Below are 57,671 nucleotides of genomic sequence, written 5' to 3'. Positions count from 1 at the left end.
GGTTTAATTGATAGGTTCAAATTTCATAAGATGGACATGGCTTTTAATGATGAAGCATTTGATCTTTTTAATGAAGTATGCAGTCAGGCGGAAGAGCAACCGGAAGATGTTCAGCCTTATCTTCAGGCTTTTTCGGAAGAGCTACCCCTTTCCTTGTCTGACATTTATCTTGAAAGCGACACGGAAAGAAGTGAGATAGAAGCCCCCAAAACTATCACTGAAGGAAGCTTGAATGATAAATTGAGACATACAGAACAATTAACCTTGGCTGAAAGGCTTTCCAAAGGAAGTGGCAAAAATATAAAGCAGCAACTGACTCTCAATCAACGTTTCATGTTTGTGAATGAATTGTTTGAAGGCAATCAAAAGCAGTTTTTAAATGCTATTGAACAAATTGATTCAATGGATAATTATAAAGAAGCTTACGTATATATTAAAAAGGAGTATGCAGAGAAATATGATTGGAACCTGGAGGCAGAGGAAGTGCAGGAGTTTTTCGATTTGGTAGGGAAAAGGTTTGCTTAAAAGGCTACTATTTCATTCAACTTTAGTAGTGGTACGTGACTCTCGTACCACTACTTTGCAGGTTATTAATCTTATTTTATCTCGTAAGTACCTGCATTCTGTGTGCATCTAGTTTAATCAATACAAAAAGAAGTATTGTAAAAGACCACAAAGACGAGCCACCATAACTAAAGAAGGGCAGGGGTATTCCTGCTACGGGAAATAGTCCTATTGTCATTCCGATATTAATCCCAAAATGCACGAAAAAGATGCAGGCTACAGCATATCCATAAATCCTGGCAAAGTTACCTTTTTGACGCTCAGCAATGAAAAGTATTCTAAGTAATAAGCCCAGAAAGAGAATTATCAGAATGAAACTGCCCATCCATCCATGCTCTTCACCAATAGTGCAAAAGATAAAGTCTGTACTTTGCTCTGGAACGAAATCAAATTTTGTTTGTGTCCCTTCAAGAAACCCTTTGCCAAAACTTCCACCTGAACCTATGGCAATTTTAGATTGAGTAACATTCCAGCCAAATCCCAGAGGGTCTGCATCAGGATTAATTAACGCCTTAATTCTATTTTGTTGGTGAGGTTTAAGTACATCAGAAATCAGATAATCCACGCTTCCAATTACTCCAATTACCCCCACCACACCGGCAATTACCATTACAATATATTTTTTACGCTTGTTAAAGAAAGCAATGAGTAAAACCCCAAGAACAACTACTGCAATTGTTAAATAAAGTGGCTCGATCAATAAAGTAAGAATAAATATAGCGATGGCGGAAGTTCCTATTATCAGGTAGTAAGTAGGTAAACCTTCGCGATAGTAAACAAAGATAAAACTTAAAAAGACCATAGCAGTACCTACATCTCCTTGCATTACAATTAGCACAATTGGCAAAAGTACTATCCAGGCTGACTGAATTTGTCCGCTAAATTGATCTAATCGTACATTTCTGGTGCTGAAAAATTTAGCAACAGCTAATGCAGTGGCAAATTTTGTAAACTCCGAGGGCTGCAATCTCATGGGACCAAGGACAAACCAAGACTTATTTCCGGCTATTTCGGTTCCAAAGAGGAGTACAAGAATTAGCATAAAAATAAAACCTGCATATATATAATACGCAAATGAGTCAAAGAATCTGAAGTCAATAATCATTATTACAATGATTAGAACTACAGAGCCGGCAATCCAGATTAGCTGCTTTCCTGAATTCAGATCAAAACTAAAGATGCTTTGTACCTGCTCAGCATCATAACCTACAGCATAAATATTTAGCCAACCGAAAATTACTAAAACAAAAAATAATGTGATCAGTAGCCAGTCTACCCTATTCCAAATGCTATCCTGTCTACTCATAAGTTTTTCAAGTAAGCTTTAGTCATTACATAATTTTCCACCCAGGCTCTATTTTCGGAAACCTCTCCTTTAATATACTTTTCAATTAAGAGACCAGATATGGCAGCAGCTACTCCACCACCCCATCCTGCATTTTCAACGTATACAGATAAAGCGATTTTAGGATTTTCTTTTGGTGCAAAGGACATAAAAGCTGAGTGGTCATAACTATTTTTGTTCTGAACAGTTCCGGTTTTTCCACAAATAGTAATATCGTCCACTTTAGCAACTCTCGCAGTTCCGTTTACTATTTCAGCCATTGCATTTACTACTGTATTAAAATGCTCAGGGTTGATTCCTGTATCTTCCCTGTTATAATCTAACTTGAGGTAGGAGTCAGGAGTATCTATACCCTTTACCAGGTGAGGTCTGATAAAATACCCTCTGTTGGCCAGGATTGCGGCAAGGTTTGCTACCTGCAATGGAGTAGTAAGTAACTCTCCTTCACCTATACTTAATGAATAGATAGTGTAAAAATTCCAGCCTCCTTCTCCATAATATCTATTGTAATAAGATGGTTCAGGCACCAATCCTTTTTGCTCATTCGGAATATCAACACCCAGCTTTCTGCCGAAACCTAATTTGTACAGGTATTCATCCCAGGTTTTTAAACCTATTCTTGAATCAACATTCATCTTCGGATCTTTTCCCTGGTTAATAATTCTTCTGAAAGTAGAATAAAAGTAGGGGTTGCACGAAAATTTAATAGCATCATGCAAATCAGCATTGGTATGTGCACCATGACAGTTTATAATGCCTCGGTTACATACAACCCGGGTGGCAGGAGTAATTACACCTTCCTGTAATGCAATCAATGACTGAACTAACTTGAAAACCGAACCTGGTCTGTAGGTAGCCATTATCGGCCTGTTAAACAGGGGCTTTAAACTGTCTTGATTTAATTGGGTGAAATTACTGCTGTATTTTCTTCCAGATAGTTGGTTAGGATCATAGGATGGGCTACTTACCAGAGCTAAAACTTCTCCTGTGGAAGGCTCTATCGCTACTATACTACCTACTTTATCTTTCATCAGGTACTCTGCATATTTTTGCAAATCAAGGTCAATGGAGCTTATCAAATTATTTCCCGGCACGGAGGCGGTATCAAATCTGCCATCATTAAAAGAGCCTTTTTCTATACCTCTTACATTTACAAGCTTGTATTTCACTCCGCGCTTGCCTCGAAGTTCTTTCTCATAGGCTGCTTCCATTCCTGAAATGCCTATGTAATCACCTGATTTATAATAATTGGAGGTGTCTCTCTCCAGCTGCCTTTTACTTACTTCCCCAATGTATCCTAGTCCGTTGGCCAGTACTGAATCAGGATAATTTCTTACTGTTCTTGCCACAGGATAAAAGCCTTTATACTCAATCAATTTATCTTGTATGCTGGCAAACTCTCGGTTACTCAGCTGAGGAAAAAACAGGGATTGCTTGATGTAGGAATATTTTTTAGCTGCTGCTACTTTATTTTCAAATTCTTCTCTGGTGATGTCGAAAAGGCTGCAGAATTTGGCAGTATCTCCCACCTGCACCTCTTTAGGTACCACCATGATATCATAAGTAGGAGTGTTATGAACAATTATTTTATTGTTCCTGTCATAAATTAAGCCCCTGTAAGGGTACTCAATTACTTTATTAATTACGTTATTTTCCGCTGCTAACTTGTAGCGGCTATCCATTACCTGGATTGAGAAAAGCTTTATCAAAAATATAATTCCTACAACAATAAAAATTGCGGGTATATAATACTTTCTGTTTTTAATCATGAAAACCTGCCTTTGGAATAAAAAAGATACTGAATGATTATCAACACAAAAACTGTTAAGAAAGTGCTTGTAATTGCTTTAAAAATTACAAAAAAGAACATATGAAAACCTCCTGCTTCAATAAAAAATACCAGACACAAATGAATAAAGACCAAAGGCAGTGAATAAGCCAGAAACCAGGCTAACCCAAGGTCTTTTGCAGTGGGGCTTTCAATGTTTTCATAACCACCCCTAGGTGTAATAGCATTAATCCACAATGGACGTATGAAAGCCATTAAGATGGTGGCGGCCATGTGTGTACCCAGGCTGTTGTAAAATATATCAATTACAAATCCTGTAAATGCAGCAATCAAAAGCACGTAATTCCGGCTCACGCTAATTGGAAGTAAAAGGATAAACCCCACGTACATAAAGCAAAATGCTTTATTGTAAAGAATTATATTTTGAGCAAAAAGTATTTGTGAGGCTATAAATATAACCCAGATAAATACTTGTTTTATATTGAGTGAATTAATCATTTAATACTTCTATGGATTGTTCCAACGAATCTTTTTCCTGCTTCAGTTTATTACCGATAACGTATACATAATCCAGGCTTTGAAAATCAACTGCTACTTTTAGGGTGATGTCATAAAAGGTGGCATTCTTCTGGATAAAAACAGTATCAACCTCTCCTATTTTAACGCCTTCTGGAAATATGGAGTTAAAGCCAGAGGTAACCACATCCATTTCTTTCTTCACCTGAACGTGTCGTGGCACATACTTTAGTTTCATTTTTGTTGGATCAGTACCGTCCCAGGTTGCAGTGCATAGTGTTTGTGTTTCATCAATTAAAGCTGACACCAAAAGATTAACATGTAGGGCTGAGTAGCCCGTAGAAAAGTTATTAGAGACACTTTTAATTTTTCCTACTAACCCCAGTGAATTTACAACACCCATTCCTTCTTCAATGCCGTCATTTCTTCCTTTGTTCAGTGTAAAGTAGTTTCTGAACCTACTTACAGAATTATTAACCACTTTTGCCATGGTGTAATCATATTGGCCTGAGAGGTAGACAGGAGTTTTAAATTGCGAGGTATCAAGCATTGGCTGCTTAAGTGCTAATTGATTTCGAAGCTGTTCATTTTCGTCTGCCAGGTTTTGATTTACTTGTTTAAGCTGAAAGTAATCCTGAATATTTTGTCGGGAGTCATACACATTCCCGGCTATAGCACTGGAAGAATTAAAATAAGATGCGCTTATGTAGTTGTTGTGGTTAACTACAAGCCAACCGCTTACCAATTCGAGCACCAAAAAGAGGAAAAATGCCCTGTATTGATATATAAACTGAAATAATCTGCGCATTAATTATAAAAATTGGGTATTAAATTGAAATGAGTAAAAATGGAAAAAGGAATACCTTTTGGTGGTATTCCCTTTTCATATATTATATATCAGTTTTAAAATACATTTAGCTCATTAAAACTGCTTTGTAATGATTTATATTTTTTAATGCGATGCCTGTACCTCTTACCACAGCTCTCAACGGATCGTCAGCTATGTGAATCGGCAACTTGGTTTTCAAGGCAAGTCTTTTGTCCAAACCTCTAAGCAAAGCACCTCCACCTGTTAAGTGAATTCCATTATCGTAAATATCAGCAGATAATTCGGGCGGAGAAATCTCCAAAGCTTTTAACACGGCTTCTTCAATTTTCGAAACAGATTTATCTATAGCAAAGGCAATTTCAGAATAAGACACCTTTATTACCTTTGGAATTCCTGTCATCAAATCCCTACCTCTGATTTCATAATCTTCAGGACCATCATCTAACTCCGTTAGCGCAGCACCCACCTCAATTTTAATTTTTTCGGCAGATCTTTCACCTATCAATAAGTTGTGCTGCCTTCTCATGTAGTCAAGAATATCTTTAGTAAAAGTATCTCCTGCTACACGGATTGACTGGTCGCATACTATGCCTGAAAGAGCAATAACAGCAATTTCAGTTGTACCACCCCCAATATCCACTACCATTGAGCCAATAGGTTGTTCAATATCAACACCTATACCAATTGCTGCTGCAATGGGCTCATGAATCATGTATACTTCCTTGGCTCCGGCATGTTCTGCTGAATCTCTAACGGCCCTTTTTTCTACTTCTGTTATACCTGATGGAATGCAAATAACCATTCTGTGAGAAGAAGGGAAAAAGCTTTTTTTGCCACCATCAATCATTTTGATCATGCCACGAATCATATGCTCTGCTGCATGGAAATCTGCAATTACCCCATCCTTTAAAGGACGAATGGTTTTGATATTTTCATGCGTTTTCTCATGCATCTGCATCGCTTGCCTCCCGATTGCTAAAACCTTATTTGTGGCTTTATCAATAGCTATAATGGAAGGCTCGTCCACCACAATTTTGTCCTTGTGTATGATGAGAGTATTGGCAGTGCCTAAGTCTATGGCTATGTCACTTGATAAGAAATCGAATATCCCCATGGATAATGTTTATATATATTTATTAAAAAAAATCGCTCTCGAAATTTACAAATTTGTTTGGTAAAACATTCCATTCAAAGAATTATTTTCCCTATTTATATAAAGCTTTTACATTAATGCTTAAAATGTCTGAATCCGGTAGTCACCATTTTCATTCCATTTTCATCGCAGTAGTCGATGCTGTCCTGATCTTTAATAGAGCCTCCTGGCTGTATAACTGAACTAATTCCGGCTTTTCCTGCAATTTCAACACAATCAGGGAAAGGGAAAAATGCATCTGAAGCCATTACAGCTCCTTTCAGTTCAAAGCCAAAATGTTTTGCTTTTTCAATAGCTTGTTTTAAAGCATCAACCCTGGAGGTTTGCCCCACACCGCTTGAAAGCATCTGTCCTTGATTGGCTAAAATGATAGTGTTTGATTTAGTGTGCTTACATATTTTAGAAGCAAACAACAGAGCTTTTACTTCATCAGCAGTTGGTGCTATTTTGGTTACCACTTTAAGGTCCTCTTTAGCATCTGTCTTTAAATCTCTATCTTGCTCAATTACACCATTCAGTAGGCTTTTAAATTGTTTTTTAGTTTGCAGGTTGGCTTTTTTCTTTAGCAATATCCTGTTTTTCTTACCACTAAGTATTTCTAAAGCTTCAGCTGTAAAATCAGGTGCTATTAAAATTTCAAAGAACAAACTATTCATCTCTTCTGCTGCCTCGGCATCTACGGTTTTATTGGTAATAAGTACCCCGCCAAATGCAGAAAGCGTGTCTGCCTGAAAAGCTTTTTGGTAAGCCTCTTTTACGGAATTCCCTAATGCCATTCCGCAAGCGTTTGTATGTTTTAAGATGGCAAAAGCGGTCTCTCCTTCAAATTCTTCAATTAATGATACTGCAGCGTCAACATCTACCAGATTGTTGTATGAAAGTTCTTTCCCGTTCAGTTGATCGAAGATAGCATCTAAATTTCCATAGAATTTCCCGTTTTGATGTGGGTTTTCACCGTATCTAAGCGGCTTGTTTTTAAGAATGCTATGTTTGAAACCACTTAAAGTCTGGTCTTTATTGAAATAATTAAATATGGCAGTGTCATAATGTGAAGAAACATTAAAAGCCTGAGCAGCAAATGCTTTTCTTTCATCCTGGCTGGTAGCTCCTTTTTTCGTTCTTAATAATTCTTCCAGTGCAGGATACTGTCCTTTGGATGAAACAATTAAGACATCCTTATAATTTTTAGCTGCTGCCCGAATAAGAGAGATTCCTCCTATATCAATTTTTTCTATTATGTCATCCTGATTGGCTCCTGAAGCAACTGTTTCTTCAAATGGATAAAGATCTACAATTACAAGGTCAATTTCAGGAATTTCAAACTCCTGTAACTGGTTTTTATGTTCAATAGAATCTCTTCTGCCTAATATCCCACCAAAAATTTTAGGGTGAAGTGTTTTTACTCTGCCTCCTAAAATTGAAGGGTAACCTGTTAGGTTTTCTACAGCTACCACTTTAGCCCCTTGCTCTTCAATAAATTTTTGTGTGCCCCCGGTGCTGTATATTTTTACACCTTGCTCTTTAAGCAGTTTAATAATAGGTTCAAGCCTATCCTTATAATAGACAGAAATAAGTGCAGTAGTAATTTTTTTTAGGGACATCGATTCGCGATTTTTGTTTTGAAATGCAAAACTAATTGAATTATATTTTTTTCATTCTATATAGCCCTTTTTTTCAGCCACTTTCAAAGTTTTTTCATAATAAACCAATGTTTTTCAATCAATCTGATTACATAGTAGTTAAAGGAGTAGCTTTATAAGCTACTTGGTAAAGGTAAAATTAAGCAGTATGACTTTTTTTGATAAAATGTATAGAAAGCTTTTTCCTCCTTCAGGTAATCAGGTACTTAACCACCAAACCCTGGTTCGCTCAAAAAAGGAGGTAAAGAGATTTGAGCAGTGGATAACGGCTCAAAAGCATCATGAAATACTTGATAAAATTCATCATGCCTACCACTTAAAACTTACTGACATAAAAGATGGTATTCCAATTGTTCTTTTTAACAGCCCATATGCCAATGGATTTGCTATTAGGAATAATGAGGAAATTCTAGATAGTGGCTTCCCCTTCTTACTTGAATATTTCAAGTTGAAAATATTGGACATGGGATACAGACAAGCCGGATCAGATAAAAAATTAAGTGCGGTAGATTCAGCAGTACTAACAGTGGAAAAATACTATTTAAAACCACCTATGCAAATAGACCCACCAATTGATCAGCTTTACGGAAACATCGCACTTGAACTTCATTATTTTAATGATATACCTAATTACCTGAAGCTTACCGCCAGTATTTATTCTGACAGAATGTATCAGCCGCATCTCGATTTTTCAGAGATGATTGAGAAGTTGTTCAAGTATTAGAATATTTGTAAAAACTGGTATAGCGGGTTTGGCAAATATTTACCAATTAATTTAGGTTTAGTTAGGAGGAGGTACATAATCTAATGGAAGTAAATCACCAATCTTTTCCCACGCCAAATATCCTTCCAGAAAGACATTTGAAGGATTTGTGATGTCTCCAGCCAGATTTAATTCTTCCTCACCACTAACTATATTTAGTATGGATGTTTGTAAACCAGGTTTTTTAGTTCTTGAGTGGGTAAGATAATTAAGCTCTTCCTTTTCATTCTGATAAACAATTTGGAGTAGATTACTTGCCCGCATATAGATTTTATCTTCCTTTCTTACAATGAGCTCATTTGCACTTAAAGCAGTGGTGTCCAGCATGTTCAAATTTTTTGGCAAACCTCTCTTTTCCAACACATTAGTTCTTAAAGAATCTTTTTTTCTTTTGTTCAGGTTTCCAAATAACACTTCTTTACGAATAGCACTAATTATAGAGTCTGAGGGTCGCTCTGGGTTAGGAACTCTGTATAAGTTCATTACCCGAAAGCCTTCTTTCTGCAAACTATTATTCAATAGACTTTTAATGAAATGGACTAGAGAACCGTGATAGGCTCTTCTTCTATTCTTCTCAACTTTTTTTAGCTTTCGACCCGATAATTTATTTTCCTTAAAGTACGGGTAACCAGCAAAGAACAGTTTGCCCTGCCTCAGCTCATAGTTAAATTCAACCAAGCTGTAATGCAAGATGTACCCTAAATTGGAATTTAAAATTTGTAGTGGTTCCTTTGCAATAACTTTCAAGGCTGCTTTCTGAGGATCGTAATCAATAACTAATGATTTTTCATTCAGTATTTTGCAGGCTAAAGCATTTTCAGATGTACCGATAAAGTTGCTCTTAAAAATTTTCAGATTTTCATACCATTCTTTATCTCGTTCCCCGTTAATTTTGACAGATGCCAGTTCCTGCGTTTCTTTCTGTAGTTTTATTTTATACTGAGGTGCAATCTCTTTGCTATTAACTGTAAAACTCAGCGTTTTATAACCTACAAATTGAACAATTACCTCATGCTCTCCTTCAGGAACTTGAAAATTAAAGCTACCCTCATTATCCGAGGTGGTGCCAATGCTAGTAGTATTTAAATATATAGTAGCAAAGGCCAAAGGTTCTAGAGTAGCTTCATCTATAATGGTTCCTCTCAATTGTTGCTGAGCTTCAGCGAAAGTAGCCTGAAAGCAAAAAAATATACTATACAGAATAATATGCTTGTTCAATAGCAATTTCTTTTTCTGAAAATAGTAAGAATTGGCAGTAAGATGAAATAATTAGCTGATTTTCTCACTAATGTAGCTTTCTATCACTTTAGGGAAATGCTGATGTTCCAAAACTTGCACTTTAGCAGCAATTTCTTCGGCAGACATTTCAGGATTTATTTCACAGGAAGCCTGAAATAAGACGTTACCTTCATCATAATTTTCATTTACCAAATGAATAGTAATACCGGTTTCTTTATCCTTATTCTTTAGTACTGCATCATGCACAAAATGCCCGTACATTCCTTTTCCGCCATATTTGGGAAGTAAAGCAGGATGTATGTTAAGAATTTTATCAGGAAATTCTGAAATGATTTCTGCGGGTACTTTCAATAGAAAACCGGCTAAAATAACCAAATCAATGGCTTGTTCTTTTAAGTAATCCAAGATAGGCTCTGCAGTTTCAAATGCTTCCTTCGGAAAAACACGCGATTCAATCCCCGCTCTTTCTGCACGTTCTAAAACGCCCGCTTTTTTCCTGTTACTAATTACGCACGCTACCTCAGCCAGCTGGGAATTCCTAAAGTATTGCATAATTTTTTCTGCGTTGCTTCCTGATCCTGAAGCAAGGATGGCTATTTTGGTTTTCTTTTGAGAAGTCATTCTAAACTTGTTTGCTCAAAAATGCTTAGGATAATAAATTAATCAAAAGAATACCATACTTAAAATTCCGCTAAGCATAATTATTTTGCAAAAGTTGCTTAAAAAGTGGTATTCTCTCATTGTGTCGGCTATTCTTAGCCGATGTACAAAATAAATGATAAAAAAGGTGAGGCCGGAAAAATAGTAATATAAAATATCATTTTGTAAAAATTGTGTCATGTAAAATATCAGGATATAGAATAACACAATCAGAAAATAAAGGAAAAGCTTAGTTTTTCTAATGCCCCATAAGATAGGAAGGGTTTTGCAGCCAAAATCAGCATCTCCCTTCCAATCTTCCATGTCCTTTACAATTTCCCTGATTAGGCTGATAGCAATAGCAAAGAGTGCATATATATGTAAAATAAGCTGCTTTTCATGAAAATAAAAGGCCAGGATGGATATGGATAAACCAGTTAATAGTGCTACAATTAAGTTTCCGATGAAGGGAAGCCTTTTAAGCTGGTTGGAATAGAGCCAAAGCATAAAGGCTGCTGTAAAGTCAATAAGGCCTATTTTCCAATGGAGGATAAAGCCTATTGTAATAGCGACAAAATTCAGTGCTGAATGCCAGAAAAGTACAACCCTTCGCTTCAGTACTTTGCCAACAATTACTCTATCGGGCTTATTGATGTAATCAATTTTTACATCATAGTAATCGTTAATAATATAGCCTGCAGCGGCTAAAATAATTGTACTCAAAGAAATGAGGAATAGAGGGATACTGGTGATGCTAACAGAATCAATAATAAAAACAGCCGCCAGATACTGAGTCAAAACAATAATAAGCAAGTTTTGTATGCGGATTAAGCGGATAAAGCCCTGGAAGGAAAAATTCTTAGGTAGGGATCGTGCAGCTGTCATCTCTTTGTTTCTAAACTCCTTAAGTAGCAAATTTCACTATAAGCAATGGCATGTCCTAATGGATTACGGAATTATTTACCAGAACATTAATTGCTTAGCGAACTATCTCCATCTATGAAATTAACTATTGATAAGTATCCAAAATATGTTGACTTATAACCCTGTATATTTCCTGCAAACTTTCATTATTACTCAGCATCTCCATATGCTTGTCAAGTGTTTCTATATCTCCCCTTTTTGCTGGGCCGGTTTGGGCATCTTTTGGTGATAAGTTGATACTTTTTTCTATTGTCTCTGCTATCAAAGGTCGTAGCAAGTCAAAGTCTAACTTAGAGGAAGCTAATAAATCCTGAGATATACGAAGAAGATGATTAGTGAAATTACTGGCAAACACCGCAGCTAAATGCATGTTAGCCCTCTGTTCACTACTGGCAAAATTCACAAACTTACTGATGCTTTTTGCCATTTTTGTGAGTATCTCAGTAGCTTGTTTATTATTACTTTCAATAAAAAACGGAACTTTATCAAAAGAAACAGGCCTGGCTTTAGAAAAAGTCTGAAGCGGATAAAAAACGCCATTGGCTGAGGCTGCTGCATAGTCTAACTCTACAAGCCCTTTGGTGCCGGATGTATGCACCAATATACTTTGCTCCGGAAGCACAATTTCTTGTGCTACTGATTTAATAGCGTCATCAGGAATAGTCAGAATAAATATTTGCGCAGGACTATCTGAAAAATCCAGGTTTTCTTTTAACTGCGCATCGTACAAATTGCCTATCAGTTTAGTGGCGGATTTGCCTGATTTGCTGAAAACCTCTTTTACATAATGCCCGGCATTTTCTAAAGCGGGTGCTAAATGCCAGGCAACGTTTCCGGCTCCAATAAAACTAATATTAAAAGCGACAGATTTCATTCCATGCCTTTTTTACGCATTTTATAAAACTCAGAGTATCGTCTAATAATTGCCATGCTAAAACCCAGCATCAGCACAAGAGTACCAATCCATAACACATTAATTAATGGCTTACTAAGGGCTTTCATTATTATGTAATCTTTTTGCGTAGTGCTTACAGATAATGTAAAGGTATTGTTCTCCGGCTGAATGTTTTCAATATTTAGCTTCACCCCTATCTCTCTATTTTCATCAGGGATTCTGCCTGCCATATTGTTTCTGATGAGATAATAGGGGTTTAGAATATAGTCTTCGCCATCTCCGTAGATTTTTATTTGTGCTCTGACAGCTAAATCTTCACCTTTAAGAGGGGTGCCATTTATTTCATTCACTCTATCCACTTTCTCAAGAACAGTAACGTAATCATTCAAAAAGAATTTTTCACCAAAAGTTACTTCCATTTGTTTTGGCTCTGACCATTCAATTTCCTGAGTAGGATCCGGCACGGATGATACGTGTACATACAGATCCTCATTCCACTTCCTTTTAATATCAGGAGAAGCTATTAAACCTCCCATTCCCGGATTAATTTGTGCGCGAGGGAAAAGAGAAAATTTATTGCCATTGGCGCTCAGATAATCTACTTTGTAATAGTGATTTTCGCCATACACATTAACTGTATCCCCTTTTTGCAGCGTATCATCTGCTTTTTGGATGTCGCGTTTGATGATTTTAACATTAGTTTCATCAGTGTCTTCTAAATAGCTTGCTTTTATATATCCCCCTTCATAGGATTCATAGAATCTTCCTTTGTACGTTAAGGTATATTCTCCCATGTTTTGAGGATCATTAATATATAAAGGTAAATTGGTTTGGTTAAAATCTTCTTCCACTTCTTCAGAATTAGTTAGAAGTAAACCTGTATTGTTGAGCGAAACAGTGGAAGAATAGCCGGAAGAAAATAACATCCCGATCAGCATCATGCCTAAGCCAATATGCGCAATAGCTCCTCCTGAGAGTTTATAGTTGCTTCTAACCACGTTGAGAAGAATTTTTCCATTAGCTACAATAGTGTATATTCCGCTGATTACTACAAGAATATAAACAATATTAGTCATTCCCACACTTGTTATTACTAAAGCAGAAAGCAAGAGTGTGATAAGGATAGGATAAAGTAGAGATTCTTTCACCTTAGTACGTTCCATTTTCTGCCACCAGAAAAACTGACCCGTGCCTGAAAGTATAGCTAAACCAATAGCAAACCAGATTTGCCATTTGGTATAGAATTCAACCTGATCCACCGGTGGCGCTAAGTTGGAGAGGCCACCAAAGGCTTCAATAATAGTATTATAAACAGGGATTGAAGTTGGGATAATAATTTGGAATGCCATAAGGCACAATAAAGTAGCCCCCATAAAAATCCAGAATTCACGTGAATATGTTTCCACCTCTTTCTGGGTAGATGGAATGAGTTTCCACCTGGTAATGCATAAAAATAAAGCGATTACCAGGAAGCTCAACATCCAAAGAACTAACTGACCAGAAAGACCCAAATCAGTAAAAGAGTGAACTGAGGATTCTCCGAGTACCCCGCTTTTCACTAAGAATGATGCATATAAAACCATCAGAAAAACTGATATTACCAGAATAATTGAAGCTTTTAAGGCGGTTTCACTTTTTTTGTAAGTAATCATTGTATGAATACTTGCAACCAACACCAACCAAGGGACTAAAGAGGCATTCTCTACAGGGTCCCAATTCCAATATCCACCAAAATTAAGAGTTTCATATGCCCAATAGCCTCCCATTAGTATACCTAAACCTAAAACTGCTGCTGAAAACAAAGCCCATGGAAGTGCTGGTCTTACCCAGGCTTTTACATCTTTTTTCCATAAACCAGAAATGACATAGGCAAATGGAATTAACGTGGTAGCATAACCCAGGAACAATACAGGAGGATGAATTACCATCCAGTAATTTTGCAATAGAGGATTTAATCCTGTTCCATCTTCAGGTACATAATTGGGATTAAGATTGAAAACCGGAGCATCCATAGCATCTCTTAGCAGAATGAAAGGAGAGCTTCCTATCTTAAAATCATCAATAACAACACCCAAAATCATGGAGGCTAAAAATGCCTGAACAATGGAAAATACCACCATTATAGATGGAGCCCATTTTTTATTAGTAGCTAATAAGATAAATCCAAGAACTACATTCCAAAATGACCAGAGTAAAAAACTGCCCTCCTGTCCTTCCCAAAATGAAGAAATAATGTATTCAGTGGGTAAAGCTTTTGAGGAATGGCTCCAGGCGTAAAAGTATTCAAAATAATGGTTGTAAATGATCGTGAAGAGGCAGATTACTATACCAAAAACTGAAATACCATGAACGAGAAAAGAAAACTGGCCATTGTGTAACCACTGTTTTTTCTTATCGAGCGCGGAGGTAGTTTCTGCTTTGTAAAAATTAAATATGGAAACTAAAGCCCCCACAAAGCTTATAATGACAAAAAGGTGACCTAAGTCACCTATTGTGGAATGTATCATATATTATATTATCAAATTAAATAACTGTTTCTTCCTGATATTTAGAAGGGCATTTCATCAGGATTTTGTCTGCAACAAAAGTTTCATTCTGAAAAGAGCCGATTACCACCACTTGTTCTGAGCGGATAAAATCTGCAGGCATGGGCTCATTATAAAATACTTGTTGCTCCATTCCATTCTCATCTACCATTACAAACTGAAAAGACAATTTATCGGAGGAAGCTTCTAAACCAAGAATATTACCTTCCTGGTCTTTTTTGAGCTCTCCTACTACATGTATTTTAGTATTATTTCCATTTAGCGCCATATCATGAGCATCTTGAAAACTCACATAAGAACTGGCATCTCCAGCGGTAGAAACGATCATCATAATTGCAGCTGCAATTATGATGATACCGAAAATATAGGATTTTTTCATAATGTAATTAATTCTGAGAAGTCAACAAAAGTACTATCTAAATAATTCTTTAGAGCTTATTTTTTAATGATTTTTCTATTTTTTTAATCTTCTGTTCAGTTCTAATAGTATAGATGACAAATCCTGCAAATAAAGTAACAATTATGGCCACTAGGACATAAATTTTTCCTTCGGAGCGCATTACATCAGCCATCTCAATTTTATTGTTGGAATAATCTTCCTCTAAAATTTGCTCTTTTTGTGCAGTAGCATAAAAGCTTATTGTAATAAATAAGAGGGTTAGGATATATTTAATCTTGCTCATCAATTTGTGATTTTATAAAATTTAATCTAATGCGTAGTTCAGTTAACCATACACCTAATAGTGTCCAGCCTATTACTGCGGGATAGAATATCATTCTTAACCTGCCATCCAATTCATAGGCATTAAATCCGGGGTTGCCACCATTGCCGGGATGTAATGAATCAGTAAGGCGGGGTAAAATGAAAAGAAGAGGAATTAATGTTGCGTAGGCAAATATGTTATAAACACTACTGATTTTAGCTTTTTGCTGTGTATCAGCTATTGAATTTCTCAGTAATATATAAGCAAAGTAAATTAAAAGGCCAATCGCAGAGCCATTCTGCTTAGGGTCTCCACTCCATGCGGCACCCCATGTGAATTGTGCCCAGATCATGCCAGTTGCTAAACCCAGAAGTCCAAAAAGTATAGAGGTATTTACCAATTCGATTGCGTAGGTATCATATTTTAAGTTACCTGTTCTTAAATAACGAATAGAAAAATAGACCGAAGCCGTTAACATAATAATCATCCCAAACCACATAGGTACATGAAAATGCATTGCCCTGATAGTCTCATTTAAAATGGCCAGCCTGGGAGCTTCCATCAGAAGTCCACCTATTATGGTATAAAACACTAAAGAAACACCTAAGATTTTCCACCAACTTTTTCTCATAATTAACTTCTCCAGATAAAAGGGAACAACAAATAGGCCGTAGCTATAACTATGGCATCTACGGATATAAGGGTAAACAGTTTTTCGTTCATTAATGTGGCATCAATTCCATCAATAGCATTCTTAGAAAGCCTTATTGCTACCAACAATATTGGTAATAATATTGGAAAGCTTAAAATGGCAAGTAGTGCTGTACTATTATTCGCTTTGGAAACTATTCCGGAAACTAAAGTGAGAATGCCAGCAAAACCTATTGATACTAGTAATATGGTAAGCAGAAAATAGGAATGATTTGAAACAGGGTTGCCAAGGATAAAAGCGTATACCATGAAGCCAACACTAGCTATTAAAGTTGAAAGAACAACATTAAATAGTAGTTTACCACTTAAAATTACTTGCGGCTTGCAAATAGTGTAGTAATATAACATTCTACCTTCTCCTTCTTGTAAAAAGCTTTTGGCTACTCCATTTATATTAGCAAAAACAATAATTATCCAAAAAAGTGCATTCCAGGTAATGGTTTGCATTTGGCCGGTTTTTACATTGAAACTTAAGTAACAGATAAATATAGTGCTTACCAAATACAGGATAATGCTGTTAAAGGCTGTTTTATTTCGCCATTCCAGCTTTACCTCTTTATTAAATATGGAAAGTACCTGACTGAACACGGCCGCAAATTTAACACAATCAATTTAATAAGGCATGGCATTATTGATCTTATCTGCTTACTTTGCACAAAAAAAGCAAAATGAATATAGAAGCTACCGGTTTTGATGATTTATACCTTATTACTCCTAAAGTATTTGAAGACCAAAGAGGATATTTTTTTGAATCTTTTCATCATCAGAAATTTAGAGAAGCCACGGGGGTTGATTGTGAATTTGTGCAGGATAATCAATCACGCTCAGCAAGAGGTGTTATAAGAGGCCTGCATTTTCAGGTGCCACCAATGGCACAGGCAAAATTTGTAAGGGTATTGCAAGGAGAAGTCTTAGATGTGGTGGTTGATTTAAGAAAAGATAAATCTACATTCGGTAAAAGCTATAGTGTGCTACTTTCTGCTGAAAATAAAAAACAGTTATTCATTCCAAGAGGTTTTGCTCATGGTTTAGCGGTTTTAAGTGATCACGCTGAGTTCTTCTATAAATGTGATAATTATTACAGCCCGGAAAATGAAAGAGGTATCATTTTCAATGATACCTCTTTAAATATTGACTGGAAAATTGCTGCCTCAGAAAGCATAATATCTGAAAAAGACACCAAACATCCAGCGTTTAAGGATTTTGATTCTCCTTTTTAATCATTAGCTAACTTCATTTTTTCTAGATTCCTCAAGTCGGGTAAGGTATTTATTGAACGCTATCAATATAATTAAAATATAAGCAGCCAGTAAGCCATATAGACAGGAATAGAAACCAAGTTTTATCAAGCTTGGGCTGGCCGGTCTTGAAAAAACGGTGAACCCATCAATTAGCTCAAAACTGGGGGTAAGATATAATTGTTCTTGTAACTCCAGTTTTTCTTCATGTAATTGCTGACTTTTATTAAAAACTGAAATAGGATCTACTATCTTTTCATCACTCATTATTATATTGTTGGAGCCTGACCTTGATCGTTCAGCAAAAAGATCGTAGTTCTTTATAATTAGCTTTTTTAAACTATCAATCTTTTCAATTTCTTGTTCAATATTTGCAATATTTGATTTGAGATTGGTTAATTCAATTTCAATTCTTTTCGAAACATATGAGCCGTTTTTAAAATAATTTAAAAGTGGTTCCTCTAATGATCTTAAATCAGAATTATCATAAACCTCAACAAAAATTTTGTAAGTAGATTTGTTGTCATCCTCTAGTTTTTCCATCAAACCTTCCAGTACAACTTCATCGGTAATCTTGGACTTTAACTGTTCTTTTAATACCTCAAGCTCTACAATTTGTTCTTCCGATACAAATGATTCGTAATAGAAACCTCTAAGATTTTTCGCGGTAGCAGTATCTATTCCAAGAATTGAAGCCAGTTGATTATAATTCCTCTCTCCACATAGCTGATCTAATTTGTCAACAGAGCTTTCCGTTAGCTTTCCGGTAGAGAATTTCGAATTCAAAAGCAGAGAACTAGTATAATAATCGGGTAAATAGTAATTCAAACTAATACCAATTATTCCACCAATTACTACAAAAAGGAAAATGATTTTTATATTTTTAACGGTAGCATTTCGAAATGCCACTAATACCATCATAAACCCTATGAAAATATTCTTGAAAAAATCACCGATTGCAGAAAATAACTGCCTTAAATCAATTTCATCAGAGTTATTTGTTTGGTTCTGGTTTTTTGTATCTTCGGACATAATGCTTAAAAATTTTCACAAATAAACAGAACTTTCCTTAAGTAATGAAATATTTGTTTTATGATATCCTTTATTCCTTGAATTCTATCGTTAAATTTGACATGTAAAAATTCGACTAATTTGAAAACTCTATTAATAACAGGCGGAGCAGGATTTATAGGATCTCATGTAGTGAGATTGTTTGTAAACAAATATCCTGACTATAAAATTGTTAATCTCGATAAGCTGACCTACGCAGGTAACCTGGAAAACCTTGCAGATATTGAAGGCGCAAAAAACTATATATTCGAAAAGGGAGATATCACTGATGAAGCTTATATTTTTGATTTATTTAAGAAATACGCTTTTGATGGAGTAATACATTTAGCAGCAGAATCCCACGTTGATAGGTCTATCAGCAACCCAATGGAGTTTGTAAAAACCAATATTTTTGGCACTGTCACCTTGCTTAATGCAGCTAAGGAAAACTGGAAAGATAATTTTGAAGATAAACTATTTTATCATATCTCTACAGATGAAGTTTTTGGTTCATTGGATGATGGAGGCTTTTTTACCGAAACAACTTCTTATGACCCGCAATCACCTTATTCAGCCTCAAAAGCTGGTTCTGATCATTTTGTGAGAGCTTATGCCAATACTTATGGATTGCCTGTTATTGTTAGCAACTGCTCTAACAATTATGGACCTAACCAATTTCCTGAGAAACTGATACCACTCTTCATTAATAATATCAGGAATAATAAGTCACTTCCGGTATATGGTAAAGGAGAAAATGTAAGAGATTGGCTTTATGTGGAGGACCATGCGAAAGCCATTGATGTGCTTTATCACAAAGGTAAAAAAGGAGAAACCTATAATATTGGAGGTTTTAATGAGTGGAAAAACCTGGATTTGATTAAAGTAGTATGCAAAGTGATGGATAAGAAGCTTGGCAGAGAAGAAGGAACTTCAGAAAAACTCATCACCTATGTTACTGATAGAGCAGGGCATGATTTACGCTATGCCATTGATGCCAACAAAATAATGAAAGAGTTGGGATGGAAACCAAGCCTCCAGTTTGAAGAAGGGATAGCCAAAACTATCGACTGGTATATGGAAAATGAAGAATGGATGAAAAATGTCACTTCAGGAGCATACCAGCAATATTACGATGAAATGTATGATAAGAGAGACTAGAGGTTAGAGTCAAGAACCTAGACCATAAAACTGGATCAAAAATTGTCTTTCAAATTTTGAAATATTAAGAGAATAAAGCCAAGACATAACGAAGAATCCCCGGAACAAGACGGTAGGGGAATTAAAATTTAAATATAGAGAAGAGCAGTCTAGGCTCTAGATTCTAAAAATCTAAACATATCTAACCAATGAAAGGAATAATCTTAGCAGGCGGATCAGGAACACGTTTACACCCATTAACAATAGCAGTAAGTAAGCAGCTCATGCCGGTTTATGATAAGCCAATGATTTATTACCCGCTGTCCACATTAATGCTTGCAGGAATAAAAGAAATCCTGATTATTTCTACCCCTGAACATACCCACATGTTTGAGCAGCTATTAGGAGATGGCTCTCAAATTGGTTGTAAAATTGAGTATGCTGTACAGAAAAAACCTGAAGGCTTAGCCCAGGCATTTATTATCGGAGCCGACTTTGTTGGAGGAGATGATGTGGCACTGATTCTTGGAGATAATATTTTCTATGGTTCGGGGATGAGTAAGCTTTTGCAGAGCAATACCAAGCCAAAAGGAGGTATTGTATATGCTTATCATGTGCACGATCCTGAGCGTTACGGAGTAGTGGAATTCGATGACAACGGAAAAGCGATCTCTATCGAAGAGAAGCCAAAAGAGCCTAAATCATCCTTTGCAGTTCCAGGCATATATTTTTATAATAATTCAGTGGTAGAGATAGCCAGAAATATAAAGCCAAGTCCGCGAGGAGAGCTTGAGATAACAGATATTAATAAAAAGTACCTTGAACAGGGAACCCTTGAAGTCAGTGTGCTGAACAGAGGAACGGCCTGGTTGGATACCGGAACATTTGCTTCATTGATGCAAGCCTCAGAATTTGTGAGGGTGATAGAAGAAAGGCAAGGACTAAAGATTGGCTGTATTGAAGAAGTGGCATACAGGATGGGTTTTATTGATAAAACACAGTTGCAGGAGCTTGCCAAGCCATTAGTGAAAAGTGGATACGGTGAGTATTTGTTAAGGCTTGTGAAATAAAGTAAAAATTTATCAGGTAGCTTTTAGTGGTTTAAAACTATTGAAGCACACTTCACGTACTACGTTGATCGACTTATCTGGATAGCATATTCTTTAAATGTGTCATCAGAAAAAAATCCTTCAGACGTAACTAATTTCATGGAAAAAGCAGAAGTAAGCTCAAAAACTACCTTGGCAAAGGTTTTTAAAACAATCATTTGGCCAAGAAGAAAGTATGTTTTTATAGGTTTAGTCCTTATTATAATTAGTAGAATTGCCTCTCTGGTGCTACCGGGATCCAGCAAAATCTTAATTGATGAAGTAGTACCAAATGGCGATCTTCAGAAGTTAAAATATTTAATCTTTGCTGTAGTTGGGGCTATAATCGTTCAATCAGTCACTTCTTTTGCCTTAACTCAAATACTCAGCGTGGAGGCACAAAACCTAATTGCCCAATTGCGATCAAAAGTACAAGCCCATATTCTAAAGCTGCCTATTCGATATTTTGATAATACCAAAACAGGTGAATTGGTTTCAAGAATAATGACGGATGTAGAAGGTGTAAGAAATTTGGTAGGGACTGGATTGGCCCAAATGGTAGGCGGTATTTTAACTTCAATTGTGTGCCTTTTCCTGTTAATTAGGATTAGTCCAATGATGACCCTGTACGTATTGGTTCCGGTAGCAATTTTTGGTGTTATTTCATTAAAAGCATTTGGAAAAATTCGCCCAATCTTCCGTGAAAGAGGTAAAATAAATGCAGAAGTTACTGGAAGGCTTACGGAGACCTTAGGTGGGATTAGGGTTATTAAAGGTTTTAATGCAGAGCTACAGGAGATAAGGATTTTTGCTGAAGGAGTCGATAGGTTGTTTAGAAACATCAAATCCAGCTTAATTTCTACAAGTTTAATCACTAGCTCAGCCACATTATTATTAGGGTTGGCTTCAGCCGGTATAATGGGAATAGGTGGGTATATGATTATGAATGAGCAGTTAACCTTTGGTGATTTTCTTGCTTTTACTCTATATCTTGGCTTTATGATAGCACCTATTGTGCAAATGAGCAATATAGGGAGCCAGTTGACGGAAGCATTTGCTGGTTTAGATCGTACCGAGGAAATTATGAATACCCCTCTGGAGTCTGATGATAAGGAACGAACTATTAATCTTCCGGCTATAGAAGGGCATATTATTTTTAATAAAGTATCATTTGCCTATGAAAGCAATAAGGAAGTAGTAAAAAGCATCAGCTTTGAAGCAAAACCAGGATCAGTTACTGCTTTGGTGGGTACTTCAGGCTCTGGCAAGACTACAATAGCTGGAATGGCGGCATCATTTCTTACACCGGATGAAGGGATAATCTCTGTTGATGGACAGGATTTAAAAAAGGTCACTCTTGAAAGTTATAGAAGCAGGTTAGGGGTGGTACTTCAGGATGATTTCCTTTTTGAAGGCACAATAAGAGAAAATATTTTATTTCCAAGACCCAATGCTTCTGAGGAAGAACTACAACACGCTGTTTCTGCTGCTTATGTAAATCAGTTTACTGATAAATTTGAAAAGGGTTTGGATACTCAAATAGGAGAACGAGGTGTAAAGCTTTCAGGAGGTCAGCAACAACGTATAGCCATTGCAAGGGCTGTGCTGGCAGATCCTAAAATATTAATACTTGACGAAGCTACGTCAAATTTAGACACCGAGAGCGAAAGGTATATTCAATCAAGTCTAAAAGAATTAATGAAAGGAAAAACCACATTCGTTATAGCGCATAGACTAAGTACTATCCGTCAGGCAGATCAGATTTTAGTTATTGAGTCTGGTGAAATAGTGGAGCGTGGTAAGCATGATGAGTTAATCGAATTAAAAGGGCGTTACCATCAGCTATTTACTTATCAGGCCCGGATTTAGGAATTCATATTTATTAGATTGCTAAAACCTATTAGTATGTAGGTTTTCGTGTAGATTTATCAGTGTTTTTTTAAGGTGTATCCTTCTAAAATAGAACAGAATAGCCTTAATTAATGTATACTAGAATCGTTTGAAGCCGACTTTACTTGTATGATTTATCTTATCATTTAATTAAATGTGTGGTTAAGTGATTTAGATTCTCCAAACATTACGTTTTAGGAATTTTAGTCATTTTTAGTACAAGGCCTTATGTGTTAATTTAGTTCTTGCTATGCGAGGACTACACAAAATATTGCATCAATCAAGAATTGAAGACAACTTAATGAAGGGTGTTATATTCTTGTTGCTTTTTGCAGGGATGTTTATTTTCTCTTTATTGCAATAGTCTATCTTAATCTTACTATTCTTTTGCTCACACAATTACCAAAATTAATCCTGGGTCATTTGTATTGCATAATTCTGATTTGGCATGCTATTTGGTTACCTTTCATTACATCAAATTGAAGAAGCTATGAAAAATTTATTCCACAACTTTCAAATATTATTGCTTGCCACCTTTCTTATTACTTCCTGCACATTTAATGGCAATGACGGAGCACCGGGCCCTCGCGGCCCACAAGGCCCTCCAGGACAGGATGGTGAAGAGTTTGTAGCTATTGCCTACGAATTCCCTCCAGTTTCTTTTAATGAAAATAATGATTACGGAGTTACGCTATTGTATGATGAGGTAGATTTACCTTTTATTTTTGAATCAGATAAGGCTCTTGCTTTTCTTTTAAGTGGCGTGGATGATAGAGGTTATGACATCTGGAGCCCTTTACCTCAGACCAGATTCAATGAAGTAGGCACTTATGTATACAATTATGATTTTACTTTGGTAGATGTATTTGTCTACTTAGATGCTGATTTTAGGAAGGGTTTATTCATTCCTGAAGAGACCGATGATAAAATTTTCCGTGTTATAATAATTCCTGCTCGAGCAACACAAAGATCTGCAGAACCAGTTGATTATGATAACTATTATGCAGTAATGGAGCATTATGGCCTCAAAGAAAGTAATGTGAAAAAACTTCAAAATAAGCCTCAATAATTTTTTTGATAAATAGTAGAACTTGTTTACATGAAGGAAGCTTAATTTAGCTTCCTTTTTTTGTACATAGTTAAAATTTCGTTTAACTTTCAGCAATTTTGTTATTAAAGGGAAGGTCTAAGTCATTCGAGATAAATTTCTTGTTGAGGTTTTTATAAGCTGTCTGAATCCATTTTTCAGTTTTAGTCCGTTCATTCACCGTTAATAATTATAATTTATCTATATAAATTTTAATATTAAGCACGAGAAAAGTTATCTTGCGTATTAAATAGGTGCCATTATATGATATTCGCTTTGAATTTACAAAACAATCCTGAAAGTGCTTTATATATACTTTTTGGTGCTGTCATAATCATATTTCTGATTTTTGATCTCGGCTTTTTCAATAAAAATGCCCACAAAGTATCTTTAAAATCTGCTACCTACCAGTCAATATTTTGGGTAGTGATATCAGTTGCTTTTGGTTTCTTAATCTATAAATACGATGGTGGGGCTGAAGTTTCATTGGAATTCTTTTCTGCTTACCTCACAGAATATGCTTTATCAGTAGACAATATCTTTGTCATTCTTTTAATTCTGCGTTATTTCAAAATTAAGGAAGAGTATTATCACAATATTTTGTTTTGGGGAGTTTTAGGGGCGATCGTTTTTAGAGCAGTTTTCATATTCCTTGGCGCCTATCTTGTGGCTCAATTCCACTGGATATTGTATATTTTTGGAGCTTTTCTTGTCTACAGTGGGGTTAAAATATTTTTTCAGAAAGCAGATGATGATCTTGACCCTGAGAAAAATGTTATAATTAAATTTGCCCGGAAATACCTTAAAATTACAAAGGGAGATTTTAATGGTAAATTTTTTGTAAAAAGAGGACAGAAGTTTCTTTTCACACCATTGTTTTTAGTCATTCTCTTAATTGAATCGACAGATTTGATTTTTGCCGTGGATTCCATTCCGGCAGTATTTGCAATTACCCAAAGTGAATTTATTCTGTATACTTCCAATATTTTTGCCATCTTAGGTTTGAGGGCTAAATTTTTCTTACTGGCAGGTATTATTGATAGGTTCTACTTACTTCAGAAAGGATTATCTTTCATTCTCATATTCATAGGTGCCAAAATGCTATTAGAGTTTCTTGACATCCATATCTCAATTATAGTTTCTTTTAGCATTATAGTTTCTACCTTACTACTGTCTATTCTTATTTCGATACTGGTTCCACAGAAGAAAGAATTGTCTAAGGAGTTAACTAACCTTGAAAAGTAATTGGAAGTACATCCTTTGGTAGTATTTCAAGCAATATAGGTAAAGTAAGAAAATTACTTGGTATCGCTATATACCTAAATGCAGGGATTGTTTTAAGTACTTCAATTAACTTTATTCTTACAAGGTCTTTCTCCTCTGATGTAAGAATCTCTTTTTTTGATTTTTCCAGTAACGCATTTAGGTGCTTGCCTTGCTTTACTTCATTCACTAAATAAGCATGGTTGTTCTCCATTACTTTGGCAATGCGCTGATGAATAGTTTGATTGATTACCTGAAATGAGTGTTTGCTTTGTAGAAAATATACATCTTTCCAGTTGTCAATTACAAATGCTTCAATAGCGATTAAACTTACATCTAAATCAGTTTCGGTAAAGCCAAGTCTTTTAGCTAATATTAATAAAAACAACCTTTCTTCTTCTTTTACTACTTTATCTGCCCACACCATTAGAATAGCTAACTCAAGCACATATTTCTTGAAAAACCAGGTGTCCACATACTTCAGCTCTATCTGTTCTAACTTAATTCCTTCACGATATGCCTCTTTTGCTGCTTTTTCCTGATCTTTCGTTAGGTTAGCAGAATCAAGAAAAGTGAAAAAAATATTCTTTTCTCCTCTTTCCACTATATGTTTCGCATAAGCGGCTGCAGCAATTACTTTCAGCAATACCATTTTCATTTGATCTTTATGCCATTTAATGTTGGTGAATCTACCTGCGTACCATTCGCCAAAGTAATAGGTATCCAGAAAAAGAAAACTATTATGAAATAGGCCAGCCCAGAAGTTGTGCCAATTACTTTTCTCCGAGAGTTTTTTGTCCAATACTTTTTCAGTAAAAAGCAGGTTATCTAAAGAGATCGGCTTCAAAGAAAAAATTGTTCTTTTAGAAAGTCTTGGATTCAAGTGGTTGTAAAATCTTCCAATAGAAAGAGAAGTGTGTCTATAAAATTGCTCCCATTCTATTGCTCCCTTGGGAAGTTTTTTCAAAGAAAGGGCAGCACTGTGATATAGGCTTTCCAGTAAAACGATTTTCATTCTTTCAGAAGCTCCCCAACGTTGCTCCTTTGGATGCTTGTACCCAGGGCTATGAATTGCTTGTCCGTATATTAACCCTGTTGGCTGTACAATTTTATATAGGTGTTGCTCTTTAGTGGTAATAAACTCATCATTTAAAATAATGGGATACAGCTTTTTAAATTGAATATATTCGTGGAGCCAACCTTTTTCAGCAGGATTCATGGTAACTTATTTAAGATATGTGGAATAAGTGTTCTGAAAATCTAGAAGGTATATTATCACTAAGCATTAGTTAAATAGAGCCTATCAGGCAATTACACAAGAATCAATGATTATATCTGTAAGTCAGTAAAAAGTGATTACCCATTGTGCAATCTAATTTGAGATTCCATATAATATAGAAATTAATTCTGAAAGATAACTAACATTGCGGGTGTAAATTATTTTTCAGGTTTCAATATCATAATTAACCCACATATACGCAGTTATAAATTATGAGTTTTTATCCGCGCGGCTTATACTGAGATTTAGCAAATATTTCCTGTACATTAGTTTTTTGCATCAATTCCTGCAGGGTCACATTTGGATTATTTCGCATGTACGAATTAATTATCTGCCAACCTACCCATATGCCTATTCTTCCAGGGCAATTATTGCTAATTTCAAATGTCTTAGGTCTTTCTCCTATAAATTTATCTTTTAAAAAATGGCTGGTTTCATATAATAAATCATTCTCTAAAAAATTTGCCCAAATAATATGTTCATTTTTCGCAATGTCTTCCATTTCAGTGCTTGTATAGCCTATCAGCAGTGAGTCCGGAGTGCATGGAATAGTTTGTTTAGCGAGGTAATATGATTTACCATAAAAAATCATATCAGCAAGGAGGGTTTTATCAGAGTAATCAGTTTTATTATGCTTTTGAGTCAGCAATAGCATTGTCATAGGTACAATATATTCTTTTTGGTATCTTCTTAATATATAATCCGGAACCCCGGCAGGCAGGTAGCTGGCTTTTGGTCCAAGAAAATAATCTGCAGCTATAGCAACTAAAGAGTCCGACACATACAAATCCTTTTGCAGGCCTGATAATACCATTTGAAGATGAGGAGCTTCTACTTCAGGGTAATAATACTTGTAATACTGAAAGGCTCTTTCAAAGTCGTTTTGCAGGTTTTCAAAGCCCTTAAATTCTTCCTTTACTTCTGAATATACAGTATCTTTATAGGCGGAATTGGTAAAAATGTTCAATAGTCTTTCTGCAATAGCAGAGTCTGTAGTGTTGGTGTTTTCACCTAAAAAGTAAGAAGAAAGAAAAGGATGCTGATTTACAAATTGTTGCGCATCGTTATTACCAGATATGCTAATTAAGTCATCAGTAAAATCAGTAAAAGACATGTCTACCATTATTTCTGTCACTTCAGGAGCATTGGAGCAGAATTCTGTTTCTTTGCTACACGATAGGAACAAAATAGATAAAAGGATAAAATGAATAACAAAGCTGTTTCTATTGCGTTGCATTAGCTTAATTTAGAAATATAATTTGATTATTAATTAAACACGAATTAAATGAAAAAATTGCTCTTTTCAAGCATCTTATTAGTTTCTGTATTTAGTGCTCAGGCACAAGCGAAGTTTGGTTTAAAAGCCGCTCCTACTTTATCTTTCAATCGAGTGGAAGATGAATCGACCAATTATTCTTATAATCCTGATGGAGTAGGATTAAGATTTCAGTTAGGGCCTACAGTTGATTTTGAATTTAAAGAAAATCATTATTTTAGTACTGGTTTATTATTTGCCACTAAAAGAGTAGGTGTACAAATAAAGGATGAAGATACTAATTTTAGCTCTGATGAAGACTACTCCTTACATTATTTACAAATTCCATTAACCCTTAAATTGTTTACCGAAGAAGTAGGGTTGGATAAGAAGCTTTATTTTCAGGTAGGTGGTTCATTAGATATAAAAACAAAAGGAAGAGGTGAGGATTTAGATTTTGTGCAGAAATTTAATTTTATGGATGCTACTGCTCTTCTTGCAGCAGGTGTTGAGTATGGTTTTGGTATTGATACTAAATTATTTGGAGGTATAATTTACCAACGAGGCCTTTTTAATGTAATAAATGAAAGTACAAGTGACGGGCTGCGAGTTCAAAATGACTTGCTTGGGCTGGAGTTTGGAATCACATTTTAGAAGATTCCTGACTTTCTCCGCCTTTATTGTCAGAAGTATTTTCAGGTAAACTAATCACATAAAAATCATCTCCTCTAACGCTTATTTCATCATCAATTAGCCATGGGTTATAAATCTTAAGGGTTTTATAGGTGGTTCCCTGGCTAATCGCATAATCTACTAAATCAGTAGAGTTTCTTATTGTGTCATACCTATAAATATAGGGAGCGTATAGATGAGTTTTTTCAATTTCCAAACCATAATCTTTAGGGTTTTCTACAATCAGCTTAATAGCAATTATTCTAAAAACGTAGCGAGATGTTTCGCTATTAAGCATTAGATCGTAGTAAGTATCCGCTTTTTGATGATCCAGAGCATTTTGCATGCCTCGCATTCCTCTGTTATAGGAAGCAGCTACTAAGGTCCATGAATCAAATTTATCGTGAGCTCTTTTTAAGTATTTACAAGCAGCAATAGTAGATTTTACCGGATGGTATCTTTCATCAACATCTCTATTAATCTCCAACCCAAGTTCCTCACCTGTGCTTTCCAGTATCTGCCAGAAACCAACAGCACCTGCATAACTTGTTACATTTTCAAGGCCGCTTTCAATGAGAGCCAGGTATTTAAAATCCTCCGGGATACCATATTCCTTCAAAATAGGCTCTATAATAGGAAACCATCTATTGGCTCTTTTGAGTAAAAAAATAGTATTATTGTGCCAATAAGAATTAATATGTAGCTCTTTATCCAGTCGTTCTTTTACATCAGGAATTTCTAACGGTACTTGCTCTCCTGCAAATGCAACCTTTTCAGGTAGAGGAATACTTCTGGCATTAATAAACCCAAGAGGTTCAGTTAATACAATTTCTTCCTCCTGAGTGGCAGGTCGTGGTTCCTTGCTTTGATTTCCTTTAAAAGCGATTACAAGAAAAGTAAATGCTGCTAATATTGAAATGTATAGCGCGAGGCGACTTTCTGACATTCTAATTTATTAAAAACGTTAAAAATGTACTGATTTTTAGAAATTTGGAGATAGCATAAATTGAGAATAAAAATCATCAATTACTTTAACTGCTTCGGTAGGGGTATCTACTACCTTAAACAACTCCAAATCCTCTTTATTCACATTGTTTTCGGCATTAATTAAAGTGGTTTCAATCCATTCTAACAATCCTGACCAAAAACTTTTACCTACTAAAACAATTGGAAAACGTCCAATTTTATGTGTCTGGATTAAAGTAAGGGCTTCAAAAAGCTCATCCATTGTGCCAAATCCCCCTGGCATTACAACAAAGCCCTGAGCGTATTTAACAAACATTACTTTTCTTACAAAGAAATAATCAAATGTGATCAATTTATCAGGATCAATGTAAATGTTGTTAAATTGTTCGAAAGGTAGCTCTATATTCAACCCTACTGATTTGCCGTTTTCACTTTTAGCACCTTTATTTCCGGCCTCCATTATTCCTGGCCCGCCTCCGGTTATTACTCCATAACCATGTCTTACTAATTTAGCAGCTACTTCTTCTGCCATTTTATAGTATTTATTGTCAGGCTTGGTGCGCGCTGAACCAAATATTGAGACACAAGGGCCTATTTTTGCTAATTTTTCAAAACCATCTACGAACTCCGACATGATTTTAAAAATCGCCCACGAATCAGAACTTTTAATTTCATTCCAATCCCGGTCTTTAAAAGCATTTCTTATTTTATTTAGTTCATTATTGTCAATATTTTCTATCTCACTCATTACTTAAAAGGGTTGTAAATTTTTCAATTGTTGATAATAAGATAAGGAATTTAGCAAAAATATACTACTAAAAGGTTCAGTCTTTAGCTGTTGCATTTCTTTTTTCATCAAAATCTGCAGGTTTTGGTCTTTTCCATCTCTTGTGTGTCCATAGCCAATAGGCAGGCGCTTCATGTAAATCTTTCTCCAGCAAACGCATAAATCTCTCAGTAATGTATCCATACTCTGTGTCCTGAGGATTTTCAGCTATAACTTCCATTTCAATTTCGTAATATGATCTGCCTGTTTTACGAACATGTAGGTAGATAGGGATATAATTTTTTGCTTTACTTATTTTTTCTGCTCCATAAAATACTCCGGTTTCCTGCCCCATGAACTCCATCCAGTAGCTATTGTAAACATTGAGAGGAGCCTGATCTGCTGCGAAACACAAAAAATGTTGCTTATCCTGATACTCGATAATTTTTCTTGAAGTTTCTGCTTTAGGAAACATGATGGAATTCATCCGTGACCTACTCTTTTTAACCAGTTTTTCCATGTATGGGTTTTTCAGTACTGCATACATGATCAATACTTTTGGGTTATTTGGCTCCTGAATGAAATTTAAACTAAAAATAAGCCATTCCCAATTATTATAGTGGGGACCCATGATAGAAAGATTATAGCCTTTATCAATAAAATGCTGGGCAACTTCAGGGTTCAAAAACTTATGGCGCTTTTTTATCTCCTTTTCTGAAATGGTAAAAGATTTAAGGCTTTCCACCATCAAATCGCAAAAATGCTTGTAGAACTCTTTTTCTATAGCTTTAATTTCAGCTTCTGATTTTTCAGGAAAACATCTTTTTAAGTTACTTTTTACTACTTTTTTACGATAATCAAATACATAATATATCGCAAAATACAATACTCTCGAAAGTGCATGGAGCAACCAAAATGGCAGGATTGACCCCGCATATATCAGTGTTTTTAAAATAAGATAGATTAAGTAATCCATTAATCCTGTAATTGAAGCTTCACTAAATTGTTATAGGTTCCATCTGCTGCAGATATCAATTCTTCATGAGATCCTGACTCAGCAATTTTACCCTCTTTAAGCACATATATTTTGTCTACTTTCCTGATGGTAGCCAAGCGATGTGCTATAATGATAGTTGTTCTGTTTTTCATCAGCTCATCTAGTGCTTCCTTTACATAGTTTTCTGATTCAGCATCGAGCGAACTGGTAGCTTCATCTAGAATAAGGATTTTAGGATCCTTTAATATAGCTCTGGCTATAGCAATTCTTTGCCGCTGGCCTCCTGAAAGCTTTACACCTCTTTCTCCCACCAATGTATCCAGTCCTTCAGGGAAGTCTTTAATGAACAGCCATGCATTTGCCTTTTGTGCTGCCTGCAAAATTTCTTCTTCTGTGGCACCTGGCTTTCCATAAGCAATGTTCTCTCTGATACTTCCTCCGAAAAGAATAATTTCCTGAGGTACTATACCAATATTTTTCCTGTAGCCTGATAGATCGTAATTAGTAACTTCCTTATTATCTACACAAATTGCTCCACTATCCAGGTTATAGAAACGGAGTAGTAGCTGAATAATAGTAGATTTACCGGCTCCACTGTGGCCTACAAGGGCAATTTTTTCACCTGCACTTACTTTAAAGCTTAAATTCTCAAGTACTTTTACATCTTTCCGTGTAGGGTAAGAAAAACCGACTTCCTTAAATTCTATGTCCCCATGAAGAGTAAGTTCTTTTTGGTCGGATTCATTAATTTTTTGCTCGCCTTCTTCCTCTAAAATTTCCATTACACGTTCCGATGCACCTATTGCTTTTTGTATTTGACCATACAAATCACCCAACCCTGCAATTGAACCACCAATAAAAGTGGTGTAAAGTACAAAACTTAACAAGTCACCTACGCTCATGTCGCCTGCTTGCACTAAGTTAGCGCCATACCACATAACAGCTACTATTCCCCCAAACATGGCAAAAATGATGAATGAAATAAATGCTCCCCGGAAACTGGCAGATTTTAATGCTACTTTAACCACCTTTGCCATTGATTTTTTATAGCGAACAACCTCAATGAATTCACTGGTGAAAGCTTTTACAACATTTATTGACTGAAGAGTTTCTTCAACAACCACATTGGCAGATGCGAGTTCATCCTGAGTTTTCTTGGATAGTTTTCTTATAAACCTTCCAAAAACCATTGCTGCTATCACCAGAATAGGAAAAGTACCTAGCATGAACAGGGAAAGTTCAGGTGTGGTGTAAAAGATGATAAAGGCTCCTATTATTAAAGTAGCAACCTGCCTGATAAATTCTGCCAAAGTTACGGAAAAGGTGTCCTGAAGTAAGGCAATGTCTGTTGTTATTCTACTAACAATTTCTCCCACTCTTTTTTTATCATAAAAAGTCATTGGAAGCTCCATTAATTTACTGTAAAGGCCGGTGCGCATATCTGCCATGGCTCTTTCACTTACCTGGGCAAAAAGGTAAACTCTAAAGAAAGAGAAAATGCTTTGTACTGCCAGAATTGCAATTAAAATAATTGCTACTCTGTTAATGTCGCTAAAAATCCCCTCCGCATTTCCTTGTGCTACATCTACCAGCTTACCTGCCACATAGGGAAAACCTAAAAGTGTGGTACTTGAAATAAGCAGGAAGAATAAACCAATAATAAAATAACCCTTGTAAGGCTTAATAAAACTGAAAATACCTGTAAGTTTCTTGATATTTTCTTTGTTGAGTGGCCTCTTTTCTTCCTCGTTGAGTGCTGTGCCTCTTCTGCTTTTCGCCATTCTCTTTAATCTAGTATCTTGTTTTTAACTTCACAAAGTTACAACACTTCTTTTAAAGCTTTTTGTTTTCCTGCTTGAACTTTGTTTTACCATTTTCCAGGTAGTCAACAAATTTATTCACATTTAATTCATAAGCTATAGGCTTTACGAGCAATTCACCGTTGGTATTTAAAATTACGTAGTAAGGCTGAGCATTATTATTAAATCTTGTTATTTGTAAATCTGCATTTTGTGCACCGATAGTTTTCTTTACTTTTCCATCGTACTCGCTGGTATACCAATCTGATTCAGGAAGTTCTTTCTTCTCATCAACATATAAGGCCAACATCACGAAATCATTTTTTAACCTTTTAAGTACTTCTGGTTCAGACCAAACTCTGGCTTCCATTTCTCTACAGTTTACACAACCATGTCCTGTAAAATCCACAAAAATCGGTTTGTTTAACTTTTTAGCACAAGCCAGTGCCTGATCATAATCGAAATAGCCTCTTATTCCATGTGGGAATTCCAGAAAATCTGAATATTTAGGCGTTTCACATTGTTCATATTCTGAAGATTCAGCCACTCCGCCTGAGTTCTGTCGAATAATGGACGGAATATCGAAATCATGTGAACTCATTGGTGGTAAATAACCGGCCATTGCTTTCAAGGGTGCACCGAATAAACCTGGTATCATATACACAACAAAACTAAAAGTGGCCATGCTCAACATGAGCCTTCCAACAGAAAGTTTCTCGATAGGGCTGTCGTGAGCTAATCTTATTTTTCCCAAAAGGTACAACCCTAAAAAGGTGAAAATAACTATCCATAGGAGCAAATAGATTTCCCTGTCGAGAATGCCCCAGTGGTAAACCTGGTCAGCAATGCTCAGAAACTTTAAGCCTAATGCTAATTCTAAAAAACCTAAAACCACTTTAACGGAATTGAGCCATCCACCTGACTTTGGTAATCGGCTCAGCCACTCCGGAAAAATGGCAAAAAGAGAAAATGGAATAGCAAAAGCCATAGAAAAACCGAACATCCCTATTAAAGGCTTTATTACCTGCCCACCTGCGGATTCTACTAAAATACTGCCCACTATAGGGCCTGTACAGCTAAAAGAAACCAAAACTAAGGTAAAGGCCATAAAAAACACTCCTCCTAAACCTCCTTTATCTGCTTTGGCATCTACCTTATTTACAAAACTTGAAGGTAAATTGATTTCAAACAAACCTAAAAAGGATAATGCAAAAATGAAGAACACTAAAAAGAAGAATACGTTGGGGATCCAGTGTGTGCTTAACCAGTTGGCAAAACCTGGCCCGTTTATAACAGCTACAACAGTTCCTGCCAAAACATAAATCAGCACTATTGAAATGCCAAAAATAAGTGCCTTGCGTAATGCTCCTGATTTAGTTTTTGATTTTCCGGTAAAGAATGTCACCGTCATAGGGATCATAGGGAAAACACAAGGAGTTAACAAAGCTGCTAGCCCTCCAACAAATGCAAATAACATAAATGCTAATAATGAATAGGGCGAATTAGACTCTTGATCCGTCAATAAAGAACCTTTCACTTCATCAGCCTCAAGATCATCTACAGATTTATTTTCTACAGGAATTTCAATTTTCTCACCGAAACTAAAGTCTTCATTGAAAGGAATGCATTTACCATCTACATCCGAGCAAACCTGGTAATTGTAAGTTCCTGAAATGTAAAATGGTAAGGATTTAACAATGGTTTTTTGCTGAAATTCTCCTTTACCTTTAAAGTAGGTGTATTCTCCTTCCCAAATATCATCATACCCCCTGGAGGGATTGATAGGAATAATACTGTCTAATAACTGGTAGGTTTTGTTTTCTTCAAACTCGAACTCCGTTACCATGGGCCCCAATTCAGGGTCAAAGTCGGAAGAATACAAATACCAATTATCATCTATTTTAGCTTGAAAAGAGAGTATAACGGTATCTCCATGCTGAATATTTTCGGTGAGTATTTTATTTTCCCAGGAAATTGGTTTCAGTACCTGGCTATGGCCGGATTGAAAAAATAAGCCTGCCAGCAACAGGGTTAGTAATATACTTCTCATAAACTTTTAATAACACGCTTGCGTCTATAATATATCTCCAACACGAAGATAGTTAATTTTTGTTCAACCATAAGAGCTACACACATGAAACAACTTAAAAGGAGATGGCTGGTATATGCCATATCGGGTTTAATTTTAATAGGTGCAGGTTTAAGCTTATCAATTGAGGCAGCCTTGTATAGGTTTCAAAATATTGGTGGATTCTCATGGATAGGCTATGGCACTGTAGCACTAATAATTTTTAACTCAGGTATCTGTTTATTTGGACAGGGTGTCATTTATAAAGTTCGGCTAGACGACAAAAGGCAGCAGGAATTGAATAATTAATTAACCTAATTGCTTTAAAGGAGTTAAAAAATTCAAATAAGATTGATTTAAGAACTAAACATATTAAAATATGAAAGCTATTTGGAATGGTCAGGGGTTAGCGGAAAGTGATAATACAATTGTTATTGAGGGTAACCATTACTTTCCTCCTTCAACTATAAGAAAGGAATATTTTAAAGATTCCAATACCAATACAGTTTGCCCCTGGAAGGGAACAGCTTCCTATTATACTATAAGTGTGGATGGTAAAGAAAATGAGGATGCTGCATGGTATTATCCTCAAGCCAAAGAAATGGCAAAGAAAATTGAAAACTATGTGGCTTTTTGGAAAGGAGTTGAGGTAAAAGAGTAGTTCTTAGGACCATGCTTAAAAAGACATAAAAAAAAGCTGTCAATCGACAGCTTTTTTTAGGATGTCACAATTTTTTACATTTTTTCATAGAGTACTCTCAGTTCATCCTGATACTGAAGTGCTTCTTCGTTTTTATTATATTGTCTCAGAATCTGAAGTGTTTGTTGCAATATGGCAAAGCTGATCTGTCTTTCTCTGCTCATGTATCCCATTCCCTCTTTGTGGCTAACAAGGTATCCCAATAATTCTACATTCTGATCCCAAAGCTTACGCACTAATTCATTGGCTTTGTCATCATGTCCTGTAGCATAATATATTTGGATATAATCTAAAGCTGTAATATCTAATGGTACTGCTTCTTCAGAAACTTTTTCACGAATGTAGTCTATTACCTCCACTGCTCTTGTATCGTCTCCTTCAGCCAATAGGGATTTGGAAAGCGTGGTGTAAGCAGACCTGTGGTTAAGGAAGAAATTTCTGTAGTTTTCGTTATAATATACATCCGGATCATCAGTATTGGTAAAGCTGAATTCCTTCATCAGGTTTTTGTACATTACTTCGGTGTTCACAAATTCCTCGCTCATATTAGGATTGGCAATCGGTAATAATCTATAAGCAAGGCCTTCCTGAACTACATATTTTTTCAGGTTCATTTTAATGCCATTAAGAGAGGTAGTGTTAAAGTATATAGGTCTTTTCCACTTATTCTCATTCATGATATCCAGTATCATCAAATCTTTTTTCTCTAATCCATTTCCCTGAATGTTCCAGGTCATTTTATCAACCAGCAACGGCATTTTATCTTCAGGAATAATTCCTAAGTTTCTTACATTTTGCTTATCGATAGAAAGGCTTAAAGATTTGGAAGGGATCATGTTATATTTCCCCACAGAGGTAGGTATTTGTAGGCCAGGGTTATTACTCCTGATCAATTCCATATACCGTTCTAAAGGAATAGCACCTTGTATACCTGCACTTTCCACATAGGGTAGATAATCATTTAAGCCCCCTTGCTGTACCTGTTGCGGAGTTAAACTCATTGGTATAGGCTCGGAATCATAAGAATTCTGCCTCATTTGGTTAATATACCAATCTGTATTAAAGTAACTCAATACAATTACACGAACGTCAGTTCTGTAGTCTTCCACCTCTTGTATAAACCATAAAGGGAATGTATCATTATCTCCTCCGGTAAATAAGATAGCATTGGGTGCACAAGATGCAAGATAATTTCTTGCGGCATCAACGGAAAAATACCTGTCAGATCGGTCGTGATCATCCCATCCTTCGGCTGCCATAATTCCAGGAACAACCAAACAAATAGCTCCGGCAATAGCACCAGCCATTTTAGGGTTTTTAATTGCTTTTTCTAATAAAGAAGCTACAGCTAAAACGCCAAAACCTATCCAAAAGGCAAAAGCATAGTAAGAACCTGCATAAATGTAGTCTCTTTCACGTGGCTCAGTGGCCGGAGAATTTAAATAGAGAATTAAAGCCACCCCTGTTAAAATAAATAGAAGGCCGATTACGCTGAAGCTTTTCACATTTTTATTGTAGTGGAAAATTAGGCCTACAACTCCTAAGATAAATGGAAGCATCCAAAAGTTATTTCTTGCTTTATTTTCTTTCATTACTTCAGGCAGCTCGGAGCTATCCTGAAACATTGTTTGCCAACCAGCACCTTCTATATCACTTTCTCTACCGGCAAAATTCCACATCAAGTAGCGGAAATACATGTGTCCGAGCTGGTAGCGAATCAGGAAAGTAATATTATCTGCAAAATTTGGCACTTCATTAGGCTTCAACCCTGTCCAGCTACGGTACTCTTCAGCATGACCCGGAGCTCCACTATACATTCTTGGAAGAATGGTGGTTCTGTTCGGGTCATAGTTAGTTTCTATCTTATAATCGGTGATTTCATACTCTTCTTCACCTTTAGTATAAATAGGATCACCCTTTTCCTGAGTAGTTACTTGCGCATCAAAATATTGACCATGCAATAAAGGACGAGAGCCATATTGATCCCTGTTGAGGTATGACAATAAAGTCATCACATTTTCAGGATCGTTCTGATCGATTGGAGGATCATAAGAGGAACGAATAGGGACAATAAAATAGGAAGAGTAACCAATAAGGATAAATGAGAAGGCTAGTAAGAAAGTGTGTAAAGTAACTTTATTCTTCTTGATGGCATAGATAATTCCATAAGTAAATCCGCCAATGAGCAAGAGACCGAAAATAAGCGCCCCAAATCCAAATGGTAAGCCTACTACATTGATGAAGAATATTTCAAATTTACCGGCAAGTGCAGGTACTCCCAGAATAATAAACCTCCAGATAAGTATTAGGATACCACCGCTAATCAATAAAGCGAATAAAATGCCTTTAAAAGTTACTTTTTCATATTTCTTAAAATAGTAAATTAAACCAAGTGCAGGTAAGGCAACAATATTCAATAAGTGGACCCCTATTGAAATTCCAATAATATAACCTATAAGCACCAGCCACTTATTTGCTTCAGCCTCATCAGAAATTACATCCCACTTAAGCATGGCCCAAAATACTAATGCTGTAAGGAAAGAAGACATAGCGTATACTTCAGCTTCTACAGCTGACCACCAAAATGAGTCTGAAAAAGTGAAAGCTAAACTACCAATTGCTCCTGCAGCTATTATCTTAATGGTTTGGCCAGTGGTAGCCTCACCCACTTTTATTTTAAGAATTTTATGAGCTATCAAATTGATAGACCAAAACAGGAATAAAATGGTGAACCCACTGCTTAAGGCAGAAACAAGGTTTACTGCAAAGCCTACTGATTCCACATTGCTGGAAGCAAACATTGAGAACATTCTACCAATGAGCAAGAACATAGGCGCACCAGCCGGATGTGGAACTTGTAATTTATAGGCACTGGCAATGAACTCTGCACAATCCCAAAAACTTGCTACAGGCTCAATAGTAAGGATATAAACAGCGGATGCAATCAGGAATATAAGCCATCCGGTAATGTTATTGATTCTTTGGTAAGAAGTCATATTTATGTCTAATTATAAATTGTCTGGGCGAAAATAAGAAAATTAGCTGTTTCGGACATGAAAACGAGCAGATTAATTGAGAATTGTTACAGAGGGAGCAATATTTAGACTGATAAATTTTTACATTCTATTTTTCAATAATAAAAATAGTGGCTGATAAAGCCGTTCCTTTAGGGCTAAACTGCACAAAACCCTTTAAATTTGAACTGAAAAATAATTGATGCGCTACTTTTTTACCATAGCTTACAAAGGAAGTCTCTACCACGGATGGCAAAAGCAACCTAATGCTGTAACCATACAGCAAAAAGTAGAGGAAGTTTTTTCCACTATTTTCAATCAGCCTATTGAAGTAGTAGCAAGCGGCAGAACGGATAGTGGTGTACATGCTACCCAACAGGTTTTCCACTTAGACTTGCCCGATAATGTGGAGCCACGACAGTTGATTTTTAAAGCGAACAAAATGTTGCCTCAAGACGTTGCTTTGCTGGATGTAAAAGCTGTAGGAAATGAGGTGCATGCACGCTTTGATGCCATTAGCCGTTCTTACCAATATAAAATTATCAAACGGAAAGATGCTTTTAGTGCGGATCAGGCCTATTATTTTACTAAAGAGCTAGATTTACAGAAAATGAATGAGGCGGCAGCTTCACTTTTTGAATTCGAGGATTTTGAGAGCTTTAGTAAGGTGAAAACTGATGTTTTTACATTTAATTGTGAGATATTTGAGGCTGAATGGAAACAAGAAGGGTTTACGCTGGTTTTTTATATCAGCGCTAATCGATTTCTGCGTGGTATGGTAAGGGCAATTGTAGGAACTTTGTTGGAAGTAGGTCAACACCGTATAAATCCGGAAGATTTTAAGCGCATTATCAGAGAAAAGAAGAGGACATTGGCCGGCAGATCAGTGCCTGCACATGGCCTTTATTTAACCGATGTAAAATACCCGCAGGAAATTTATTTATAAAAACCAAGAGTGAAAAAAGAAGATATTAAAAGCGGCAATATAATTGATACTAATGTGCTCAAGCGCTTATATCAGTTTGTTATACCCTATAAAAAGAGATTTTATTTTCTGGTATTCCTAACAATAGCACTTGCAGTATTGGCTCCTGCCAGACCTTTTGTTATTCAGAAAGCCATTGATCAACCTATCGCTCAAAACGATTTTCAGGGCTTACTATGGATGACCATAATACTTGTAGGGCTTCTGATATTGCAGGCGATAGTTCAGTATGGGCATACTTATATTTCAGGCTGGCTAGGACAATATATTATACGGGACATCAGATTGAAACTTTACCGACATTTATTGAGTCTGCGCCTGAAGTTTTTTGATAAAACACCAATAGGGAGATTGGTAACAAGAAATGTCTCAGATGTAGAAACACTTTCAGATGTATTCAGTCAGGGGATTGCGGGTATGATTGGTGATATTTTGCAGATTCTTTTCATACTGATTATGATGTTTGCCATGAGCTGGAAGCTAACTTTAGTTTCGTTAGCAACTTTACCTCTTCTGTTTTTGAGCACTTACATCTTTAAGGAAAAGGTTAAAGTGGCATTTAATGAAGTAAGAAATGCCGTATCTAACCTCAATTCATTTGTTCAGGAGCATGTAACGGGTATGTCAGTAGTTCAGATTTTTACTGCTGAAAAGCGAGAATATGAAGCCTTTAAAAAGATTAATGAAGAGCATAAGAGGTCAAATATTCGGTCTGTATTGTATTATTCTATTTATTTTCCTGTAGCAGAAGTTATTCAGGCCACAGGTATAGGATTGCTGGTTTGGTACGGATCAAAAGGGGTTATTAACCAGGTAGAAAGTGGCATTACGCTGGGTATGCTTGTGGCCTTTATTCTTTACATCCAGATGTTCTTTAGGCCAATCCGGTTAATTGCAGATAGGTTCAATACGTTACAGATGGGTATAGTAAGTTCTTCCAGAATATTAAACTTACTTGATAACAAAGAGCATATTCCTGATAATGGTTCTCATAAGCCCGAAGATTTAAGAGGAGAAATTCAATTCAAAAATGTTTCTTTTGCTTACAATGAAGATGAAACTGTACTTAAAAATATCTCTTTCGATGTAAATGAAGGTGAAACAGTAGCATTGGTAGGAGCAACCGGAGCGGGTAAATCATCTGTAATAAATCTTCTAAGCCGCTTTTACGATATTCAGGAGGGTAGTATTTGCCTTGATGGAGTAGATATTAAAGAGTATGATCTTAATTATTTGAGATCAAATATAGGGGTTGTTTTACAGGATGTTTTCTTGTTTTCTGACACTATTGAATATAATATAACCCTGGGCAATCCAAATATTTCTCATCAACAGGTGGTAGATGCAGCCGAGATGGTAGGAGCAAGAAAGTTTATTGAGCGACTGCCCGGTGCTTACAATTATAATGTAATGGAGCGTGGTGCCACGCTTTCAGTGGGTCAGCGGCAGCTCATTTCTTTCGTTAGGGCGATGGTCTATAATCCAAAAATCATTGTTTTGGATGAAGCCACCTCTTCTGTAGATACAGAAACTGAAGAAATGATACAGAAAGCCATTGATAAAATGATGAAAGGGAGAACCAGTATTGTAATTGCTCACAGGCTTTCCACCATTCAGAAAGCAGATAAAATTATGTTGCTTGATAAGGGGGAAATTAAGGAAATGGGTACGCATGAAGAACTCCTGGCAGAATCCGGTTTCTACACCCAATTACATAATATGCAATATAAGGAGGTGATGAAGTAATAGCGATTTCTAAAATCCAATAATAAGCTTATGCATCATCTAAATAACATGTTTTATCACTTATTTTAGGCGATAATCAACTTTTTCTTTGCAAGGCGTTCATTTTTAAATACATTTGAGATAAAAAAAATGCCGTGAATATACTTACAGCTGAAAATCTCAATAAATCATTTCACAAGAATATAGCGCTTAACAACCTGAGTCTGGAAATTCCGAAGCAATCTATTTTTGGTCTTTTGGGCCCAAATGGAGCTGGTAAGAGTACTTTCATCAGAATTGTAAACCAGATTATTTATGCTGATTCTGGTGAAATTCAAATTAATGGTGAAGCATTAGCACCTAAGCATATTGGTACAATCGGGTACTTACCTGAAGAAAGAGGCCTATACAAAAAAATGAAAGTAGGTGATCAGCTTCTTTACCTGGCACAGTTAAAGGGGTTGTCTAAAACTGATGCTAAGGCTAAAATTAAAGTGTGGATGGAGAGATTTGGTGCTACTGACTGGTTACAGAAAAAAGTAGAAGACCTATCCAAAGGAATGCAGCAGAAAGTTCAGTTTGTAGCAACAGTAATGCATGAGCCGGAACTTATCATTTTAGATGAGCCATTCTCAGGATTTGATCCTATTAACGCTAATTTAATTAAGGATGAAATATTGGCTCTTCGCGAGAAAGGCAGTACTATCATATTTAGTACGCACAGAATGGAATCAGTGGAAGAATTGTGTGACCATATTGCATTGATCAATAAGTCAGAGAAAATTCTGGATGGAGAAAAAACCGCTATCAAAGAAAAATATAAATCTCATATTTACAGGATAACTTACCGGGGTAAGGCCCTTACGCCATCCAATCAGTTTGAATTACTTTCAAATATTGAACATGTAGATGGAACATCAGAGGCTAAAGTAAGGCTTGCAGAGAATTTTACATCGAACGATTTACTTGAATTACTCTTAAGTCAGTCTGTTCAAATCATTTCATTTCAGGAAGAAATTCCTTCTATCAGTGATATTTTTATAAAATTAGTACAGGGTGCTACAGCCGAAAAAGAAGTTGTAGCTTAAGATTATTAACTTTTACAGACCATGAGTAAAATTGGCTTAGTCATAAAAAGAGAATTTGAAGGCAGGGTAAAGAAGAAAAGCTTCCTTTTGGCAACTATTTTAGTGCCTTTGCTTTTTCCTGCAGTAATAGGAACCATGTTGTATTTTGCCCTGGAGGAACAGAAGAGTGCGAAGGAACAGGTTGTTTATGTGTTGGATGAAGGTAACGATTTTGAGCTTGAAAGCGACAGAAAATATCAATTTCAGAATTTAGATTCTGATATTGAAGCGGCTAAGCTTGCTTTTAGTGAAAGCGATGCTTACGCACTTTTGTATTTGCCAAAGCTTGACCTCATGAATCCGGGTGGTATGGTACTATACACAAAGAAAAATCCTAGTCTTCAGGCGAGCTCTTATTTTGAGAACAAAGTAGAATCTCAAATCAGAGATAAGAAACTGAAAGCATCAGGAATTAGTGAAGAGCAGCTTGAAGAGTTAAAAACAAGTATTTCACTTCCCTCAGTTAACATTAGCGAAACTGGAGAGGAACAGGCCAGTAGTGCAGGTGTTGCTTACGGAATAGCCTATGGGTTTAGCTTTCTGGTTTATATGTTCGTTTTAATCTACGGTTCGCAAATTATGCAAGGCGTAATTGAGGAAAAGTCCAGTAAGATTGTTGAAATAATAGTTTCTTCCGTGAAGCCATTCCAGTTGATGCTGGGGAAAGTAATAGGGGTAGCTTCAGTAGGTTTATTGCAGTTTGCCATATGGGTAGTTTTAATTTTTGTATTATCTACAGCAGTATTTTCTATTTTCGGTTTAAACCCTGCGGAAATGCAAGCTGCTCAGCAAAGCATGACGGATGTTTCTTCGATGAATGGATCAGGAAACGAATCAGTAGAAGCATTAATGAATAATTCGGAAGTAAACGAAGTAATGGAAATAGTATATGATATTCCCTACGCTTATTATATTTCAGTATTTATATTTTTCTTTATCAGTGGCTATCTCTTATATGGGGCGTTATTTGCCGCAGTGGGTTCGGCTGTAGATAATATCTCTGATGCTCAACAGTTTACATTACCCATTACATTGCCGATGATCATTGGATTTTTAGGAACATTTATGTTTGTAATGCCAGACCCTGATGGAAATGTGAGTTTCTGGCTCTCCATCATTCCATTCACCTCACCAGTTGCTATGATGGCCAGAGTAGCCTTTGGTGTGCCCGCATGGGAGTTAGCTTTAAGTATGATATTAATGGTATTTGGCTTCCTCTTTACAATCTGGATAGCAGGAAGAGTTTACAGAATAGGAATTTTAATGCATGGCACTAAAGTGAATTATAAAACGCTTTTGAAATGGATGAGAACAAACGGCTAAAATAAAATCTCATTAAAACTTATAGATAGTAGCTGAAAGTGAGCTAGCTTTCAGTTATTTTCTTTTTTTAGATAAAATATATATTTATTTATTGAGCCTTCTTCCGTTATTCTAAGATTCAATTCTATTGTAATATTATTTTCCATCATGTTTTTTACCTGGAAAAAGCACCCATCCTCTCTAAAGTAATATCCCCCATTTATTGAACCTATTGATTCATATTGACATTTTGCTGGCCATAATTTATTTCCGCGAGGAGAACAAATTATAGTAGCTTGCTTAAATGTAAGCTCAAAGGAATTAAAATCTTTTATTTCTTTATCGTTTTCTTCATAGCCACTGCATTTCCATTTTCCCATTAAATGCTGCACTAAATCCCTGCTTTTCGCAATCATTATAAAAATTGATTTTAAGGTTGTGTTTAATTTTTCACACTATGATGAATTTTTCTGCGGGTATAAACTGATTCATTCCGTCTTTCAAACACCTTTTCCGGTCTATCAATGAATTCAGTGGTTTGGATTCTTATAAAAGTCTGTTTCTCAATAGGTAATATTTTCTCAGATCCATTTTCAGGAACCCATAAAAATATGGAGGTTAAGAAAAATATTAGTGACTTCATTTACCAAAAGTGAAGCAAGGAAAGCAGGAATCCTATACCTACTTCTGGGTATTTTTCGTACTAATGTATTTATTTGATTTAAATAGAAAATGCTTTTCTACTGTGATTTAGTATTGTATAATCTTGATTATCAATTGTTTAAGCGGGTTTACTCTGAATAGAAAACTCTTTTAACCCTATCGCTTACATTTGTCAGTATCTCGTAAGGGATAGTATTTATTGCATCAGCCAATTCAAAGAGGGTAGGGTTTTGGCCGAAAACTATTACTTCTTCTCCGGCAGTGCAGTCAATATCGGTAACATCCACCATGCACATATCCATGCATACATTACCAACTACTGGTGCAGGTTTTCCTTGAATATGAACTTTGCCAATTCCATTACTGAACTTTCTGTCATATCCATCAGCATACCCTATGGCAATTGTTGCAATTCTCATATGTTTTTCTGCTACACCTTTTCGAGAGTAACCAATGGTATCACCTTGTTTAACAAATTTCACCTGGGAAATTACTGTTTTCAATACAGATACCGACTGCAATCTGTCCTGGTGAAGTTGAGTAGCATCTACACCGTATAAACCAACTCCTAACCTTACCATGTCAAATTGGAAGTCAGGAAACCTGGAAATCCCTGGGCTGTTAAGTAAATGTAACAAAGGCCTGTAATTAAGCGCCTCTATCAGCTCTTCCGCCATCTTCTTGAAGGAGAAAGCTTGTTTGGCGGAAAATCCATTATGAATGGCTTCGTCTGACCCAGCCAAATGACTAAAAATTGAAGCTACTTTAAACTGAGGATTATCCCGTAATCTTGATATAAGCTCATTTAAATCTCCGGATTCAAAACCGAGCCTGTGCATTCCTGTATCCAACTTAAGATGTACCTTGAAAGCGCCTTTTTTTCCACGTACGAAACTGGCATATTCCTGAAATAATTCCAGGCTATAAATTTCTGGTTCAAGTTGATATTTTGTGAGAAGATCAAATGAAGAAACTGTAGGATTCATCACCATAATCGGTAAATGGATGCCATGCTGACGTAAAGCAACCCCCTCATCGGAATAAGCAACAGCCAGATAATCTACCTTTTGAAATTGTAACCAGTTTGCCACTTCATGGCTGCCATTGCCATAGGAAAAAGCTTTCACCATAGCCATAGTTTTAACCCTTGGCTTAAGTTTTGATCTATAAAAATTCAGATTGTGAGTAATGGCATTTAAGTTAACCTCAAGCACAGTACCATGTATCTTTTGCTCAAGTGATTTTACAATTTTTTCAAAATGAAAGCTTCGGGCTCCTTTAATGAGTATAACAGATTCTTTAATTGGGCGCTCATTCAAGTATAAAAGAAGCTCTTCGGTAGTATTGAAAAATAAAGAATTAGTTTGGAAAAGATTTTTTTGTCGGGATATTGCTGGTCCTACTCCTATAAACAAAGAGAGTTTTTCAGTCTCAATTTTCTTAGCAACTTGTTGATACAGCAATGAATCGGATAGTCCTGTTTCCAGTAAATCAGATAAGATAATTACTTTATTTGCAAACTGCTTTTGTTGTCTGAAAAACTGTATGGCAGTGTCTAAACCCACGAGGTCATTATTGTAAGAGTCATCTACCAGGTAGTTTTGATGAATGGCTTGCTTTACTTCCATTCTCATAGCTACTGGTTTTAATTCCATTAATGCATTATGGATAAGCTTAACTGGAATGCCTTCGTTCAGCAAGAAAAATAAGCAGTTTGTAATGTTTTCAAGAGAGGCATAATCAGTAAATGGCACCTCAAAAATGAATAGCTTATCATTAAAAGGGATTCTGATTGCGGTTAAGCTGTTTTTTTCTTCAGTTTCTACAAAATAACTACTTGTGTTGTCTTCAAAAGACCAACCGATAAGGTTTTTGCTGGACAGATCCGGAATGTTATGAAGTGCATGGGCCACTTCCGGATAATCTTTGCTGTAGATAATGGTGCTACTCTCTTTAAATAGAATCGCTTTCTGTAAGGCTTTTTCTTCCAGGTTAGGAAAACCTTCATCATGGGCAGTTCCAATATTGGTGAAAATTCCTATTTCAGGCTGTATGATCTTTTGAAGATGCTCCATCTCTCCCATTTTAGAGATTCCGGCTTCAATTATTGCATAATCCTGGTAATCACTTAATGGCCAGAGTGACAATGGTACACCTACCTGTGAGTTGAAACTACGAGGGCTTTTATAAACGGAGTAGAATGAAGACATAAGTTGTCCCAGCCACTCTTTTGTTATTGTTTTTCCGTTGCTTCCTGTGATGGCAACCAGTTTACCATGATATAACTGTCTTTTTAGAGCAGCGAACGACTGCAGTGTACTAATACTACTCTTAGCCAGAAAAATATTGGCTCCGGGCAGATACTTAGGGTCAATTTCCTCTTCTACAACAAAGTTTCGTACACCATCATGGTATAGGCTAGCTATAAATTGGTGGCCATTGTTTCTGGCTCCTTTTATAGCAAAGAAGATACTGCTTTTATGCAATAGAGCATTTCTGCTATCAATAAAGACATCACTAATTAGAGTATCTTCAATAAATTGAAGTTCGGTTCCAAGCGAAATTTTTTTAAGAGAGGAAAAGTAAGGTTTCAAAGTAATTTAGGTTCTATTGGTCTACTTGGTAAAACCTGCAAGGAGTGATAGTAATTGTTTCAGGAGCTGTAAAAAGGTTACAACTCCTGAAATATTGAAGGGTCATTTACCTGCTTACTCAGGCTTAGCAGAAAGACTTTCCAGTACTTCTTTTAAAGGAACTCTTACGCCCTCTTTATAAGGTACTATCCACGCTTCTTTTACTCCCATCTTTCTTAACACTTTTTTGAATTTATCAGCTTCCCAATAATCACGGAATCTGCCTAAAGTGATTCTTTGGTAACCTTCTTCGGTGGTTTCGCCACTGAAATTAGGGTTGTTCTTGAAATATTCTGACATATCAATGTTTTCAAAAGCACCTACCTGTACTTTGAACCAAGTTCCGCTTTCATCAAGTGCTGTTGTAGGCTGAGGCTGTTTATTGGCTTCCATCGCTTTTTGTCTTGCCATTTCTGCCATAGCCTTTGCTTCCTGAGCTTCTTCACGTGCAGCATTAATTTGTGCATTTTTATCTGCCAATTGTGTTTTAAGGTTATCCACCTGAGAGTTTAAACTTGCTACAGAGCTTTTTAAACTTTCGTTTTCTTCTTCCAAAGCTTTTAATTCTTCAGGATTATTCTTCAGTTCCTTTGCTCTTTTTTTCCACTCTTTCTTTTCTTTCTTACTCATTTGTGAATAAGCCGGCAAAGCAAATGCAAAAAATAATGCAAATATTATTAAGCTGATTTTCGTTTTCATGTGTATATAATTTGTTTTTAATGGTCACATGGAATTCTATAAATTTTATTCCTCCTTTTTTGATATATTAAGGATTCCAAAATTTATGCTCATTTCATATGGAGATTATTGAAAGTTTTCAAAATTAATTTAGACTAAAGTACAAAAATAAGTGCAATAACGACAAATAATACTATTTTTAGTTTTTTAAACTTCCAATCATATCTTCAGGTCGTACCCACTCATCAAACTCTTCAGCAGTTAAGTAGCCTAAATTAATAGCTTCTTCTTTTAATCTGGTACCATTCTCATGCGCCTTTTTAGCTATTTTAGCAGCCTTTTCATAACCTATCTTAGTATTTAATGCGGTTACCAACATCAGAGAATTATCAAGGTGTTCTTTAATTCTTGCGTGATTAGGTTCAATGCCCACAGCACAGTTTTCATTAAAAGAAACACAAGCATCACCAATCAATTTAGCAGATTGCAAGAAATTGGCCGCCATTAGAGGTTTAAAAACATTTAACTCATAATGGCCCTGAGTTCCACCAATAGTGATAGCCACATCGTTACCCATTACTTGAGCGCAAACCATAGTGAGTGCCTCAGACTGAGTAGGGTTTACTTTACCAGGCATAATAGATGAACCAGGTTCATTGGCGGGTATATTGATTTCGCCTATTCCTGATCTAGGGCCGGAAGCCAACATACGAATGTCATTAGCAATCTTATTTAATGATACAGCTAACTGCTTTAACGCACCATGAGATTCTACTATAGCATCGTGTGCTGCCAAGGCCTCAAATTTGTTTTCTGCGGTAATAAATGGAAGGCCAGAGAATTTAGCAATATTTTTAGCTACCAATTCAGAGTAACCTTTTGGTGTATTGATTCCTGTGCCAACTGCTGTTCCGCCTAAGGCAAGTTCGGAAAGATGGGCTAAAGTATTTTTTAAAGCTTTTATGCCGTGGTTAAGCTGTGATACATAGCCAGAAAATTCCTGACCAAGCGTTAGAGGCGTGGCATCCATAAGGTGAGTTCTTCCAATTTTCACTACCTTCTCAAACGCCTTAGATTTTTCCTGAAGCGTATCTCTTAATTGCTCTACACCGGGAATGGTGGTTTCCATAAGCATTTTATAAGCAGCAATATGCATTCCTGTAGGGAAGGTATCGTTGGAAGATTGAGATTTATTTACATCATCGTTTGGATGAACTATTTTTTCATCTTCATACTTCCTGCCTGCCAATATCTGAGCTCTATTGGCAATTACTTCATTCACATTCATGTTTGATTGTGTGCCTGATCCTGTTTGCCATATAACCAGCGGGAACTGATCATTATGCTGATTGTCTAAAATTTCGTCACATACTTGCGCAATCAGATTCTTTTTTTCTTCACTTAATACACCTAACTCAAAGTTGGTTTGCGCAGCCGCTTTTTTAAGATAAGCAAAACCATGGACTATCTCCAAAGGCATACTAGCTTCCGGGCCTATTTTAAAATTATTTCTACTTCTTTCTGTTTGGGCTCCCCAGTATTTATCTGAAGGAACTTTTACTTCGCCCATTGTATCTTTTTCTATTCTATAATCCATAGGATGTTATTTTTCGGTGAATACGGTAAAATTACAATTATTCGTATGATTTACTAAGACTTAAGGGCTAAAAAGCTAGACAAGAAGCTTCTAATAATTAAAAAAAGTATATTAAAAATTCTATTATTAATAATTTTGATCGTATTTTTGTTTTATATCAAATCGGTTAACATGAATAATTTGTTCAGGAGGTTAATGATGAGCTTATTGATAATGGGCGTTTGTGCATTCTCAATTACTTATTGTAACCAATTAAAGGAGAACGGAAGTAAAGTATTATCTCAAAAGGAAATAACCAGCCCTGATATAACGAGCTCTAATATAATGGGGCCTGATATAATAATACTTGCATCACATCCGTGAAGAAGAGTACCTGCAACCATAATTTTTATTAATGAGGGGGCCAATTTCCTGCACACCTATAGCTCATTAATACTATAGAGTTCACCGTCTTTTTGAATTTCAAGGTAGTTAATTGTGAGGCCTTGATCCTCAGCAGATATGGAGCCACTATAGGATAAACTTTCTCCACTTTCTATTCCTGTTAGATTAAAATCGTAATCAATATCTTTCTCACCACTGAAATATTGCGCTGCAACTATATACCTTCCGTCATCATTAATGTTTTGAAGCTGTACCTGCTCGAAGCCAAATTCATCAGAAGCATCTACCTCATTACCATTCCTGCTTAAAAATAGTTCTAAATCAACATCATCCTGTGCCTGATCGTCTGAGCCACCTGTTGACCACTCCAGTCGTATGGTTATTCCGTCAGTATCTGTTATGACATTCTCATTAGTATCGGGTAGAATTTCTTCTTCATTATCTGTGCAGGAAAATACAATGATGATTAATAAGCTTATGAATGAAAATCTGAGAAGTTTCATGACTTAAACACTTGAGTTATAAATTTAATTTAAGGCCTTTTACTCTGCGTATGCTATAAGCATAGCGAAAAATGGCTTCTACTAAAGTGTTACGTAGTCTTAATGAAATTGATGAGGTTTTAATACATTTCTTCGCTATTGCAAGAAACTTGATCCATAAAGGGGATTGGGTTTTTGCATAAAAAAAGGGAGGCCATTAGATAGCCTCCCTGATGCCTCAAAGGTTGAATTTATAAGTCGATTATTGTGTACCTATCACCGACTTTTGCAATTTCAAGGTATGTTACCGATAAACCCGCATCGTCAGACCTGAAAGTACCTGTATATTTGATACTTTCGCTGCTTGATCCGCCCCTTAGATATAAAGTATAATCAACAGCCTTGCTACCTCTATAATACTCTACAGTAATGGTATAAGAGCCATCAGAATAGATGTCTTCTATGTCAACTTGCTCAAAAGATGATCCTACTGATGATTTTAAATCTTTAGTACCGTTTGTGAGGAATAGATCTAGGTCAGCATCAGTAGTAGCCTGTGTTGCTGAACCCCCGGTTGACCATTCAAGATCAATAATTAAACCTTCGCTATCTATTATTACGTTATCAGGAATAGTTTCCTCTTCAGTACTGGAACATGCAAATACTGCAATAATTAAGCAGCTTAAAAAGGTAAGTTTAAGTATTTTCATTAGTTGTATGTTTATTTCTCGGAATTAAATTTCAATTATGGAGCTGGGTAAGAAGTAGGAATTCTACCTTCATTAGCAGCGAAACGAGTTCTTCTATCTGATAAGAATGTTTTTATATAATTATCGATAGCTTTTTTGCCAAGCTTTTCTTCAGCAATAGCAATTGTTTCGTCAGCTTTCTCAAAGTCGGACATTAATACATAAGTAAGTGCGAGGTTATTGTAGATAGCTTCTGTTACTTTTTCATTGATTCTGGTCTTTTTATTTTCAGGATCACTTTCTTCTAAAGCTTTCTCCCAGATAACAATAGCTTCTTCCATGTTTGCTGTGAATTTTTCATTGAAAACTATGTCATCTTCAGAAATTTCTGCAATGCCAGCTTTTACTTTTTCAAGTGCCAGATCTAAATCAGGGTACTCGAACTTCTTGAATTTTTTTACTGCAACAAATTCAGTATAATTTGTATTCTTGCCATAAGAGTACAGATCTTCCAAAGTGTTTTTCAAATTACCCACATTAGTATTCAGTAAAGATGTTCTTAATTTACTTTGCAAAGTTTTATAGTTTGCATTCCACCAGTCATTTCTTTCTTTGCTGGTTTTAAAATCAGCACTTCTATAGTTCACCATATTGTTGGAGTTGTTAGAAAAGCCGGATTTTAATGCCTCCATCTCTCCAGGAAGTTTAACTTCGAAATATAAAGGGTACTTGTAGTCGAAGGTAACGAAGTAATAAGTTACGTTTACTTCTTTGTCATCACGCTTTTCTTTTTTTTCTACTGTAGAAAATACTACTTCACTTTTATAGTAAGTTTCAAGTCTCACCAAAAGTTCTACGCCTTCATCCATTGTTTTCTCCAGATGAGAAATGGTCGCGGCATCTTTAATTTTATTCAAGGTCTCTGTTTTGCTGTCACCTGCGAAAATGTACCCTAAATCGATATTCACCCAGTATTTAGTAATATCTTCCGGTAAAGGTGTTAATGGTAGCTGAGTATAAGCCAACCTTCCTCTTTCTTTGTCAAGTCTTTGCGCAAAAGACCGCGTTCCCATTACAGCAAGAACTGCAAGTACAAGTAATAATTTTTTCATATGCAAAAGTTTATAAAATTAGAAAGAGACAAAAATATCTAATTATAGATCAATAAAATCTTATTTATTTTCCTGGAATGTACCTGATGTAAGTTTGTTTGTATATTTTCAATAAAGAAAAGTGCGAAAGGCGTATTACGTTATGTAAAGGGGCTTTGTGTATTCTTATCGCGATAATTTTACCTGATACTAAATAGTTAATTCAATATTTATTAAACTAAAAAAAATGATGTCCCTTTAAAGCCTTACATGAAATAGGAGACTTAGCTCGATTCTACCGTAACCTGAGAGTGATAGAAATTAAGAAATGACTCAAACATTAATTAAAATTTCAACAATAAATTGACTTTCAAGTTAGGGAATTCGCAATTATTTGATATTCAATTAAATAGGTTGTCCTTTATTAAAGAGGAGATGAATATAGTGTATATGCTATTAATGTGTAATCATATTTCCTTTTAGTACGGTATGCCATAATACTATTCCTATACTTACTGAAATATTTAAGGAATGCTTAGTGCCAAATTGAGGGATTTCTAAACAATGGTCACTGGCTGCCACTACTTCTTGCTCTACCCCATATACTTCATTGCCGAAAACAAAAGCATACTTATCTTCCCCAAGGGGGGTAAATTTTTCCAGACTCAGGCTTTTGTCAGCTTGTTCAACACTCAGAATTTTGAAGCCTTCTGCTTTTAAATGCGCAATGGCTTCTGTTGTTTTTTCAAAATACTTCCATTCTACAGATTCGGTAGCTCCTAAGGCTGTCTTATTGATTTCCCTGTGTGGAGGCTGTGCTGTTATTCCGCATAGCATCACTTTTTCAACCAGGAAGGCATCTCCTGTTCTGAATGCTGATCCCACATTGTTCATGCTGCGTACATTATCCAACACGATAACAATGGGGTTCTTTTTTACCTCTTTAAATTCATTTACAGCTAATCGATTGAGCTCTTCGTTGGCTAATTTCCGCATATTTTATCATCTTTGAGGTTACAAAACTAACAACATTTCTGCAAAGCATGTCCAAAAGCAAAGCCAAAGCTAAAGAAGGGAGTGAAACTCCATTAATGAAACAGTATAATCAGATCAAAGCTAAATATCCCGGAGCTTTATTATTGTTTCGTGTAGGTGATTTTTATGAAACTTTTGGGGAAGATGCGGTAAGGGCAAGTAAGATATTAAATATTGTTTTAACGAAAAGGGCTAATGGTTCAGCCTCTCATATAGAATTGGCAGGGTTTCCGCACCATGCTATGGACAACTATTTGCCAAAATTAGTGCGTTCAGGATGTCGTGTAGCTATATGTGATCAGCTGGAAGATCCTAAATCAGTTAAAGGAATAGTTAAAAGAGGAGTTACAGAATTAGTAACCCCTGGTGTTAGTTTTGATGATAATGTGCTGGAGCAAGGTAGAAATAATTATTTAGCCTCAGTCCATTTTTCTAAAGACATACTCGGTGTAGCCTTTCTGGATGTTTCTACGGGGGAGTTTATGACTGCTTCCGGAAAAAAACCATACATAGATAAACTACTTCAGGGATTTCAACCTTCTGAAATAATTTATTCAAAAGCAGTGAGAGCTGAATTTGAAAAAGCTTTCTCAGATGATTATAACACTCATTACCTGGAAGATTGGATTTATGCCTATGATTTTTGTTATGAAAAGTTAGTCAAACAATTCAAAACCAATTCTCTGAAAGGTTTTGGAATAGAATCTATACAAGAAGGAATTGTAGCTGCAGGTGCCATTTTACATTATCTTGAGGAAACAGAGCATAGGAATATTGACCACATTGTTTCTATATCAAGAATTGAAGAAGAGAAATATGTGTGGATGGATAAGTTTACCATCCGAAATCTGGAATTAATTTACCCTCAGCAGGAAGGAGGTATACCACTAATTTCTATTTTAGATGAAACCCTCACTCCTATGGGCTCCCGCATGATCAAAAAATGGATGGTGCTTCCTGTTAAAGACAAAGCCATTATTGAGGAAAGACTTAATATTGTTGATTCATTTTACCAGGATAAATCATTGGCAGATTTGCTAAGGAATAGCTTAAAGCCAATGGGAGATTTAGAAAGGCTTATTTCCAAAGTAGCTGTTGGCAGAATTAATCCGCGGGAAATGCTACAATTGAAAAAAGCACTTGGCCTCGCTGTTCCTATAAAAGATGCTTTGGCTCAATCTGAAATAGAAGCCTTAAGAAAGTTGGGTGACCAAATAAACCCCTGTGAGTTTTTATACCAATTGATTGATGAACAATTGCATGAGGAAGCTCCATTGCTTACTAACCAGGGGAATCTTATAAAAGATGGTGTTAATGAAGAATTGGATGAGCTCAGAAAAATTGCCTATTCAGGCAAAGATTATTTGCTACAGATGCAAAAACGTGAGATGGAAGCTACCGGCATTTCTTCACTAAAAGTAGCCTATAATAAAGTGTTTGGCTACTATCTTGAAGTAACTAACTCTCATAAGGACAAAGTGCCCCAGGAGTGGATCCGTAAGCAGACTTTAGTAAATGCAGAGAGATACATTACAGAAGAGCTTAAGCAATATGAAGAGAAAATTTTAGGAGCTGAAGATAAAATGGTAGCCATTGAGCAACGTATTTTTCAGCAAATTCTTAAACACGCCAATGACTATGTAAGTCCTATTCAGCAAAATGCAAGGATTATTTCAATGGTAGATTGCCTGCTTTCCTTCGCAGAAGTTGCGCAAAAAAATAAATATGTAAGGCCTGTAATTAATGAAGGTCACGAACTTAATATTAAGCAGGGACGCCATCCTGTGATTGAAAAGCAATTGCCTCATGGGGAAGAATACATTCCGAATGATGTATACCTGGATAATGAAACTCAGCAAATCATGGTAATTACTGGTCCTAACATGGCTGGTAAATCTGCTTTGTTACGTCAAACAGCTCTCATTGTGCTTATGGCACAAATGGGATCATTTGTGCCGGCTAAATCAGCAGAAATTGGATTGGTAGATAAAGTTTTTACGCGTGTAGGTGCTTCAGATAATCTTTCTAAGGGGGAATCTACCTTTATGGTAGAGATGACAGAAACGGCAAGCATATTAAATAACCTTTCCGACAGAAGTTTAATTCTAATGGATGAGATAGGAAGAGGTACCAGTACTTACGATGGTGTTTCTATAGCCTGGAGTATCGTGGAATTCCTCCATAATCACCCTAAATCAAAAGCTAAAACGCTTTTCGCCACTCATTACCATGAATTGAATCAGCTTTCAAATGATTTCCCGAGGATCAAAAATTTTAATGTTTCGGTAAAGGAGATTAATGGTGAGATCATCTTTATGAGAAAGCTTAAAAAAGGAGGAAGCGAGCATAGCTTTGGTATTCACGTGGCGCACATTGCGGGTATGCCTAATCCTGTTGTGCTACGTGCTAATGAAATAATGCATCATCTTGAAAAAGATAAAATTCGCAATCAGAGCCAGAAAAGAATGCAGGAAGTGCCCAAGAATAAATATCAGTTAAATATGTTTGAAGCAGACCCTGTTTTATCATCCATAAAAGAACAGCTTGATAAATTAGATATAAATACTATTTCACCTGTGGAAGCTTTGTTAAAACTGAATGAGTTAAAGAGTAGGTTAAAGTAAATTAAAAAGCGGCTTAAACGGATGCTTTTTCCTGCAAAATAAGTTGCTCTATTTACTTTTCATTCATTTATATCATTTAAGATCATTCGCCTCTTAAGGCATTTGATCCTTTATATGTTTGAGTTGCCCTTCTGATATAAAATTCGCTAAAGAGGTATCACGATTAATATAAATTCTTCTGTAGATTTTTCTCAATCAAAATATCTTTCTCCGTAGGACTTCAGGATTGCCTCTATATTATCCTGTTTTTTAAAGAGGGTTTTTCCCTAAATTTTCATTCTTCAAATTGGCGCATTCTCAGCACCAAAGTTTGCCGGGGCATTATAGAGATGTATGACTATATCTTATTTGAAGCACTGGATACAAATAGCTGGGAGATATTAAACAATTTGAAAAAAGAAATATAACGAATTAGTGGCCATCATTCATGAAGTTCTGAAACCATTTGCCCGGATAATGATGCCTCTTGTATTTAGAAACTACGGTGTAGTTCTTTATGCGCCATCCTATCCAAAAAACGGAGTTTAATTATTGGTAATTGTCAGTTTGTTTTGAACCAATACTTTCTGCAGATCGTTTTCTTTTTTTAATCTAAAACCAAACCTGCCTTTTCGTAACATGCTAAAAGGCCTATATTTGTCAAAATTTTATTAATTAATGGCTGTAAGACAAGAAAATTTAAAGCTTAGAACAAAAGGCTCCTGGAAAAAAGAGGTGAGCTTTGCAATTGTGCATCTTTTACCTTTAGGAGCAATTTGGACAGGTGCCACATGGTTCGACTGGTTGGTATGCCTGGTGCTTTACCTGTTCCGAATGTTTTGGGTAACAGGTGGGTACCACAGATATTTTGCTCATAGAAGTTACAATACTTCAAGATGGTTTCAGTTTATGATTGCCTTCTTTTCGCAAACTTCAGCACAAAAAGGAGCTTTATGGTGGGCTTCACATCATAGGCACCATCATAGAAATAGCGATACTTTAAAAGATCCACACTCTATGTTACATTTTGGATTCTGGTATTCTCATATAGGCTGGATTATTGGTTCAGATTTTAAGCACACTGATTTTAAAGTAATCTCTGACTATAGTAAATACCCGGAATTGAGATGGTTAAATAAAAACTATTTGGTGCCACCGGTAATTTTAGCGGTTTTTGTGATGGCACTGGGTGGCATAGTGAACGGAGGAAGTATTACGGCTATGTTTACTTCAGCTGGATTCTCCACATTATTTATCGGCTTTTTCCTTAGTACTATTATATTGTATCATGCTACATTTTCTATCAACAGCATTATGCACAAATTTGGTAAGCAACGATATGAAACCGGAGATGAATCGCGAAACAGTGTATGGTTAGCATTGCTTACTTTAGGAGAAGGTTGGCATAATAACCACCACTACTATGAAACTTCTGCACGACAAGGCTTCTTTTGGTGGGAAGTGGATTTTACCTATTATGGTTTAAAGTTTATGTCTTGGTTAGGTTTAATCTGGGATTTGAAGCCCGTTCCTAAGCATATAAAAATGTCCAGGAATCGTGAAGAGGCAAAGGCACTAAAGGAAGAGTTAAAGAAGCAGGTAGCCTAAGAATATTTTTTTAGAAAAAAGTTAATATTTTTTGGGGTTAGTCATTGCATTTTCAAAAAGGGGTGTTAAATTTGCAATCCCAATTGGGAAATAAGCGAGAGTAGCTCAGCTGGTAGAGCGCAACCTTGCCAAGGTTGAGGTCGCGAGTTCGAACCTCGTCTCCCGCTCAAAGCACAAAATAAGTGAGTATAAGGCTCACTTATTTTTTTTGAAATACACTTACAAAATTGCCGGGATGGTGAAATTGGTAGACACGCAAGACTTAAAATCTTGTGAACATTTGTTCGTGCGGGTTCAAGTCCCGCTCCTGGCACAAGACCTCTGAGAAATCAGAGGTTTTTTTGTTTAAATCAGTTTGTGTTTATGGATCAACGGATCAACCCGAAAAGTTGGGGAGTAGTAATTTCAAGCATAGGTTCTTGAGAGTCTATAGAGGAAGAAAGCTACGTTTTTGACCCCTCTGAACTGAGCTCTAAAGGCTTTGATCTTTGCATTAAATGATTCAGCTGCTGCATTGGTACTTCTTCTTTCAAAGAAATTGAG

The 57,671-nt window shown here is 36.1% G+C and carries 51 protein-coding genes and 2 tRNA genes (1 of these 53 running past the window's edge); 19 read left to right on the top strand and 34 right to left on the bottom strand.

Annotated features, from left to right (window positions below; all coding sequences use genetic code 11):
* A protein-coding gene (locus IEV85_RS22325; RefSeq protein ID WP_188467494.1) for a hypothetical protein crosses the window boundary here: on the top strand, positions 1–525 show its 3' portion. It extends 459 nt beyond the left edge of the window; only the last 525 of its 984 coding nucleotides appear in the window; its start codon lies beyond the left edge, outside the window; the stop codon is at positions 523–525.
* 76 nt (positions 526–601) lie between these two features.
* Here the strand turns inward: IEV85_RS22325 and rodA are convergent, their stop codons facing one another.
* The 6 genes from rodA to purH form a co-directional block, all read right to left on the bottom strand.
* Positions 602–1,870, bottom strand: a complete 1,269-nt coding sequence (gene rodA, locus IEV85_RS22320) for a rod shape-determining protein RodA (protein WP_188467493.1) — start codon at positions 1,868–1,870, stop codon at positions 602–604.
* Entirely contained in the window at positions 1,867–3,678 is a 1,812-nt protein-coding gene (gene mrdA / locus IEV85_RS22315) for a penicillin-binding protein 2 (RefSeq protein ID WP_188467492.1), read from the bottom strand. The genes rodA and mrdA overlap by 4 nt, the downstream gene beginning before the upstream one ends.
* Positions 3,675–4,196 carry a Rod shape-determining protein MreD gene (locus IEV85_RS22310; RefSeq protein WP_188467491.1) on the bottom strand — a complete coding sequence of 174 codons (522 nt, stop codon included), beginning with the start codon at positions 4,194–4,196 and terminating at the stop codon, positions 3,675–3,677. Before IEV85_RS22310 ends, mrdA begins: the two co-directional genes overlap by 4 nt.
* Entirely contained in the window at positions 4,189–5,022 is an 834-nt protein-coding gene (gene mreC, locus IEV85_RS22305; RefSeq protein ID WP_188467490.1) for a rod shape-determining protein MreC, read from the bottom strand. The genes IEV85_RS22310 and mreC overlap by 8 nt, the downstream gene beginning before the upstream one ends.
* Positions 5,023–5,128: 106 nt before the next feature.
* Positions 5,129–6,157, bottom strand: a complete 1,029-nt coding sequence (locus IEV85_RS22300) for a rod shape-determining protein (RefSeq protein WP_188467489.1) — start codon at positions 6,155–6,157, stop codon at positions 5,129–5,131.
* 113 nt (positions 6,158–6,270) lie between these two features.
* Positions 6,271–7,797 carry a bifunctional phosphoribosylaminoimidazolecarboxamide formyltransferase/IMP cyclohydrolase gene (gene purH / locus IEV85_RS22295; RefSeq protein ID WP_188467488.1) on the bottom strand — a complete coding sequence of 509 codons (1,527 nt, stop codon included), beginning with the start codon at positions 7,795–7,797 and terminating at the stop codon, positions 6,271–6,273.
* Between the two features lie 187 nt (positions 7,798–7,984).
* Between purH and IEV85_RS22290 the strand changes: the two genes are divergently transcribed.
* Positions 7,985–8,560 carry a hypothetical protein gene (locus IEV85_RS22290; RefSeq protein ID WP_188467487.1) on the top strand — a complete coding sequence of 192 codons (576 nt, stop codon included), beginning with the start codon at positions 7,985–7,987 and terminating at the stop codon, positions 8,558–8,560.
* Between the two features lie 57 nt (positions 8,561–8,617).
* On the opposite strand, the gene IEV85_RS22285 is transcribed toward IEV85_RS22290, so the two are convergent.
* The 9 genes from IEV85_RS22285 to IEV85_RS22245 all read right to left on the bottom strand — a co-directional run bounded on the left by IEV85_RS22285 (position 8,618) and on the right by IEV85_RS22245 (position 16,845).
* The gene (locus tag IEV85_RS22285) at positions 8,618–9,817 is read right to left on the bottom strand and encodes a carboxypeptidase-like regulatory domain-containing protein (RefSeq protein ID WP_188467486.1); all 1,200 of its coding nucleotides are present in this window, start codon (positions 9,815–9,817) and stop codon (positions 8,618–8,620) included.
* Positions 9,818–9,868: 51 nt separating this feature from the next.
* Positions 9,869–10,459: a phosphoribosylglycinamide formyltransferase gene (purN, locus tag IEV85_RS22280; RefSeq protein ID WP_188467485.1), complete on the bottom strand. Its 591-nt coding sequence runs from the start codon at positions 10,457–10,459 to the stop codon at positions 9,869–9,871.
* A gap of 42 nt (positions 10,460–10,501) precedes the next feature.
* Positions 10,502–11,362, bottom strand: coding sequence for a UbiA family prenyltransferase (locus IEV85_RS22275; protein WP_188467484.1), 861 nt, complete (start codon positions 11,360–11,362; stop codon positions 10,502–10,504).
* Positions 11,363–11,486: 124 nt separating this feature from the next.
* Entirely contained in the window at positions 11,487–12,275 is a 789-nt protein-coding gene (locus IEV85_RS22270; RefSeq protein WP_188467483.1) for a Rossmann-like and DUF2520 domain-containing protein, read from the bottom strand.
* A complete protein-coding gene (ccsA, locus tag IEV85_RS22265) occupies positions 12,272–14,803 on the bottom strand; it encodes a cytochrome c biogenesis protein CcsA (RefSeq protein ID WP_188467482.1) in 2,532 nt (843 codons plus the stop codon). Before ccsA (IEV85_RS22265) ends, IEV85_RS22270 begins: the two co-directional genes overlap by 4 nt.
* Before the next feature lie 16 nt (positions 14,804–14,819).
* Complete coding sequence (locus IEV85_RS22260) at positions 14,820–15,221, bottom strand: cytochrome c maturation protein CcmE domain-containing protein (protein WP_188467481.1); 402 nt, start codon at positions 15,219–15,221, stop codon at positions 14,820–14,822.
* Between the two features lie 49 nt (positions 15,222–15,270).
* A complete protein-coding gene (locus IEV85_RS22255; protein ID WP_188467480.1) occupies positions 15,271–15,525 on the bottom strand; it encodes a CcmD family protein in 255 nt (84 codons plus the stop codon).
* A complete protein-coding gene (ccsA, locus tag IEV85_RS22250; RefSeq protein WP_188467479.1) occupies positions 15,512–16,177 on the bottom strand; it encodes a cytochrome c biogenesis protein CcsA in 666 nt (221 codons plus the stop codon). The genes IEV85_RS22255 and ccsA (IEV85_RS22250) overlap by 14 nt, the downstream gene beginning before the upstream one ends.
* 2 nt (positions 16,178–16,179) lie before the next feature.
* On the bottom strand, positions 16,180–16,845 hold the full coding sequence (locus IEV85_RS22245) for a heme exporter protein CcmB (protein ID WP_188467478.1): 666 nt from the start codon (positions 16,843–16,845) through the stop codon (positions 16,180–16,182).
* A gap of 80 nt (positions 16,846–16,925) precedes the next feature.
* Here IEV85_RS22245 and rfbC point away from each other — a divergent pair, with 80 nt between their 5' ends.
* Positions 16,926–17,477: a dTDP-4-dehydrorhamnose 3,5-epimerase gene (gene rfbC, locus IEV85_RS22240; protein WP_188467477.1), complete on the top strand. Its 552-nt coding sequence runs from the start codon at positions 16,926–16,928 to the stop codon at positions 17,475–17,477.
* A 3-nt stretch (positions 17,478–17,480) separates the two neighbouring features.
* On the opposite strand, the gene IEV85_RS22235 is transcribed toward rfbC, so the two are convergent.
* The gene (locus IEV85_RS22235; RefSeq protein ID WP_188467476.1) at positions 17,481–18,527 is read right to left on the bottom strand and encodes a hypothetical protein; all 1,047 of its coding nucleotides are present in this window, start codon (positions 18,525–18,527) and stop codon (positions 17,481–17,483) included.
* Positions 18,528–18,647: 120 nt separating this feature from the next.
* Between IEV85_RS22235 and rfbB the strand changes: the two genes are divergently transcribed.
* The 5 genes from rfbB (at position 18,648) to IEV85_RS22210 (ending at position 24,992) form a co-directional block, all read left to right on the top strand.
* Positions 18,648–19,703: a dTDP-glucose 4,6-dehydratase gene (gene rfbB / locus IEV85_RS22230; RefSeq protein WP_188467475.1), complete on the top strand. Its 1,056-nt coding sequence runs from the start codon at positions 18,648–18,650 to the stop codon at positions 19,701–19,703.
* A gap of 188 nt (positions 19,704–19,891) precedes the next feature.
* The gene (gene rfbA, locus IEV85_RS22225; RefSeq protein ID WP_188467474.1) at positions 19,892–20,752 is read left to right on the top strand and encodes a glucose-1-phosphate thymidylyltransferase RfbA; all 861 of its coding nucleotides are present in this window, start codon (positions 19,892–19,894) and stop codon (positions 20,750–20,752) included.
* Between the two features lie 138 nt (positions 20,753–20,890).
* A complete protein-coding gene (locus IEV85_RS22220; RefSeq protein WP_188467524.1) occupies positions 20,891–22,639 on the top strand; it encodes an ABC transporter ATP-binding protein in 1,749 nt (582 codons plus the stop codon).
* A 511-nt stretch (positions 22,640–23,150) separates the two neighbouring features.
* The gene (locus IEV85_RS22215; protein WP_188467473.1) at positions 23,151–23,729 is read left to right on the top strand and encodes a hypothetical protein; all 579 of its coding nucleotides are present in this window, start codon (positions 23,151–23,153) and stop codon (positions 23,727–23,729) included.
* 282 nt (positions 23,730–24,011) lie between these two features.
* A complete protein-coding gene (locus tag IEV85_RS22210; RefSeq protein WP_188467472.1) occupies positions 24,012–24,992 on the top strand; it encodes a TerC/Alx family metal homeostasis membrane protein in 981 nt (326 codons plus the stop codon).
* Here the strand turns inward: IEV85_RS22210 and IEV85_RS22205 are convergent.
* Both IEV85_RS22205 and gldB read right to left on the bottom strand, forming a co-directional pair.
* Positions 24,976–26,229, bottom strand: a complete 1,254-nt coding sequence (locus IEV85_RS22205) for an LETM1 domain-containing protein (protein ID WP_188467471.1) — start codon at positions 26,227–26,229, stop codon at positions 24,976–24,978. The two genes, IEV85_RS22210 and IEV85_RS22205, sit on opposite strands and share 17 nt — an antisense overlap.
* Positions 26,230–26,509: 280 nt before the next feature.
* Positions 26,510–27,526 (bottom strand): gliding motility lipoprotein GldB, encoded by a 1,017-nt coding sequence (gene gldB / locus IEV85_RS22200; RefSeq protein WP_188467470.1) that lies wholly within the window; start codon positions 27,524–27,526, stop codon positions 26,510–26,512.
* 48 nt (positions 27,527–27,574) lie between these two features.
* Between gldB and IEV85_RS22195 the strand changes: the two genes are divergently transcribed.
* Positions 27,575–28,198 carry a porin family protein gene (locus IEV85_RS22195; protein WP_188467469.1) on the top strand — a complete coding sequence of 208 codons (624 nt, stop codon included), beginning with the start codon at positions 27,575–27,577 and terminating at the stop codon, positions 28,196–28,198.
* On the opposite strand, the gene IEV85_RS22190 is transcribed toward IEV85_RS22195, so the two are convergent.
* The 5 genes from IEV85_RS22190 to IEV85_RS22170 form a co-directional block, all read right to left on the bottom strand.
* Positions 28,188–29,162, bottom strand: a complete 975-nt coding sequence (locus IEV85_RS22190) for a lytic transglycosylase domain-containing protein (RefSeq protein ID WP_188467468.1) — start codon at positions 29,160–29,162, stop codon at positions 28,188–28,190. The two genes, IEV85_RS22195 and IEV85_RS22190, sit on opposite strands and share 11 nt — an antisense overlap.
* Before the next feature lie 36 nt (positions 29,163–29,198).
* A complete protein-coding gene (locus IEV85_RS22185) occupies positions 29,199–29,930 on the bottom strand; it encodes an LOG family protein (RefSeq protein WP_188467467.1) in 732 nt (243 codons plus the stop codon).
* A gap of 76 nt (positions 29,931–30,006) precedes the next feature.
* Complete coding sequence (locus tag IEV85_RS22180; protein ID WP_188467466.1) at positions 30,007–30,924, bottom strand: lysophospholipid acyltransferase family protein; 918 nt, start codon at positions 30,922–30,924, stop codon at positions 30,007–30,009.
* Complete coding sequence (locus IEV85_RS22175) at positions 30,924–32,726, bottom strand: ABC transporter ATP-binding protein (protein WP_188467465.1); 1,803 nt, start codon at positions 32,724–32,726, stop codon at positions 30,924–30,926. Before IEV85_RS22175 ends, IEV85_RS22180 begins: the two co-directional genes overlap by 1 nt.
* Before the next feature lie 52 nt (positions 32,727–32,778).
* The gene (locus tag IEV85_RS22170; RefSeq protein WP_188467464.1) at positions 32,779–34,794 is read right to left on the bottom strand and encodes a protein-disulfide reductase DsbD family protein; all 2,016 of its coding nucleotides are present in this window, start codon (positions 34,792–34,794) and stop codon (positions 32,779–32,781) included.
* Between the two features lie 84 nt (positions 34,795–34,878).
* Between IEV85_RS22170 and IEV85_RS22165 the strand changes: the two genes are divergently transcribed.
* Both IEV85_RS22165 and IEV85_RS22160 read left to right on the top strand, forming a co-directional pair.
* Positions 34,879–35,121: a hypothetical protein gene (locus tag IEV85_RS22165; protein ID WP_188467463.1), complete on the top strand. Its 243-nt coding sequence runs from the start codon at positions 34,879–34,881 to the stop codon at positions 35,119–35,121.
* A gap of 70 nt (positions 35,122–35,191) precedes the next feature.
* Positions 35,192–35,473 carry a DUF427 domain-containing protein gene (locus IEV85_RS22160; protein ID WP_188467462.1) on the top strand — a complete coding sequence of 94 codons (282 nt, stop codon included), beginning with the start codon at positions 35,192–35,194 and terminating at the stop codon, positions 35,471–35,473.
* A 74-nt stretch (positions 35,474–35,547) separates the two neighbouring features.
* Here IEV85_RS22160 and IEV85_RS22155 read toward each other — a convergent pair whose 3' ends face one another.
* Positions 35,548–38,508: a glycosyltransferase family 117 protein gene (locus IEV85_RS22155; RefSeq protein ID WP_188467461.1), complete on the bottom strand. Its 2,961-nt coding sequence runs from the start codon at positions 38,506–38,508 to the stop codon at positions 35,548–35,550.
* Between the two features lie 220 nt (positions 38,509–38,728).
* Between IEV85_RS22155 and truA the strand changes: the two genes are divergently transcribed.
* The 4 genes from truA to IEV85_RS22135 all read left to right on the top strand — a co-directional run bounded on the left by truA (position 38,729) and on the right by IEV85_RS22135 (position 43,686).
* The gene (truA, locus tag IEV85_RS22150) at positions 38,729–39,472 is read left to right on the top strand and encodes a tRNA pseudouridine(38-40) synthase TruA (RefSeq protein ID WP_188467460.1); all 744 of its coding nucleotides are present in this window, start codon (positions 38,729–38,731) and stop codon (positions 39,470–39,472) included.
* 9 nt (positions 39,473–39,481) lie between these two features.
* A complete protein-coding gene (locus tag IEV85_RS22145; protein ID WP_188467459.1) occupies positions 39,482–41,257 on the top strand; it encodes an ABC transporter ATP-binding protein in 1,776 nt (591 codons plus the stop codon).
* A gap of 134 nt (positions 41,258–41,391) precedes the next feature.
* On the top strand, positions 41,392–42,324 hold the full coding sequence (locus IEV85_RS22140; protein WP_188467458.1) for an ABC transporter ATP-binding protein: 933 nt from the start codon (positions 41,392–41,394) through the stop codon (positions 42,322–42,324).
* Between the two features lie 21 nt (positions 42,325–42,345).
* Positions 42,346–43,686 (top strand): ABC transporter permease, encoded by a 1,341-nt coding sequence (locus IEV85_RS22135; protein ID WP_188467457.1) that lies wholly within the window; start codon positions 42,346–42,348, stop codon positions 43,684–43,686.
* A gap of 50 nt (positions 43,687–43,736) precedes the next feature.
* On the opposite strand, the gene IEV85_RS22130 is transcribed toward IEV85_RS22135, so the two are convergent.
* The 9 genes from IEV85_RS22130 to IEV85_RS22090 all read right to left on the bottom strand — a co-directional run bounded on the left by IEV85_RS22130 (position 43,737) and on the right by IEV85_RS22090 (position 52,878).
* Positions 43,737–44,081 carry a hypothetical protein gene (locus IEV85_RS22130; protein ID WP_188467456.1) on the bottom strand — a complete coding sequence of 115 codons (345 nt, stop codon included), beginning with the start codon at positions 44,079–44,081 and terminating at the stop codon, positions 43,737–43,739.
* A gap of 26 nt (positions 44,082–44,107) precedes the next feature.
* Positions 44,108–44,308: a hypothetical protein gene (locus IEV85_RS22125; protein ID WP_188467455.1), complete on the bottom strand. Its 201-nt coding sequence runs from the start codon at positions 44,306–44,308 to the stop codon at positions 44,108–44,110.
* A gap of 148 nt (positions 44,309–44,456) precedes the next feature.
* On the bottom strand, positions 44,457–46,922 hold the full coding sequence (locus IEV85_RS22120; protein WP_229712694.1) for a bifunctional UDP-N-acetylmuramoyl-tripeptide:D-alanyl-D-alanine ligase/alanine racemase: 2,466 nt from the start codon (positions 46,920–46,922) through the stop codon (positions 44,457–44,459).
* Positions 46,923–47,036: 114 nt separating this feature from the next.
* Positions 47,037–47,660, bottom strand: coding sequence for an Ezrin/radixin/moesin family protein (locus tag IEV85_RS22115; protein WP_188467454.1), 624 nt, complete (start codon positions 47,658–47,660; stop codon positions 47,037–47,039).
* A gap of 178 nt (positions 47,661–47,838) precedes the next feature.
* Positions 47,839–49,236: a class II fumarate hydratase gene (gene fumC, locus IEV85_RS22110; RefSeq protein ID WP_188467453.1), complete on the bottom strand. Its 1,398-nt coding sequence runs from the start codon at positions 49,234–49,236 to the stop codon at positions 47,839–47,841.
* A 419-nt stretch (positions 49,237–49,655) separates the two neighbouring features.
* Positions 49,656–50,123, bottom strand: a complete 468-nt coding sequence (locus IEV85_RS22105) for a hypothetical protein (RefSeq protein ID WP_188467452.1) — start codon at positions 50,121–50,123, stop codon at positions 49,656–49,658.
* A 230-nt stretch (positions 50,124–50,353) separates the two neighbouring features.
* Positions 50,354–50,812 carry a hypothetical protein gene (locus IEV85_RS22100; RefSeq protein ID WP_188467451.1) on the bottom strand — a complete coding sequence of 153 codons (459 nt, stop codon included), beginning with the start codon at positions 50,810–50,812 and terminating at the stop codon, positions 50,354–50,356.
* Positions 50,813–50,847: 35 nt separating this feature from the next.
* Positions 50,848–51,903: a hypothetical protein gene (locus IEV85_RS22095; protein ID WP_188467450.1), complete on the bottom strand. Its 1,056-nt coding sequence runs from the start codon at positions 51,901–51,903 to the stop codon at positions 50,848–50,850.
* A gap of 435 nt (positions 51,904–52,338) precedes the next feature.
* Positions 52,339–52,878, bottom strand: a complete 540-nt coding sequence (locus IEV85_RS22090; RefSeq protein ID WP_188467449.1) for an RNA methyltransferase — start codon at positions 52,876–52,878, stop codon at positions 52,339–52,341.
* A gap of 47 nt (positions 52,879–52,925) precedes the next feature.
* On the opposite strand from IEV85_RS22090, the gene mutS reads away from it, so the two are divergent.
* The 4 genes from mutS (at position 52,926) to IEV85_RS22070 (ending at position 57,441) form a co-directional block, all read left to right on the top strand.
* Entirely contained in the window at positions 52,926–55,541 is a 2,616-nt protein-coding gene (gene mutS, locus IEV85_RS22085; protein ID WP_188467448.1) for a DNA mismatch repair protein MutS, read from the top strand.
* Between the two features lie 657 nt (positions 55,542–56,198).
* Positions 56,199–57,128 carry an acyl-CoA desaturase gene (locus tag IEV85_RS22080; RefSeq protein WP_188467447.1) on the top strand — a complete coding sequence of 310 codons (930 nt, stop codon included), beginning with the start codon at positions 56,199–56,201 and terminating at the stop codon, positions 57,126–57,128.
* A gap of 94 nt (positions 57,129–57,222) precedes the next feature.
* Positions 57,223–57,295: transfer RNA gene (locus IEV85_RS22075), tRNA-Gly, on the top strand.
* A gap of 62 nt (positions 57,296–57,357) precedes the next feature.
* A tRNA-Leu gene (locus IEV85_RS22070) sits at positions 57,358–57,441 on the top strand.
* Between the two features lie 92 nt (positions 57,442–57,533).
* Here IEV85_RS22070 and IEV85_RS22065 read toward each other — a convergent pair.
* On the bottom strand, positions 57,534–57,671 hold a 138-nt coding region (locus IEV85_RS22065; RefSeq protein ID WP_188467446.1), incomplete at its 5' end, for a transposase.

This window comes from Marivirga lumbricoides, from assembly GCF_014636295.1.
GTDB lineage: Bacteria > Bacteroidota > Bacteroidia > Cytophagales > Cyclobacteriaceae > Marivirga > Marivirga lumbricoides.
This window is presented reverse-complemented; position numbering and strand designations above follow the sequence as displayed.

What these genes read in the sequence shown, in the direction of transcription:
- IEV85_RS22090 (WP_188467449.1), bottom strand. Translation starts at nt 52,878, where the DNA reads ATGCGGAAATTAGCCAACGAAGAGCTCAATCGATTAGCTGTAAATGAA.
- ccsA (WP_188467479.1), bottom strand. Translation starts at nt 16,177, where the DNA reads ATGAGAAAAAGTTGGTGGAAAATCTTAGGTGTTTCTTTAGTGTTTTAT.
- IEV85_RS22260 (WP_188467481.1), bottom strand. Translation starts at nt 15,221, where the DNA reads ATGAAAAAATCCTATATTTTCGGTATCATCATAATTGCAGCTGCAATT.
- IEV85_RS22205 (WP_188467471.1), bottom strand. Translation starts at nt 26,229, where the DNA reads ATGAATCCTGCTGAAAAAGGTTGGCTCCACGAATATATTCAATTTAAA.
- IEV85_RS22165 (WP_188467463.1), top strand. Translation starts at nt 34,879, where the DNA reads ATGAAACAACTTAAAAGGAGATGGCTGGTATATGCCATATCGGGTTTA.
- IEV85_RS22190 (WP_188467468.1), bottom strand. Translation starts at nt 29,162, where the DNA reads ATGTCAGAAAGTCGCCTCGCGCTATACATTTCAATATTAGCAGCATTT.
- IEV85_RS22175 (WP_188467465.1), bottom strand. Translation starts at nt 32,726, where the DNA reads ATGGCGAAAAGCAGAAGAGGCACAGCACTCAACGAGGAAGAAAAGAGG.
- IEV85_RS22155 (WP_188467461.1), bottom strand. Translation starts at nt 38,508, where the DNA reads ATGACTTCTTACCAAAGAATCAATAACATTACCGGATGGCTTATATTC.
- IEV85_RS22235 (WP_188467476.1), bottom strand. Translation starts at nt 18,527, where the DNA reads ATGTCCGAAGATACAAAAAACCAGAACCAAACAAATAACTCTGATGAA.
- IEV85_RS22195 (WP_188467469.1), top strand. Translation starts at nt 27,575, where the DNA reads ATGAAAAAATTGCTCTTTTCAAGCATCTTATTAGTTTCTGTATTTAGT.
- IEV85_RS22290 (WP_188467487.1), top strand. Translation starts at nt 7,985, where the DNA reads ATGACTTTTTTTGATAAAATGTATAGAAAGCTTTTTCCTCCTTCAGGT.
- rfbA (WP_188467474.1), top strand. Translation starts at nt 19,892, where the DNA reads ATGAAAGGAATAATCTTAGCAGGCGGATCAGGAACACGTTTACACCCA.
- IEV85_RS22130 (WP_188467456.1), bottom strand. Translation starts at nt 44,081, where the DNA reads ATGATTGCGAAAAGCAGGGATTTAGTGCAGCATTTAATGGGAAAATGG.
- IEV85_RS22125 (WP_188467455.1), bottom strand. Translation starts at nt 44,308, where the DNA reads ATGAAGTCACTAATATTTTTCTTAACCTCCATATTTTTATGGGTTCCT.
- IEV85_RS22300 (WP_188467489.1), bottom strand. Translation starts at nt 6,157, where the DNA reads ATGGGGATATTCGATTTCTTATCAAGTGACATAGCCATAGACTTAGGC.
- mutS (WP_188467448.1), top strand. Translation starts at nt 52,926, where the DNA reads ATGTCCAAAAGCAAAGCCAAAGCTAAAGAAGGGAGTGAAACTCCATTA.
- IEV85_RS22105 (WP_188467452.1), bottom strand. Translation starts at nt 50,123, where the DNA reads ATGAAACTTCTCAGATTTTCATTCATAAGCTTATTAATCATCATTGTA.
- IEV85_RS22310 (WP_188467491.1), bottom strand. Translation starts at nt 4,196, where the DNA reads ATGATTAATTCACTCAATATAAAACAAGTATTTATCTGGGTTATATTT.
- ccsA (WP_188467482.1), bottom strand. Translation starts at nt 14,803, where the DNA reads ATGATACATTCCACAATAGGTGACTTAGGTCACCTTTTTGTCATTATA.
- IEV85_RS22115 (WP_188467454.1), bottom strand. Translation starts at nt 47,660, where the DNA reads ATGAAAACGAAAATCAGCTTAATAATATTTGCATTATTTTTTGCATTT.
- IEV85_RS22215 (WP_188467473.1), top strand. Translation starts at nt 23,151, where the DNA reads ATGAAAAATTTATTCCACAACTTTCAAATATTATTGCTTGCCACCTTT.
- fumC (WP_188467453.1), bottom strand. Translation starts at nt 49,236, where the DNA reads ATGGATTATAGAATAGAAAAAGATACAATGGGCGAAGTAAAAGTTCCT.
- rfbC (WP_188467477.1), top strand. Translation starts at nt 16,926, where the DNA reads ATGAATATAGAAGCTACCGGTTTTGATGATTTATACCTTATTACTCCT.
- IEV85_RS22210 (WP_188467472.1), top strand. Translation starts at nt 24,012, where the DNA reads ATGATATTCGCTTTGAATTTACAAAACAATCCTGAAAGTGCTTTATAT.
- purN (WP_188467485.1), bottom strand. Translation starts at nt 10,459, where the DNA reads ATGACTTCTCAAAAGAAAACCAAAATAGCCATCCTTGCTTCAGGATCA.
- IEV85_RS22095 (WP_188467450.1), bottom strand. Translation starts at nt 51,903, where the DNA reads ATGAAAAAATTATTACTTGTACTTGCAGTTCTTGCTGTAATGGGAACG.
- IEV85_RS22220 (WP_188467524.1), top strand. Translation starts at nt 20,891, where the DNA reads ATGGAAAAAGCAGAAGTAAGCTCAAAAACTACCTTGGCAAAGGTTTTT.
- truA (WP_188467460.1), top strand. Translation starts at nt 38,729, where the DNA reads ATGCGCTACTTTTTTACCATAGCTTACAAAGGAAGTCTCTACCACGGA.
- IEV85_RS22170 (WP_188467464.1), bottom strand. Translation starts at nt 34,794, where the DNA reads ATGAGAAGTATATTACTAACCCTGTTGCTGGCAGGCTTATTTTTTCAA.
- purH (WP_188467488.1), bottom strand. Translation starts at nt 7,797, where the DNA reads ATGTCCCTAAAAAAAATTACTACTGCACTTATTTCTGTCTATTATAAG.
- IEV85_RS22100 (WP_188467451.1), bottom strand. Translation starts at nt 50,812, where the DNA reads ATGAAAATACTTAAACTTACCTTTTTAAGCTGCTTAATTATTGCAGTA.
- IEV85_RS22275 (WP_188467484.1), bottom strand. Translation starts at nt 11,362, where the DNA reads ATGACAGCTGCACGATCCCTACCTAAGAATTTTTCCTTCCAGGGCTTT.
- mrdA (WP_188467492.1), bottom strand. Translation starts at nt 3,678, where the DNA reads ATGATTAAAAACAGAAAGTATTATATACCCGCAATTTTTATTGTTGTA.
- IEV85_RS22160 (WP_188467462.1), top strand. Translation starts at nt 35,192, where the DNA reads ATGAAAGCTATTTGGAATGGTCAGGGGTTAGCGGAAAGTGATAATACA.
- IEV85_RS22080 (WP_188467447.1), top strand. Translation starts at nt 56,199, where the DNA reads ATGGCTGTAAGACAAGAAAATTTAAAGCTTAGAACAAAAGGCTCCTGG.
- mreC (WP_188467490.1), bottom strand. Translation starts at nt 5,022, where the DNA reads ATGCGCAGATTATTTCAGTTTATATATCAATACAGGGCATTTTTCCTC.
- gldB (WP_188467470.1), bottom strand. Translation starts at nt 27,526, where the DNA reads ATGCAACGCAATAGAAACAGCTTTGTTATTCATTTTATCCTTTTATCT.
- IEV85_RS22135 (WP_188467457.1), top strand. Translation starts at nt 42,346, where the DNA reads ATGAGTAAAATTGGCTTAGTCATAAAAAGAGAATTTGAAGGCAGGGTA.
- IEV85_RS22180 (WP_188467466.1), bottom strand. Translation starts at nt 30,924, where the DNA reads ATGGATTACTTAATCTATCTTATTTTAAAAACACTGATATATGCGGGG.
- IEV85_RS22270 (WP_188467483.1), bottom strand. Translation starts at nt 12,275, where the DNA reads ATGAAATCTGTCGCTTTTAATATTAGTTTTATTGGAGCCGGAAACGTT.
- rodA (WP_188467493.1), bottom strand. Translation starts at nt 1,870, where the DNA reads ATGAGTAGACAGGATAGCATTTGGAATAGGGTAGACTGGCTACTGATC.
- IEV85_RS22185 (WP_188467467.1), bottom strand. Translation starts at nt 29,930, where the DNA reads ATGAGTGAGATAGAAAATATTGACAATAATGAACTAAATAAAATAAGA.
- IEV85_RS22255 (WP_188467480.1), bottom strand. Translation starts at nt 15,525, where the DNA reads ATGAGCAAGATTAAATATATCCTAACCCTCTTATTTATTACAATAAGC.